Consider the following 57671-nt stretch of genomic DNA (forward strand, 5'->3'; position numbering starts at 1 on the left):
ATGCCTATCGGAACCCGGTGACAACACCCCCCGGATCATCAATGACTGGGGGCATAAGTCATGCCGGGCCCGACGGGCCAGCAGTCCTGATCCTGTCACGAACCAGGGCTACTAAAAAGGTAACGGGGCAGCGCGGACGTCTGGATCGATGGGACAAGCCGACAAGACCAGTGGTGCTGCAATTAATTCAAGTGAGGCTCTTGTCTTGCTCAGCCGGCTGTCATAGTATGAACTCAATCACATAAAGTGAAGGAGGTCACATGCGGAAACTGAGTGGTGATGAAGTGCCACTATCGTCCGTGTCAGAGGTCTCTGCTGAGCTTGCAGAAGCGGTAAAGAACCTACGCAAGGCGTCGGGCTTCACCCAAGCCGAGCTCGCGAAACAGGCGGGTGTCAGCACATCGTTTATATCGCAGCTCGAACGTTCCAGCAGCGATGTCACGTTCAGCACGCTCAATCGTATTTGCCAGGCGTTGGGAACGACTGTCGGCCACCTGTTTGCGCCGCCCGCTCCTGCCGGACGGCTACTGCGCAAGGACAACTACCGCTATCTCGATTACAACGGTGTGGACAAATGGGTGCTCACCCGTGAGGAAATGATCGATGTTGATATCTGTTTGTTCGACTTCCCCATCGGTTCAAGCACAGGTCTGAGACAACCTCCGGTGAGCGAGCGGACCGAGCTTTGGTATTGCCAAGGCGGGTATTTGGGTGTCGAACGTCAGGGCACAGTCCATGTTCTACGCCCGGGCGACAGTATCGACTTTCCATCATCACGGCCGAACACAATCTACAACGCAGGACCCGAGCGGTGTAGTGCGTTGCTCGTAATCAAGAACCACGAACCCAAGAGAGGGACTGACTCATGAAAATCAAGGCAATCGCAGCACTGTGCCTGGCCGCACCCTTGGCGTTGACCGGCTGTATGTCGGGAGGTGGAGACTCGTCTTCGTTGAATGAAGACGACTTCAAGAACCCGACCGTGGGCGAGGTCAAAGCGGGCTCCTTGTCCGGAACAACGATGACTTTCGTGTCCTGGGGCGGCGAATATCAGAAGGGGCAGGACAAGGCCTTCTCCGATCCCTTCGCAGAGGCCAGCGGTGCCAAGGTGCTCTCAGACGGTCCGACAGACGTAGCCAAGGTTAAGGCACAGGTCGAGGCCGGCAATGTTTCGTGGGACGTCGTCAACGCCAGCCCGACCATTAACGGAGCCAACTGCGGAACTCTGTTCGAGAAGCTGGACCTCAGTCTGATCGACACGAGCAAGTTGCCCGAAAGTGCGGTGAAGGGCGACTGCTACCTGCCCTCGCAGGCGTATGTATATGGCTTGTTCTACGATGCTGACAAGTATGGAGATACGCCGCCAAAGGGCTGGGCCGACTTCTTCGATACCAAGAAATTCCCCGGTAAGCGAGGTCTGGACGGCCGCCCGTCGCCCACGGCTGGAACGTACGAGGCCGCGTTGCTGGCCGAAGGTGTGAAGAAGGACGATCTGTTCCCCCTTGACACGGACAAGGCTCTGAATACCTACGACAAGATCAAGAGTGACGCGGTCTTCTGGCAGACGGGGGCTGAACAGACCCAGCAGGTGCAGTCTGGCGAAGTAGACATGATTTTCGGTTGGAGTGGCCGGATCTTCGAGGCAAACAAGAACGGTGCGAACTTCAAGCCGGTGTGGACCGACGGCTTCCTTGCCAGTGACACGTTCTCTATTCCGACTGATGCTCCCAACCGCATGGCGGCCTATGCCTACATTAACTATGCGCTTGGCGCGGAACAGCAGAAGGAAATGGCCGAGCTGACGAGCTACTCGCCGGTGAATGTCGACGCCAAGCCTGAATTCGATGAAGACGCGAAGAAGTTCGATGTTTCGCAGCCTGAGATCCTCAAGCAGACAATTCCCCAGAACGGTGACTACTGGGGCCAGAACCTGGACGAACTGAACTCGACTTGGGCCGACTGGCTGAATGGTTGAGATCGTGCCGTGTCCACTGAATATTCCGCCTTGTAAAGGAGGAAACGAATGAAGACCGCCGAATCAAAGACCCAGGTCTTGGCGTGGCCGGCCATTCTTCTGGTCGCTGCGGCATTCTTTCTCCCCGTTATCATCATCATCGCAAGGAGTTTCACCGATGCGAACACGACATTTGAGAACTACGAATGGTTGATTGGTAGTTCGTCTGCACGCTCTGTGCTGATCCGCACCATCTATACAGCGGTGATCGCAACCGTTATCACAGCGGTTCTGGCATATCCTTACGCTTACTTGATGGCTACTACATCCGGTGGTCTCAGGGGTCTCCTACTCATCGTGGTGTTGCTACCCTTCTGGACCTCGATGATGGTGCGGGCATTCGCCTGGGTCATTATTCTCCAGCGGAACGGTCTGCTTAATACGATTCTGGAGGGAGTGGGTCTGCCTGCGGTCAGTATTTTAGGAACCAATACTGCAGTGCTCATCGGCATGTGTCAGGTACTGATGCCCTTTATGGTGCTCCCGTTGTTTTCCACCATGGTCGGTATCGACATGAAACTTCCGCTGGCGGCACAGGTCTTGGGTGCACCCAAGTGGAAGGCGTTTCTGCAGGTTTACTTTCCTTTGTCCCTGCCAGGCGTATTTGCGGGTTCTCTGATAGTTTTCATTCTGTCGCTGGGGTTCTACGTGACTCCCGCGATCTTGGGCTCTCCACGTGAACAATTGTTGCCCAACGCGATGTTCTCTCAGGTGATGGAACTTCTGCAATGGGGTCGCGGTGGTGCCCTCGCCGTGGCGTTGCTGGTTCTGGTCGGCGCGGTGTTTCTCTTGTTGTACCTCATTGCCAGGGCCTTCGGCGTTAAGATCGGGAAGATCGGGGGAACGGGGGTATGACGAACAACGTGTCTGATAAGCAATCACTACCCATGAAGCGTCGTAAGAAGGTAGACAAGTCCCGCATCGCTCTGTGGATCGTGTGTGGAATTGTGGGGGTTTGGCTCGTTGCGCCAACTTTGATCGTCATTCCACTGAGTTTCAACGAACAACGTTCGCTGGCCTTTCCTCCTCAGGGATTCTCACTTCAGTGGTATGCGAATTTTTTCAGTGACAGTGCATGGTACGGTGGCCTCCTCAATTCAGTCCAGATCGCAGTCCTGGTGGCAATCATCGCGACGGTGTTGGGAACGCCGGCCGCGTACGGCCTGTCCCGGGTGCCCGGTATCCGGGAGAAGCTGGGAACCAACCTTCTCGTCACCCCACTAGTGATCCCCTCGGTTATCTTCGGTGTGGGTCTATACGGACTCTTCCTGAAGATGGGGTTGGTCGGCACCCTTACGGGTTTCCTCATTGCTCACACAGTGTTGGCGTTACCCTACGTCGTGGTGAACGTGGGGTCCTCCTTGTCCAGTTTCGACAAGCAGTTGGAACAGGCGGCTTGGATTTGCGGGGCCAGCAAGTTTCGCGCGTTTATGACGGTGACGATTCCAGCCCTTCTTCCAGGAATCCTTTCGGGCGCGTTCTTCGCGTTCATCACCTCATTCGATGAGGTCATCGTATCGATGTTCATCTCGAACCCGTACCTGCAGACGCTACCTGTACGGATGTATGCGAGCATGCAACGTGAAGTGGATCCGACGATTGCGGCCGCGGCTACCCTCATCATGCTCGTTACGACCGCTGCAGCAGCAGGCGGGATACTCTCCCAGCAGCTTAGGAAGAAACAGAAATGACCCAGAAGATAAAAGGCGCATCGCTGACCCTGGAATCGATTTTCAAGAACTACGGGTCGGTTGCGGCCGCTCAGGACATCTCGATCGACGTCAACCCGGGTGAGTTCATCTCCCTGCTGGGCCCAAGTGGCTCCGGAAAGACAACGACGTTGAACATGATTGCAGGGTTTGAAGAACCTACTGCGGGCACGATCAGTATTGACGGAACGGATGTCACGTCTATCCCGATCCATAAGCGGAACATCGGAATGGTGTTCCAGGGTTACGCCCTGTTCCCGCATATGTCGGTGGAGAAGAACGTCGAGTACCCACTCAAGCAACATGGTTTCAGCAGGGCGGACCGCGGCGCCGCTGTTGCGAACGCCTTGAAGAAGGTGTCATTGGAAGGCTTCCGGGAACGTATGCCGGCACAGCTTTCGGGTGGTCAGCGACAGCGCGTGGCCCTGGCCCGGGCGATTGCCTATGATCCACCTCTGCTGTTGATGGATGAGCCGTTGAGCGCCCTGGACCGAGCCCTGCGGGAGAGCCTTCAAGGTGAGATTCGTCGGATTCATCGGGAGTTGGGAACGACAGTTATATATGTGACCCATGACCAAGATGAGGCCTTGGCGTTGTCCGACAGGATCGTCGTGTTCAACGAGGGTCGAGTTCAGCAGATCGGGACTCCTTCTGAACTCTATCTGAACCCGGCAAACGACTTCGTGTCTCGTTTTCTGGGGGAGTCGATCCATGTATCAGGAACCGTTCGGAGTAGTGCTGGTGGGAGTATCTTCGACGCCGGCGGTACTCAGTGGCAGATCGAGCAGTACGCCGAAGGCCCTGCTGAGGCGATGATTCGTCCGGAAAGTGTGGCTCTGTCTTTGACGGGGTCGGATGCAGGCGCCGGTCCAGGAGTCGATGCCGTTGTCCGGGACATCGTCTATATGGGTCATTCGGTGAAGTACAGCGTTGAGTTCGCCGGTACGGGGGAGCAGGAGGGCAATGGTGTAGTTCGGATGAGTTCGCAGATTGCCCCAGACGTTTCTGTTGGTGATTCCGTGCATCTCAGTTGGGAAGCTGAGAGTGCAAAGATCCTGTCACCAAGTTCTATAAGTTCTAAAGACGCCTAATGGAAATCGATGAGTGCAGGGAGATGTGGACGTGAAAAACGGCAACGGTTCGTTTTGGCTGGATTCGACTCGTGAGATGTCCCAGACACGTGAACGGCTCGAGGGTGATGTGTACGCCGATGTTGTCATAGTCGGTGGTGGATATACGGGTCTGTGGACCGCATACTGGCTTAAAACCTACGACCCCGGGCTGAAGATTGTAATCCTGGAGCAGGAATACGTCGGTTTCGGGGCCTCTGGACGTAATGGCGGCTGGATCAGTGGTAAGACGGTCGGGATGCGGAAGAACCTGGAGCGGCCAGGGGCGTCACATGATGATCTCCTGGCCATGGAACGTGAGTGCTTCAACGCGGCGTTCGAGGTCGAGGAACTGATGCGGGCTCACGGGAAGGACATAGATGCTCACCGGGGCGGGTGGATGCAGATTGCAAGGACCCAAGCGGAATTAGCAAGGCTCCGACATCATCTGGCTGAAGATCGTGAATGGGGGCTTACCGAAGACGAAGTCCGTCTTCTTTCAGCTAGTGAGACAAGCACGAGAATTAACTCCCCTGGGGTCACGGGTGCCCTCTACAGCCCATATGCGGTCAAGTGCAATCCCGCTAAGCTGGTCTATGCAGTTGCGGAACTCTGCGAGGACCTCGGTGTCATTATTTATGAGAACACCCGTGTGGATTCGATTGATCAGGGAGACTGCCGGACGAGTCGAGGTCATGCCCACGGCAAGTCCGTAGTGATGGCAGTCGAAGGGTATACCGCCGCGATGCCGGGGCTGAAACGTTCTCTTCTGCCGATGATCTCATCGATGATTGTGACGGAGCCGTTGGGCCAAGAGCAGTGGGATGAAATCGGCTGGAGCGGCTACGAATGCATTTCTGGTGCGCAGCATGTGTATTTCTATGCGCAGCGTACGGCAGACGACCGGATTGCTCTGGGCGGTCGGGGACGTCCATACTTTTGGAATTCGCAGACCGACAAGAACGGTGAGATGGATAGCGGGACTATAGACCTTCTCGAAGAGATTACCCGTGATCTATTTCCATCGGTCCCCATGCAATTTGCCCATGCCTGGAGAGGCATCTTGGGTGTACCACGTGACTGGTCGCCATTTATCGATGTGGACGCCAACAATCACCTTGTTCGGGCTGGCGGCTATGCAGGCCAGGGGGTTACCGCTTCATATGTGGCAGGTCGTGCGGTTGCCCAGATACTCAGTGATTATGATGAACAGCCGAACCCCACCTGGGTGCGTAGAGCCCCGCGGAGTTGGGAGCCGGAGCCCCTCCGCTGGGTGGGTACGCGGGTGGTCCAGGCGTTGTACAGCGGCGCCGACAAAGTTGAACACAAGCGTGGTGGGACACAAACATCAATCTTGGGTCTAGCCGCTAATGTAGTTTCAGGACGGTGAGGCACATGCCTGCCAAGCCCATCCGCGCCTGCGTCATCGATCGCGAGGACGGAGCCGGAGCCCAGTACCTGGAGCGGGCGGCGGGGGACCTGGGACTGCAGGTCCTGACGCTTCCCCAGCTGGCCGATATCCACCCCGACACCGAGGCCGTCTATGTCCGTGCCTCCTACTGGACCGATATCGACGAACTCCTGCGGCTGGCTCCCGAACTGAAATGGGTGCAGTTGAGCATGGTCGGCTATGACCGGCTGCTCACCCCTGCGTTCAGGGAATCCGGGGTGACCCTGACGAATGCGCGCGGAGTCCTCGACGATGCCATCGCGGAATTCGTGGTGGGCGGGACCCTGCTGTGGTCCAAGGGACTGCTGACCTCGACCCTGGATTCGCGGGCGCACAGCTCGCACTACCGCGAGCTGCTGGGCAATGACGAGCTGCGCGCGCTGGTGCTGGGCGCGGGCTCGATTGGGTCTGCGGTCGCCCGGCATCTGCGGGGGATCGGAGTGCCGCGAGTCGACGGGGTGCGTCGCACGGTTCCCCCGACCGCCGAGGTTGCGGCCGGTCCCTTCGACCGGGTCTTCACCTTCGCGCAGCTGGGTTCGGGCGTGGACATCGCCGACTACTCCGTGGTCGTCGCCGTCCTCCCGTCGAGTCCCACGACCCGGGGCATCATCGACTCCGCACTGCTGGACGGCTTATCCGAGCGCGTGGTCTTCATCAATGTGGGCCGCGGCGACACCGTGGACAATATCGCCCTGGCTGGGGCGATGGAGCAGCGGCCGGGATCCGCGGCGGTGCTCGACGTGACCGCGCCGGAGCCCCTGCCCGCCGACCATCCGCTGTTCGCGCAGCCCAATGTCGTCATCAGCCCACATATGTCGGGGGATACGCGGGACCGGCACCGGGGCTTCGCCGAACTCTTTTTCGACAACCTGGCCAGGTTCGCCGCAGGTGAGCCGCTGCGCAATGTCGTCGAGACCTCGGCGCCGTGAGCCATGCGGGAGTGAGCCCGGAGGAACGGGCAGGGTCTCAGAGGGCGCCCGCGCCCCATCCGAAATGCACCGCACCATCCCCTGAAAGGAAGCAGTGAGGACAATGAGCACGAACCGCTTTGCAGTCATCGGGACCGGTACCATGGGCGCGCAGGCTGCGTGGCAGTTGGCCCGCGCGGGGCACAATGTGACGGCCTTCGAACAGTACGCGCCGGGCCATCCGCGCGGGGCGGCCGGCGGTGGGAATCGGCTGTTCCGCAATATCGAACTCGAGGACGCACACTATGCACCCATCGTGGCGCGCGCGGGCGAACTGTGGGCGAACCTGGAGACGGAGTCTGGCTGGCGGCTGCGGGAACTCGGCGGCGCGCTGGTCGCCGGCCCCGCCGACGCCGAGGAGACCCGCAATGCACTGGCCGCGGCGCAGGACGAACCAGAGGCGGAAATCCTCGATGTCCACGAGGCCAGGCTGCGGTTCCCCTCGCACGCCTTCGACGCCGAGGACGCGATCGTCTTCGACCGGCTCGGCGGGGTGATCCGGCCCGAGCTGACGGTCAAGGCCGCGGCGGGGCTGGCGGTGCGCGCCGGCTGCGAGCTGCGGACGAACACCGAGGTGGTGGAGGTCGAGGATCTGGGCGATAGGGTGCGGGTCGTCTCGCGGGTGCGGGGGACCGGTCGTGCCGCAGAAGGCGCCGCGGGCACAGCGGGGGCCGCGGCAGCGGAGACGCGCACCGAGTACTTCGACCGGGTGATTGTGGCCGGCGGGCCGTGGACCCAGCACCTGGTGCCGCAGCTGGCCGATACCCTGCACAGCCACCAGCTGATGTCCGCGTGGTTCACCGGGCGCACCCCGCAGGTGATGGCGGGGATCCACCCGATCATCCGCAGCAATCCGACGTATCTGTACGCTCTGCCGACCTTCGACCATATGGGGATGAAACTGGGGCTGGGGTTCGAACACCATCCCCAGGTGGAACGGCCCGAGGCCGGTCCCCGGCAGGTGATCCCCGAGGTGATGGAGGCGTTCCAGGCGAAGATCCGGCGCTACTTCCCCGGCTTGGATCCGGAGCCCTACCGGGTGGACTTCTACTACGAGTCCTATACGCCCAGCCGACACGAATGGCTGGGCGCGGCTCCGGGGGCGCAGAACGTGATCGTGGCGGCGGGGTTCTCCGGCCACGGGTTCAAGATGAGTCCCGCGATCGGCGAGATCGCGGCCGCCCTGGCAGTGGGAGAACAGCCTGCGGTGGACATCTCGTTCCTGGCCCGGGCGCAGGAGGCGGGGGCTTAGCGGGCCGGACCAACCGGCCCGGTGTGGATGGCCCTGTGCTACACCCGCCCCACCAGGAACAGCAGCCAGACGATCAGGGGCACGATCGCGGTCATGGACATGCCCCAGGTCATCAGGCCCTTGAACGTCTTGTCGCGCTTGTCCTCCTCCGTATTGGCCACGACCAGGGCGCCGCCGGTGGAGAACGGCGAGGAATCCACCGCCGAGGCCGCGATCGACAGTGCTAGGACGAAGCCCACCAGGGGCAACTGGCCGCCCAACAGCAGGGGTGCGGCGATGGGCACCAGCACACCGAACATGGCATTGGTCGATGCGAAGGCGGACACGATGCCGGCGACGTACATGATGAGCAGCGAGGCCACCAGCACGGAGCCGATCCCCGTGATCCCATTGGCCAGGGTGTCGACGACGCCGGCCTCCTGCAGCACTCCCACATAGGTCACGATGCCGCCGATCAGCAGCACCACGCCCCAGCCGATCGCATCCATGCCGTCCTTGACGTGACGGGGCGCGATCAGGCCCAGGAGCACAGCGGATCCCAGCGCCAGATACCCCACATCCAGCTTCGCGAACAGGCCCAGACCCAGGATCGCCAGGAACAGCACCAGGGTCAGATAGTTCAGCCAGGTCCAGGACTCCTTCGCCGGGGCCTCGGCTGCGGTCGTGGTGCCGGTGCCCGCGGGCGCGGTGGTGATGGCACGTGCGCTGCCGGCCGGGACCTCGGCCCCGGTGGTTTGCGCACCGCCACCGCCGCGCCGCGCGAGCAGGCCGCGGCCGCCCAGCAGGAAGAAGGCGACCAGGTTCAGTACCAGGTTGAACACGAAGGTGCCGATGAAGATCGCCGTGGGATCGACGGTGATCCCCGATTTCACCAACACGCCGTTGACGATCGAGAAGTACACGGCGATGGGGGAGAAGCCGCCGGCGTTGGTGCCGTTGAGGATCGACAGGCCCATCAGCAGCGGGCTGATCCGGTAGCGCGAGGCGAAGGCCAGGCCGACCGGAACCAGGATCGCGTTGGTCGCGGCCGAAAGCGCGCCGGAGCCGGTGATGATCGCGGCCAGGATGAAGAAGACCCAGGGCAGGGCCCACGCCTTTCCGCGCGTCAGGCCGACAGCCGCGTCGACGACTCTGGCGACGGTGCCATTGGCCCGCGCCAGTCCGAAGAAGAAGGTGACGCCCACCAGGGTGACCAGGAGGTTCGTGGGGAATTGGGCCGAAACGTCGTCGGTCTTCATCCCGAAGTAGAAGGTGCCGAGCGCGAAGGCGGCGAACAGGGCGATCGCACCCATGCTCACGCCGCGCCACATCGACAGGGCGAAGATAACGACGAGCCCCACAACGCCGATGATCGTTGCTGTCATAGATATATCGTAGGACCCATGGCTGACACGCTGTTCGATCCACCTACCGCTGCCCCCGGCGACTACCACGCCCACGTCTTCCAAGCCGGCGTCGCCGCCACGGAGCACCCACGCTACGTGCCGGACTACGCTGCGTCTACCGAGGCCTACCTGGCGCAGTTGAACGCCCACGGCCTGGCCTGGGGCACGCTGATCCAGCCCAGCTTCCTGGGCACCGACAACAGCTACCTGCTGGCTGCTCTGCAGCAGTACCCCCAGCGGCTGCGCGGGGTGATCGTGGTCGACGATGTCAATCCCTCGGCGACGTTCAATGCGCTGGGTGGGTTCGTCAAGGACGGCTTCGTCGCTTTGCACGAGGCCGGGGTCCGGGGCGTGCGCCTGAACCTGATCGGACGCCAGATGCCGGATCTGGCCGGACTGGCCTGGGCACCGATCCTGCGGTTCATGGAGCGCCTGGACTGGCACTTGGAGTTCCAGGCCAAGGCCGAGCAGCAGATCGAGATCGCGGACCTGTTGCCCAAGCTGCCGGAGGATCTGAAGATCGTCATCGACCATTACGGCCTGCCCCAGACGTCATTGGAGGTGGAGCTGGGCGAGCATCCCCTGTTCGACCTGGTGGAGGAAGCGGGTGAGCGGCTGTGGGTGAAGGCATCGGGTCCGTACCGTTGCGGTCCGGGTGCCGCGCGGGCGATGCACGATGAGCTGGTATTCCGAGGTTTCACCCGCTTCGTCCCGGGCTCGGACTGGCCGCACACCCGGTTCGAGGAGAAATGCGACGGAGCCTGGGACGGGTTCGGGCGCTGACGGTGCTCAGGCCCGCGCTCCTCAATCATTGGACCGTTCATTTCAGATTGGGCTGTTCATCCGGTCCAATCTGAAATGAATGGTCCAGCGATTTTCGGTCCGGGCCTCACACCCCCGCCGCATAGCCATCGCGCTGGGGGTCGGCGCCGCCCGCCAAACGACCATCGATGCGGGTGATCGCATGGACCCCGGCGAATGCAAAGCTCAGTGCTGACCTGCGGACCTCGTAATCCTCACCCTGTAGCGCGAGTTCTACAGACCGGGGGATCCTGTTCGAGATGTCGATCGCGTTGGATGTTGCGACGATTCGCGGCGCTGCCACAGCGCGGTCCACGGGCATCCCGAAGTCGATGATATTGGAGATCCCCTGCACGATCGCCGGGGTGATCCAGGATGCGCCAGGGGCTCCGATGGCGATGATCGGCCCGGTTTCATCGTGGACCACCGTGGGCGCCATCGTGGTGCGTCGCCTGGCTCCCGGCGCCACTGAATTCGAGGTGCCCGGGCGTGGATCGAACGTGCTCATCCCACCGTTCATCATGAAGCCGGTACCGCTGGGGATGAAGCCCGAAGGATTTCCCAGCGTGTGGGTCAACGAGACCGTTAGGCCATCGGCGTCCATGGCGGAGATATGCGTGGTGTGGCGCGATTCGTTGTCCGGACCAGCGTTCGCATCGGTGTCCGCATAGCGCGGGCCGTCCACATCCACACGAAGCCCGGCCCGGACCTCGGTTGCTGCACGGTCCAGGGCCTCGGCAGTCAACAATGCTGCATAGTCCGCGTTGGTGGCCGTGGGACGGCGCCACAGGTCCTCTTTATCGCGCAGGGCGTGCTTCATCGCCTCGGCCAGGATTCGAATGTGCGCGGCGGAACCATGCGCGATGGTGCCCATATCGAACCGGTCGAGAATCCCCAGCGTCTGCATGGTCTGTACGCCACCGGCCGGATTCGGCGGCAGTGTCACCTTCAGCCCGCGGTACCGCCCGACGACCGGGTCCCGGTGCTGAAGCTCATATTCGGCCAGGTCATCGCGGGTCAGGAACCCGCCACCGTCCCGGATGGAATCGGCGATCACACCGGCGAGCTCACCGGTGTACAGGTCCGTAGCACCGGCCTTGGCCAGGTGGGTCAGGGTGTCGGCCAGTTCCGGGTTGATGATCATATCGCCCAGGCGCGGCAGCGTTCCATGCGGAAGATAGATGCGCCGACCATCGGCAGTATTGGCCAGTTTGTCGCCGAAGTCCATGCGGCCGTACTTCTGCTCATTCTGCGTGAGCACGGTGTGCACATGTGGGCGGATCGGCCAGCCCGAACGGGCCAGCCTGATCGCCTCGGCGAACAAGTCGGACCAGGCCAGGCGGCCGAACTGGGTGTGAATCGCCTCCAAGGTCTTCAGCGTCCCCGGGGTCATGATGGACTGAGCACCGGTTTCATTGACATGCCCCTCGACCCGGAAACCGAAGCCGTCGGTGGTGGGGCCCAACAGCCTGTCGGCCCACACATCCGGGGTGACCGCCTGGGGACTCGTCCCGAGCCCGTCGATGATGTGGACTTGGCCATCAGGGGTGACGATCTGGGCGATCGCCATTCCGCCGATGCCGGACATGAGTGGGTCGACCACGCCCTGGACCAAGGCAGTGGCGACCGCCGCGTCCACGGCATTGCCGCCAGCGGCCAGTGTCTGCGCGCCGGCATCTGTGGCCTCGGGCTGGGGTGCGACGATCATCGCGGAGAAATCCTCGGTCTGCGGAACTGGTGTGAACATGGTGACTGGCCTTCGGTTGGAATGCGGTTGCTGAGCTTCGCTCTTGTTCTTGCTTACCTGGGCTCGCCGCCCTTTGCCCCGCGACTCAGCCCCGCCAAGCGCTCCCCGGTGACCGGGGTGTGCTCTTGTTCCCGGGCGCGGGCTTGTACGAACCGGTCCGCGGCCTCGGCCAGGCGTGCGTCCTCACTGGTTTCACCGCCCGTTGAGGAGTTGTTCGCGGGACCGTCTGATGGCCTGGACGGCTTGGGGTTCTGCTGGTTCATCACGGCCTCCACTGCGCGGGTCCGGAATGGGTCTTTCAGCCCATCGCGGTTCGAGCCTAGCGCAGGTGGGACAGCCGCTGGTGCGCCCGGGGGACCGTGTGTCGGCACACCGTGCAAACCGTTCACGGAGCTTTGCCATATCCCGTTTCAGATTCCACTGATTGAACGGTGGAATCTGAAATAAACGGTCCAACGATCGGCACCCAGGCCGTAGAGTGACACGCATGAGACTGTCGATCGTCGACCTGGGCACCGTCGCCCCGGGGACCACCGAATCGGACGCACTGCACGATGCGATTGAAACCGCACAGCACGCCGAGGCGCACGGATTCCACCGCATCTGGTTCGCCGAACACCACCTGAGCCGCTCGGGCGCCTCGCACCATCCGGAACTGCTCATCGCCGCGGCCGCAGCGTCGACGCAGACCATCAGGGTCGGGTCAGGGGCGGTGCTGATGAACCATTACAGCCCGTTCAAAATCGCGGAGATGTACCAACAGCTCGAGGCCATGGCACCCGGGCGGGTCGACCTGGGCATGGGGCGGGCCACCGGCGGGCCGATCGTCGACCTGGCGATGCAGCTCAACCGGCAGAATCCCATCCAGGTCGACCACGGCCAGCAGGTGTTGGAGACCCTGGCCTGGCTCTACCAGGCCTTCCCGGAAGGACACCCCTTCGCCGGACATGCGCTCATGCCATCCGTACCGCAGGTCCCACAGACCTGGCTGCTGGGATCGAGCCCGAACAGCGCCCAGCTGGCCGCGCAGCTGGGGATCGGATACTGCTTCGCCTGCTTCATCAACCCCAGTGCCGCGGCACCCGCCCTGCGTGCATATCGCGAGGCATTCCGGCCGAGGGGCTTCGGACTGGACGAACCGCGGGCGATCCTGTCGGTCAATGCGACCGTTGGCGAGGACGCGGCGGACGGTCAGCGCCTGGCCGGCGGGCCCAAGGGCTACTACGCGCGACTGCAAACGGCGGGCCGGGCGGCCGGATCCGTCATGGTGCCGACTCCGGACGAGGCCAGGGCCGAGCTGAGCGCGGACCAGGCCGCCGAGCCCACCGGGATCGTCGACGGCCGGTGGCCGCGCTTCGTCGCCGGATCGCCGTCCCAGGTGGGCGCGACGCTGGAGAGGATGGTCGAGGAATCCGGTGCCGACGAGGTGATGGTCCAGGACCTCATCGCCGACCCCGCCACCCGCCGCCGCTCCCACGAACTGTTGGCGGGCGAGATGGGGCCGTCTGTTTCAGATTCCACTGTTTGAACAGTGGAATCTGAAACAGACAGCCCGATGATCGTCGGTCGTGATTCTGCCCTTTAAGGCTCAGATCCGTTATTTGAAGCCGGGAGCCGGGCCCAGTTCGGCGCACAACTGCGACAGTTTCGCATAGGCGCGCTCGCGGTAGGCCAGCAGCTCGGCCGTCTGCGATTCGTCCAGATCCAGCAGTCCATGACCGGTCTTGAGGCCCAGATCGCCCGATTCCATGGCCGCCCGTACCGGAGCCGGCATGGCGAAGCGCTCGCCGCATTCGGCCTCGAGGGTTTCATAGGAGCCGGCGTAGACGTCCAGACCGGCCATGTCCCCGATGGCGAAGGGGCCGAAGAACGGCAGTCGGAACCCGAAGCAGGAGCGCGCCACCGCGTCGATCTCCTGCGGTGTGGCGAGTTCCTCGTCCACCATGCGCGAGGCCTCGGCGTAGAGCGCGAACTGCAGCCGGTTGGACACGAACCCGGCTGCATCGGTCACCCGGGTCGCGGTCTTGCCCAGGGAGGTGATGAGTTCGCAAGCGCAGCGGACGACTTCGGCCGAGGTCTGGGGCCCGGGGATGATCTCGACCCCGGGTACGAACGGGGCCGGGTTCATCCAGTGCACGCCCAGGAACCGCTGCGGTCCGGTCACGAACTCGCTGAGCTCGCGGATCGGGATGCTGGAGGTATTGGACCCGATGACCGCGTCCGCCGGAGCATGCTGGGAGATCAGTTCGAGCGTGGCCCGTTTGATCTCCGGATCCTCCGGGACCGCCTCGGCGATGTAGGCGGCCTGCGCCACGGCCTCCTCGCGGGAGGCCGCAGCGATCAGGTTGGCCTGCAGCAGCTGCTCGGCCTCGGCGGGAAAGAGCCCCTCCGCCGCGTACTGGGCGCCCTGGGCGATCAGCCGTTCGCGGGCGGCTATCGTCCGGGCGGCATCGACGTCGGCCAACTGCACGGTGTGTCCGTGCAGTGCCAGGATCTGCGCTATCCCGCCGCCCATATAGCCGGTCCCGACCACCGCACACATCAGGGACGTGCCGGCGTGAAGAGCCTCATCGATCTTCGCAACGCTCATTTTCTTCCTTCCGAATGCGGGTCCTCACCGCATGCGAGGACCCGGAGAACCGAGTCCGACCGCCGGCTCAGCGGATCGTGTATCCGCCGTCGGCCACCAGAGTGGTGCCGGTGACCAGGGACGCGGCGTCGCTGAGCAGGTAGAGGGTCGGACCCGCCACCTCGCAGGCCTCACCGAAGCGGCCCAGCGGAATCCGGGACCGGAGCTCATCCGCCCAGGCCCCGCGCTCCAGCGTGCTGGCCGTCAACGCAGTCTTCACGAAGGTCGGAGCCACCGCATTCACGCGGATACCGTACTGGGCCCACTCCAGGGCCAACTGCTTGGTCAGGTGGATCAGCGCTGCCTTGGACGAGCCGTACGCGGCGCGCTCCTCGATCGCGACGATGCCCGCCTGCGATGCCATATTCACGATCGCACCGGGTGTCTTCGTGCCCACCCACCTGCGTGCGAAGGCCTGGCTGATCAGGAAGGTGCCCTTGACGTTGATGTCGAAGACCGTGTCCCAGTCGTCCTCGGTGATCTCCAGCGCGGGTTTGGGAACGTTGACGCCTGCGTTATTGACCAGCAGGTCGATTCCACCGGTCACCGCATCGACGGCATCCGTGAACGAGGCGACGTCCTGTGGCCGGGACAGGTCCAGGCCGGGGATCGGCTCGGTGCCGTAGCGGGCGCAGATCTGCGCGGTCGTCTCGGCACTGCGGCTGGTGCCCCAGACCTGGGCGCCGGCGGCGTGCAGGGCGTCGGCGACGGCCTTGCCCAGGCCGTCGGCCGCTCCCGTAATCAGGGCTTTCTTCCCATCGAAGCCGGTGAAGGGTGGAAGTGTCATGCGCCCAGCTCCTGATGGATCCAGTCGAATTCGGTTCCACGGTACTTCGCGACGCGCACATCGCCGGAACGGGCATGGCCTTCGAAGCGCTCGACACGACCGGCCCGGCCCAGGACCTCGCCGAAGAAGGCGCTGGATTCCTTGTTCGTGACCTCCTGGTAGGTCACGGTCTTGAGGAACTTGCCGACCCACAGGCCACCGGTGTAGCGGGAGGCTCCACGGGTGGGCAGGACGTGGTTGGTGCCGATGACTTTGTCGCCGTAGGACACGCAGGTCCCCTCGCCCAGGAAGATCGCACCGTAGTTGTGCATCTTCTCCAGGGCCTCACGCGGTTCCTGCGTGAGGATCTGCACGTGCTCGTAGGCGTAGGCGTCGGCCAGCGCATAGGCGTCGTCGAGGTTCTCGACGACCAGCACCGCGCCCCAGTCCTGCCAGGACTTGCCGGCGAAGTCCGCGGTGGGCAGCTCCGGCAGCAGTTCGTCGATGTGCTGCATGGTCTTGCGACCGACCTCTTCGCTGGTCGTGATGAGTACGGCGGGGGAATCGGGGCCGTGCTCGGCCTGGGACAGCAGGTCGACCGCGGTGATGTACGGATCGGCGTGTTCGTCGGCGACGATGAGGACCTCGGTGGGGCCGGCGAACAGGTCGATGCCGACCTCGCCGTAAAGCTGGCGCTTGGCCTCTGCGACGAAGGCGTTGCCGGGGCCTGCCAACATATTGACCGGGTCAATGGTCTCCGTACCCACGGCCATGGCGGCGATCGCCTGGATGCCGCCCAACAGGTAGATCTCGTCAGCGCCGGCCAGCCGCATGGCGGCAATCGTTGCGTCGGGGATCTCGCCCTTGATCAGCGGGGTGCAGGCCGCAACACGGGGGACACCCGCGACCTTGGCCGTCAGAATGGTCATGTGGGCGCTGGCCAGCAGCGGGTACTTGCCGCCGGGGATGTAGGCGCCGACGGCCTGGATCGGAATGTTCTTCTGGCCCAGGTGGACTCCGTCCATCGTCTCGATTTCGAAGTCCTGCAGGGATTCGAGCTGGCGCTGGGCCATGGTGCGGACCTGGTCCTGGACGAACACGATGTCGTCGATGACCTGCTGGGGCACCCGTGCCATGATCTCGTCGAGCTGTTCCTCGCCGAGGAGGAAAGTGCCGGGTGCGTACTTGTCGAACTTCTCCGAGTACTCGCGGACCGCCTGATCGCCGCGCGTGCGGATATCGGCGATGACGTCCTTGACCGTGTCCTGTACCTGCTGGGTGCTGCCGCGCTGCACGAAGCTCTGCGCAGGTTCCTTCAGCGCCTGGAACTTCACGGCGGTGGTGATGCCGAGGTTGGTGGTGGCCGTGGTGTCCGAGTCGTTTGTCATCGCTGATCCTTCGCATCGACGTTGATGATGTCTGGCCGCAACTGTATACGTATGCATTCATTAATTTCAAGCCCTTGACCGATTGATCTGGTTACGTATACATTTGCCGGAGCTTCAGTTCCCTGGTGAACCGAGCCACGATCGGGTATGACAAAGGAGTCCCTATGACGACAACTGCGCAGACTGCGGGCGCATCAACCGCGGGAATTACCCCACAGATGAGGCGCCGGGCTCTGGCCTCGTCAGTCCTGGGTACATGTATCGAGTGGTACGACTTCTACGTCTACGGCGTGGCCGCCGCCATTGTGATCAACCACCAGTTCTTCCCTCAGTTCTCCGAGTTCGCCGGCGTTCTGCTGGCCTTCAGCACCTATGCCGTCGGCTTCATGGCACGGCCCTTGGGCGGATTCATCTTCGCCCACTTCGGTGACCGACTGGGCCGGAAGAAGATGCTCATGATCACCCTGGGGCTGATGGGTGGTGGCACTTTCCTCATCGGCTGTCTGCCCAATTTCGATGCGATCGGCATCTGGGCGCCCATCCTCCTGCTCCTCTTGCGGGTGATTCAGGGCATGGGCATCGGCGGCGAGTGGGGCGGTGCGGCCCTGATGGCCACCGAATACGCGCCGGAGGCCAAGCGTGGCATGCTGGGTTCGATGCCGCAGATCGGTGTGCCGGCTGGCACACTGCTTGCCAACGGAGCGTTCTTTATCATGGCTCTGATCATCCCCGGGACCGAGGCCTTCCAGGCTTGGGGCTGGCGGATTCCGTTCCTGCTGTCGATCATCCTGGTGGCACTGTCGTTCTACATCCGGATGAAAGTCGACGAGTCCCCGGCGTTCAAGGAGGTCCAGGCCAGCGGGGACGTCGCCAAGATGCCGGTGGTCGACGTTATCAAGCGCAAGCCGCTGACGATCGTCAAAGTCATCATGATGCGTTTCGCGGAGAATGCGAACTACTACATCTACACGACCTTCCTGCTGGCATACGGCAAGCAGATCCTGATCGACCAGGACACGATCATGCTGGCCACGATGATCATGGCGGGCCTGGGCCTGTTTACCATTCCGTTCTGGGGCTGGGTGTCGGACCACTGGGGTCGGAAGTACACGGTCATGGCCGGTGCCATCACCATGATCATCACCGCGTTCCCCTTCTTCTGGGGTGTGCAGACCGGCGACTTCTTCATGATCCTGCTGTCCCTGGTGCTCACCTGCAATGTCGGTCGTGACCTGTGCTATTCGGTGGAGCCGGCCTATTACACGGAGCTCTTCGAACCGAAGCTGCGCTACTCCGGAGCATCCGTGGGCCCGCAGATCGCCTCGGTGTTCGCCGGCGGCTTCGCCCCGTTGATCGCCACCGCGCTGATCGGCGAGCACTTCGACCGGTACTGGCTGGTGGCCATCTACATCATCTTCGGTGGGGTGATTTCCCTCGTCGGAGCTCTGTGGACTCCGGAAACCGCACCTCTGGTACGCAAGCGGCGCGGGCAGACGGCCGAATACGACGCGACGGTGGGCAGATGACCGTCCTGTAAGTCGGCGCGGCGTTGGTAGTCTGACGCTGTACGACTGGGGCCGAAGGCGGAACCGCCTTCGGCCCCAGTGCATTTCGAGTGGATTTCGGCGCTCTGTTCCGCGTTCGACGAGGGCAGTCCTGCCCGGATGGTAACCATGAAGAGGAGAGACGGCACCGATGGTGACAAGTCGCGATGTAGCCCGGTTGGCTGGTGTGTCGCAGGCGACCGTGTCCCGAATGTTGACGAAGCCAGATCTGGTCGCCGCTACCACGCGAGCCAGGGTGTCCGCCGCGATGGAGGAACTTGGTTACGTCCCCCATGCCGGGGCACAGGCCATGCGAACCCAGCGGACGAACACGATCGGAGTCGTCGTCAGCGATTTGGCCAATCCGTTCTACAGCGAACTGCTCGACGAAATGACGGGCGCTCTGGTCAGCGCCGGTCAGCGCGTGCTGTTGTGGAACACCGATCACGGATACCACGACAATGCCATTCAGGCCCTGCGGGAACGCGCGGTCGACGGCGTCATCTTCACCTCGGTCACCAGCGGGTCAGTCGAATTCGCGGCGGCACATGCGGGCGGATTTCCCATCGTCCTGGTCAACCGGGTGATCGAGGACTATGACGGTGACCTGGTCATCAGCGACAACGAGCAGGGCGGGGCGTTGGTTGCGGACTATCTGGTGGAACACGGGCGGACTGATGTCGCAGTGATTACCGGGACTGATTCGGCTGCCACGGCCCGGGTCCGGGAGGCCAGCTTCAACGCGCGGATGGCGGAGCTGGGTTACCCGGTGCCCGAATACCGGCGCCTCAACGCCAAGTTCGACCATGACCTCGCACAGGTCAAGAGCGAGCGTCTGCTGGGGCAGGCGAACCGTCCCCAGGCGATCTTCTGCTGCAATGACCTGATGGGATTCGGGGCGCTGGACGCACTGCGCGGTCAGGGGTTGGATGCAGCGGACTGCTGGGTCATCGGATACGACGATGTGGAGATGTCGGCCTGGCCGTCGTTTGGTCTGACGACCGTGCGGCAGCCCTCGCGGAAGATGGCGCAGGAGGGCGTGGCGATGCTGCTGCGCAGGATCGCGACACCGGACATGGACGTGCAGCGCGAGGTCTATCGCAGCGAGTTACTGGTGCGCGGTTCCACGGAATTCACCCAGGCATATGATGTGAATCACGCATAAGGCGATGATGAGGACTGGGGAACCCGATGAGTGATTCGTTCGATGAACAGCCGGCCGGTCGCGAACCGTGGCAGTGGGATGAGCCGGTGTGGAGGGCCGAGGTCGACCGGGTCAGGGCCGGGCGTGCACTGGTCGATCCCGATCCTGCCCAGCGCTGGCCCGGCGGGGCGAAGTGCGCCGTGATGATCACCTACGATGCCGATCACGAGACGCCGTTCCTGCGGGACAGGCAGACCACCCCCGGTTCGTTGTCGGTGGGCGAATACGGCAGTCGGGTGGCGGTTCCCCGGGTCTTGCGGATGCTGGAGCGCAACGGTGTGAAGGCCACGTTCTACACCCCCGGCGTATCCGCCCTGCTTCATCCGCAGGACATCGATGCCTTCGTCGCCGGTGGCCACGAGGTCGGGGTGCACGGCTGGATCCACGAGCGCAATACAGAGCTGCCGTACGAAGCCGAACTCGATTTGATAGGCAGGGCGACGGACACGCTGGAGCGACTCAGTGGCACCAGGCCCGTGGGGATTCGGACACCGTCCTGGGACTTCTCGCATTCGACCCTGCAGGTCATCCGGGAGATGGGCTTCGTCTACGACGCATCGCTGATGGCCGATGAGGAACCCTACGAGATCCTGGCCGATGGGACTCCCACCGGGATCGTCGAGATCCCCTGTGAATGGATTCGCGATGACGCTCCGTACTTTTCCATGAACCGGTTCGGCGGGATCCGCCCGCACACGCCGCCGCGCGATGTCGAACAGATATGGAAGGACGAATTCGACATGGCCTATGCGGAGGGCGGAGTCTTCGAACTGACCCTGCACCCGCACATCAGCGGGCACCGGTCACGGATCTCAGCAGTGGAACGCGTTATCCAGCATGCCCTGGGCAAGGAAGACGTCTGGGTCGGCACCCATGCCGAGCTCGCCGACTTCCTGCGCGGGAAGTTCGAGATGGGGTAGCGCCGGCGCCGGTGGCTGGGGCGGACGACGAGCGCATCCAGACCCCGGTCAGGCCGAGGTCGGTACAGCTCGCGGAGCCGAGTTGAGGTACCACGGGTCGACTTCCGTGGTGCACACCGCATGTCCGGCAGCATCCAGCAAGCGGCCGTAGAGCTTGTACTGGCGCAGTACGATCTGCCGGTCGACGATGGAGACATGGGGGAACCGGCTGGTCAGCCGCTGGGCGAATGAATAGAGGTCTTTCGCCGAATGCAGCGCGACTGTCATCATGAAGTTGGTCCGTCCCGCGATGGCAGCGCAGGACCTGGTCTCTGGCAATCCGACCATTGTCCTCCCGACCTGTTCGACCCCAGTTTCTGGAACGTTCATCCACAGGATCGCGCCAGAGTGCCAACCGGCGCTTCCCCTCGCCAGATCACAGCGGAACTCCATATCGCCGGCGTTGACCAACTGATTGATTCGGCGTTGAGTGCTGCGCTGGCTGATTTCCAGGTTTGCACTGAGCGTCTTCGTCTCAGTCCGAGTGTCCCGTGCCAGTAGCGAGAACAGAGTTCTATCGGCCTTGTCGAAGTCATGGGTGACGCCACTGCGCTTGGGCTCGGGGCCGACGCGCTCTGACGTACGCCGGTCGAGGATCTTCAGCCGCCAGTACCGTGAGGAGTCGAAGATCCTCGTGGCGATGCTGGTTCGAACTCTTCGGATGCCACCGACGGTGGGGAGGACGGAGACAATCCAGTCGGACATGAGTTCTTCGCTGGGTGCGAAGACTGAACACCATAGTGTCAGTTCGCCACTGAGGTGTTGCACCGTGGCTATATGCGGCTGGGCGTAGAGCCATTCGAGCACTTCGCCCCACCGGTCGACTTCACAGTCGATCTCCAAATAGGTGAGAGTGAGGCGGTCCATCTGACGGGGCCCTGGCATGACAGTCGTCCAGGCGACGCCCGAACCAGCCAGCCGCCTCCACCTACGCGCGGCTGTTGTGGCATCGGTGCCAATGACTGAAGCCAGATCCGCCCAGCTGATCCGGGGGTTGATCTGCATAGCATCGATAAGGGCGAGGTCCTCTTCCGACAGCAGAGTGTGTGAGTCGACGGCGGTATCCTGCAAAATTAGCTCCTCTATGTCCGAATACTGCAAATATGGAATGTGATCTGCAACCACCTTAAATCATGTGACTATGGTCATATCAGATACATCACAGGGCAATCGGCGGGAAGCCTCAGGTTTGCGATTGGCTGCTACCGGTGACAGCTTTGTGACCCGCCGCATCAGCCCTCGGCATCTCGGACTCCGAACCATCGCAGAATCGCTGGCTGATTGCGAAGTCAGATTCACGAACTTCGAAATCACTGCACACGACGACCGGGGCTATCCAGCAGCAGTAAGCGGCGGCACCTGGGCTATCGCCGATCCCCGAGTGATAACCGACCTCACCGAACTGGGCTTCAACATGATGTCCACGGCCAACAACCATGCGATGGACTATTCGAGTGACGGTCTACTGGCTACTGCTGAGAACCTTGAACAGGCAGGCGTGACATTCGCCGGCACCGGTAAGGATCTGGCTGCAGCGTCGGCCCCTTCTTACTTGGAGACCGCCGAACACCGGGTAGCACTCATTGCCGTGACATCTACCTTCGACAAGTCCTGGGTCGCCGGTGACCAGCGCAGAGATATGCGGGGACGGCCTGGGGTCAACGCGCTCGGCCATCAGGCTCGATACTCAGTCAGTGCAGAACAGCTGGGGCAACTGCGTGACATTTCCAAGACGACCGGCATCAATGCTGAATGGGACCAGTCGGTCGCTGCGGGTTATAAGCAACCCTGGGATGAATCGCAGGGGTTGTATTTCGGCGGCCACGTCTTCACGTGCGATAAAGGTCCCACGACCACGGCGAACCATGCAGACCTGGTGCGGTTGATTCAGGCGATCCGGCGTGCAAGGAACGAAGCCGACTACGTCGTCGTGAGCCTGCACGCCCACGAGATGAATGGCATAGATATTGAACGGCCGGCAGAGTTCGTCGAAGAATTCTGTCGATCCGCAATCGATGCCGGGGCCGACGCGATCATCGGTCATGGTCCCCATCTGGTGCGTGGAATCGAGATCTACAAAGGCTGCCCGATCTTCTACAGCCTGGGGAACTTCATCTTCGAGAACGAGACGGTGAAGCAGCTCCCCGCGGACTTCTACGAGGCGTACGGGCTCGATGGTCAAGCTGATGTCAGCCAGGCACTTGCCACACGCAGTGGAGACTGGACACGTGGTTATGCGGTGGACCCGGCGATCTGGTCGGCGGTAGTGGCGCGGTGGGAAGTGACCGAGGACGGTCTTGATATCGTGCTGGATCCGATCGACCTGGGCTGGGGCGAACCCCATTACCGGCGGGGCCTGCCGCAGCCCGCAAACAACACCGAAGTGCTGGAACGGCTGCAACGATTGTCCGCTGTGTACGGCACGGAGATCTCGATTGAAAACGGGCTCGGACGTATACGTATTGAAAAACCATCCATGGAGGCCTCAGATGCCGCCTCCTGAGTATGCGATTGGACTCGCGATTCCCACCTCCAGGATGAAGGAAGGATGAAAATGAAACGTCGATCATTCGTCTCGGGTATCGTCGCCGTATTGCTTGTGATTGGTGTATCCGGATGTGCGACCAGCACGTCAAGTAGTTCACACAGTGACCGGCTGGACATTGCCATAAGCTCACAGCCAACAAACTTGGATGAGCAGACTCTGACTGGTTCTCCAACCAAGATAACCATGCGAAACGTCTATGAGACTCTTGTCACGACAGATAACGACAATCAAGTCCGGCCGGTTCTTGCGAAGAGTTGGACTGTCAGTAAAGACAGGAAGACGTACACGTTCAAGCTGCGCCAGGGTGTAAAATTTCATACTGGTCAGGAAATGACATCCGGAGATGTCGTGGCTTCGATGAATAGATGGATCGGCCTGTACAAGGTTGCTCAGGTGTCCATGGGCGAAGATGCGCACTTCGTTGCAGACGGAAAATACGGCGCCAAGCTGATCCTGTCAACACCATCGATTGGTGTGATGGGTCTGCTCGCTACGCACAAGCAGTTTCCCTCGATCATGCCGGAGGATATTGTCAAGGATGCAAAGCCAACCGGTGTCACCGAGTTCATCGGGACTGGCCCGTACAAATATGTTGAATGGAAAAAGGATCAATATATCCATTTAACTCGTTTCGATGATTATTCGAGTCCGGACGGCGAGCCGTCTGGACTCTCGGGGAAGCGCAATGCGGAGGTCAAGGACCTCTACTTCGATATAGTTACGGATGCGGCCACGCAGCTTGCCGGGCTCCAGACTGGCAAATTCGATATTGCACCGGAAGTTACTCCCGATGCCTATGAGTGGCTCAAAAATGCGCCGGAATTCAAGGTCTCAAGTTATACGATCGGTGACCTTGTATTCGCGTTCAACTTCAAGAGCCCTCTGATGGGGAATGAGAAAATTCGGAAGGCTGTGCAGATTGCTACAAGTTCTTCGGATATTATGGACGTAGCCTTTGGCAGTCCGGATCTGTATAAGCTAAAGCCTGGTTACATGGGGACTGAGCAGCCAGCTTGGAAGACTACTGCCGGTTCTGATACATATGATCAGGGAAACGCTGCCGAGGCGAAGAAATTACTGGCTGAGTCCGGATATAAAGGTCAGCCGGTTAGGCTCCTAACGACAAAGGAGAATCTCTATCAATATAAAGGTTCCGTGGTTCTGCAGGAGCAGTTGAAGCAGATTGGAATGAATGTAGACCTGCGGTCTGTGGAGTGGGCTACATATGGCGCTTTGTCTAAAGATGAGAAGTCCTTCGATATAGTGTCTGCTGGAATTACGAGCGTCTCGGATCCTACGCAGCTTTCATATCTTGGTACTGACTGGACTTTCGGCGAATCCCCTCGAGTTTTGGATAACTTGCAGAAGATAAAGGCTGCCGACAGTCAAGAGGAGGCCACGAAAATCTGGAGTGAGACTCAGGAGTATCTTCGCGAGGAGTACATTCCAGTGATCATGGCCGGCGAGTTCCGGCAAGTGGCGGCCACTCGCAGCAACGTCGAAGGGTATACCTCGCAGTATGGCCCTATTGTCTGGAATACCAAGGTTACGGGGTGAGGTACATGCAAACGAGTAGATTTCAACATGACCGTAACGTGAGGTGTGGGCTGAAATGATCTCATTTATCCTACGGCGCATCCTGTCGCTGATTCCGGTTCTGATTACGGTGTTCGTGGTGGTATTTCTCATCCTGCACCTTGCCCCAGGCTCGCCGGCTTCGGTTATCCTGGGTGAAGAGGCGACCGCGGAGGAGATTGCAAAACTCAATGCGGAAATGGGACTCGACCGGCCACTGCTGGTTCAGTTCCTGGCCTGGAGCGGCAACGCGCTGACCGGCGACCTGGGGGACTCGTTCTTTCTGGGAATGCCTGTGACCCAGGCGATTACCGAACACGTCGCCCCAACATTCAGCTTGGCCATCATCGCCGAGATCTTGGCGATCGTCATCGCCATTCCGCTGGGCGTGCTTTCGGCCCGGCGTAAGGGGTCGCACACGGACCGTGCGATTCTGACGGGGTCGCTTTTCGGAATATCGATCCCCAGCTTCCTGTTGGCGCTTTTCCTCCTGTTGATCTTCGGCGTCTGGCTTCGCTGGTTCCCAGTGGGTGGCTATGAGCCGATGTCTGCGGGGTTCGGCACCTGGCTGTCGTATCTGATCCTGCCGGCAGTAGCCCTTGCGGCGATGCAAGCGGCGTTGATTACCCGAATGAGTCGTTCATCGATGATCGACGTGCTGCAAATGGAGTACATCGCCCTGGCCCGAGCAAAGGGTCTCAGGGAAGGGACCGTGCTGTTCAAGCACGCTTTGCGCAATGGATTCCTTCCGGTTCTGACGATCTTGGGTCAGGGACTCGGCAGCCTGATCACCGGTGCGGTCGTATCGGAGACTATCTTCACGATTCCGGGTATCGGAACCCTGGTGGTGAACTCTGTGATGCATCGAGATTTCTCCGTGGTACAGGGCGTTGTCCTGTTCACGACGGTGGTGTTCGTACTGGTCAATTTGGTCGTCGACATTTTGTATGGCGTCTTCGACCCTCGTGTCGGCGTCACGGCGAAGAAATAAGGAGGGACGACAATGATGAATACTCCAATCCAAGCTGACCAAGTCGAACGTCGTGGACGTGAACTGGTCAAACAACGGCACCAGCGGACTTGGTGCCGCCTCAAGGAAAACCAGATGTTGATGATCGGTGCAGTGGTCATGGTGATCCTCATCGTCGTGGCCACTGTCGGGCCCTGGTTTTCGCCGTATAACCAGTTCCAAATGGTCATTGACGACAAGCTGACCGGTCCCAGTGTGCATCACTGGTTGGGCACGGACGACTTCGGCCGTGATCTGGCGACGCGCCTACTGTTCGGCCTGCGGACTTCGCTGGGCATCGGTATCGCTGTCACTGTACTGACCGCCGTACTCGGCGGTGCGATCGGCCTGATATCTGCTTACTTCAAGAGTGTCGACGGTGTGCTCATGCGCATCATGGACGGCTTCATGGCCTTCCCCAGCATCCTGCTGGCGATCTGCCTGATGGCCGCCTTCGGCGCCAAGATTAGTAATGTGATCATCGCACTGACCGTGGTTTTCACACCGCAGATGGCCCGAGTCGTGCGTTCCAGTGCTGTGAGCGTCAAAGAAGAGATGTTCATCGATGCGATGCAGTCACAGGGAGCCTCAGCTCTCCGGATCATCCTCAAACACATGCTTCCCAACATCGTGTCACCGATCGTGGTACAGGCGACCTTCATCTTCGCTGATGCGATCATCACCGAGGCTTCACTGAGCTTCTTGGGCGCAGGTGTCCCGCCACCAGGCGCCTCGCTGGGCAGCATCCTGCAGGATGGCAAGGCCCTGATCTTCTCATCGTGGTGGATCGTCGTCTTCGCCGGCATCCTGACCATCCTGTGCGTGTTCGGATTGAACTTCCTCGGGGACGGGCTGCGTGACCACTTCGATCCACGAAGCGGTAAGCGGCGGAAAGTCAGCGGCGTAGCCAAAGGACAGATTCTGCGTCTGGTAGGTGGTCGCTCCGCCGCGGGGATGGCCGTTTCGACTCGCGTTACCGAGGAGCCGCACCCTGGCCCTGACGCGGTCGCAACAGCAGCTTCGGATCCTGCCGTGCAAGCGCCTGTGCAGAAAGGTACGAACCGTGACGTCTAATGTGTTGGAAGTAGAAGGATTGTCGACGTGGTTTGCTACGGAGAACGGCGATAAGTGCGTGGTCGAGGACGTCACCTTCAGCATTGGCGAGGGTGAGGTATTCGGACTGGTGGGCGAATCCGGCTCCGGTAAATCCGTGACCTCTCGATCGATCATTCGACTGCTAGCGGAGGATGGTTCCACTGCCTACTCTGGTTCAATCAGGTTTGCAGGACGAGACTTGCTGCGTTTGTCGGATCGGCAGATGCGCTCTGTGCGCGGCAACGACATAGCTATGGTCTTCCAAGACCCGATGAGCGCGCTGAACCCCGTCTATCCGATCGGGGAACAGGTAATGGAAGCAGTGCGCTCCCACCAGCGCGTGACCAAGGCGGAAGCGAAGTGGAGAGCCATCGATGCCCTGCAGGCTGTAGGTTATCCGGAGCCGGAGGACGGATTCAGCAACTACCCGCACCAGTTGTCCGGCGGTATGCGTCAGCGCGTGGTCATCGCGATTGCGGTGGCGTGTGGGCCCAAGCTGCTCATTGCCGATGAGCCGACAACTGCGCTGGATGTGACGACGCAGAAACAAATCATCGACCTACTTCTGGGGCTGTCCCGGGACCGTGGCATGGCGGTGTTGTTCATCTCCCACGATCTGAACTTGGTCGCGGATATCAGTGACCGCGTGGCGGTCATGTACCACGGCCGGATTGTAGAACAGGGGACGGTGGCCGAGATATTCGATCATCCCGAGCGGGCTTACACACAGGGTCTCATCGCCTGTATTCCACCGTTGCACGGTGCTTTGCCGCAGAAACTGGAGACGATTCCGGCGAACCTCGACGAATACGGTGATCGAGTCACTATGAAGGACGATCCGAAGGAGGTTTCCGATGGCGCGCTCTGAAAAGGTTAAGGACATGACTGGTGAAATGGTTGGAGGGGGCGCGACCGACCCCAGACCATTGTTGCAAGTTTCCAACTTGAAGAAGGACTTCAAAGTGACTCGGCGGGCAGGGGCACTGGCCCGGCGGGAGACCGTTCACGCAGTGGGCGGAGTATCTGTCGAAGTCTTCCGCGGCCGTTCCCTGGGCATCGTCGGCGAATCAGGAAGCGGCAAGTCGACCTTGGCCCGCTGCATCCTGCGCCTTGAAGAGCCGACCTCTGGCACTGTGCATTTCGACGGGGAGGAAGTCTCCGCAATGAACAATGTAGATCTCAAAGCATTCCGTCGACGGGTGCAGATGGTGTATCAGGATCCATATTCTTCGTTGAACCCCCGGCAGACCATCGGGGATGCGGTGTCCGAACCATTGTCGGTGCATAACATTGGTGATCCGTCCGGCCGCCAGGACCTGATGCTGGCGATGCTGGAACGGATGGGTTTGCCCGCTGAGTTCGCATTCCGCTATCCGCATGAGCTCTCAGGCGGTCAGCGACAGCGTGTGGGCATAGCGCGGGCGCTTATCAGCGATCCGGAAATGTTGGTCTGCGATGAGGCCGTGTCCGCACTCGATGTGTCGGTACAGGCACAGATTCTCAATCTCCTCAAGGATCTGCAGGTTGCTGAGGACTTGACCTATTTATTCATCACCCATGACATTGGCGTGGTCCGATTCATTGCTGATGACGTCATCGTGATGCACAAGGGCCAGGTCGTTGAACAGGGCGCAGTGGGCGATGTGATCGACAATCCACAACACGAGTACACGAAGAAGCTGATCTCTGCCATCCCTACTGGCAGCGAGCGGAGGAGGAGTGCAGCATGATGGAGGAGCAGACTTCCGTGGGTTCCGGGGACGATGCCCTGCGAGTCCTCCTTGACGCCTGGTGCGCCGAGGCCGAGCTACCCGGCATCACGGTGGGTGTCCGCCGTCCCGACGGCAGCGTGTTCTCGTATCAGCAGGGCAAACGCGGCGACGAGCCCGTGCTGCCCGTCACGGACAACACGCTGTTCGGGGTTGCCTCGGTGACCAAGTCGTTCACTACCCTTGCCACGGTGCTCTTGGACCAGGCCGGTCGACTGTCCCTTGACGACCCTGTGTCTCGCTGGATTCCGGCCCTGCGGCTGCCCGGCGGAGCCGAGTCCGAGGTGCGGATCCGGCACCTGGCCAGCCACACCTCTGGCCTGCCGGGGCTGCCGTATATCCACGGTGCGCGAACGCCGGGAATTCTGGCCGATCCGGACCATGACAGGCTGCGCGACCGCGCGCCCATCGCCAGTGACTGGGCTTGGATCCGTACCACCAATGATCTGGTTGCCGCGCTGAGCCGCTGCGAATACGAGCTGCTCGGCGCGCCCGGCGCAGTCTTCAACTACTCGAATGAGGGCTTCGGACTGCTGCAGGCCGTGATCGAGGCCGCCGTGGGGATGCCGTACATCGACTATCTGAGCGGTGCGATCTTCGCACCCCTGGGCATTGAGCGCTTCGGCTTCACAGCGGCGGACTTGGTGGCCAAGGGCGATATCGCGCAGTTGTTCGCGCCCATGCGCGAAGCGGTGGAGGCCTATTCGCCGTCACCGGCGTGGTGGGACGTGGGCGATATCTACTCGAATGGATCGCTCAAGATCTCCAGCGCCGCGCTCCTGCGGGTGCTGGAGGCGCTGTGCGGGTTCGACGAGTCTGCTGACAGCGGCACCGGCATGGAGCCTGGCTCGGCGGAGACTGGGCGGATCGGCTCGCCCTTTGACACCCGGATCCGGGAACTGCTGACCGAGGTTCAGGCCGTCCTGCCAGACGGTGGATTCTATGCCCTGGGCACTGAAGTAGGGGAGGCGTCCGGACAGAAATGGTTCGGTCATGGCGGTTCGATCAAAGGAGTGTCAACGAATTATCGCTGTTACCCGGAGACCGGATGGGTCTTGGTGTGTCTGATCAACGCATCGGGTGCGCCCGCAGCGGGGCTGACCGATCGCCTGGCCAACTACTTGCTGGGCAAAGAAGAAGCCGGCTCTCGTGATTTCGCCTCTTCGGATACGGGCGGACACACTGTGGATCTGGACCTGCTTCAAGGCCACTACGAATCGGGCGAGCTCAACGAGTTCGATGTCGGCGTCGATGAAGGCGTACTCGTTGTGAGGGCCAACGGTTCACCAACGCCTCTTGAACTGACGCCAGTCGAATCGTCGCACGTTCGTAACGCGGCATTCGTCTCGCCGGCCGGTGCTTCGTTCGTCTTCGAATGCGATGCGACCGACCAAGCGGTCTCGCTGTTCACCTCGAAGCGAGTCCATCCGCGCACGGACTGAGGAGTCGGAGAACGAGGAAGGGCCCTGCCCGTGACATGTAGTCACGGGCAGGGCCCTTCTTTTGCTTGCGGACTTACTCTGCCGATCTCATTCGGGCGAACAGTTCGGGACCCATGGTCACGGTACCTGTCTCCAACTCGCCGATGATAGTGAGCATTTCGCACAGCAGCGGCACCCCGATGCCGAACTTCTTTGCTGTCTCAAGCACTGGTACATAGTGTGCAGGTACCTCGGTAGGGCGTTTACGCACATTGATGTCGCGCCAGATCCCGGACCGTGTTTTCGTCTGACCAGCCAGCCAACTTACTAGGTCGGAGAAGGCCTTATTCACCGCGTCCTCGCTAGCAGTTGCCCTGAAATCATCGGGCGCGAAGGCATCGAATCCTTCGAGCTCAATGTTCAGGGAATCAGACACGGCGAAGGATTCCCTGGCCAGTTCGAGCATGACATCGCGATTGTCGTCGATAACTTGAGCCATATCGTCATCGATGAACGCGGATGCGGTCAGCATCGCGCCGAACGCGATCTTTGACCAGAGGAAGCCGTCGACGTTCTCACTGAGGATCGGTGTGCCCCAGTGGTGTAGATCAGTGGCAAGGCGTTCCAGCCGACTGCTGAGGCCACCCGCATATTCGCCTAGCGCTATCGTGCCGAAGCCACCGTCTTTGACCACACCGGGGGCGATGACATCGGCAAAGAGATCGACGAAGGCCTTGACCGTGCGCTGTGGCCCCACGAAGTCCGCGATCAGGTCCTCGTTCAAGCCATTCTGCAGGGAGGCCACATAGCCGTCGGAGCGCAGCCGCGGCGCGATCCACTTCATCGCCGGGCGGGTCGCCTGGGACTTCACCGCCAGGATCACCGGGCCCAGGTCACCTGGTGCGTCGTCGAGGGTGAATGCCGGGATGTCGATAACCAGGCGTTCGTCGGGGCTCTCGATGATGATGCCTTTGGCCCGGATCGCCTCGACGTGTTGTGCATCGGCATCGACGATCTGTACAGTCGCACCTCCAATACTCAGGTGCGCGGCCAGTGTTCCGCCTATAGCTCCGGCGCCAACAACTGTATAGGTGGCATCGGTGCTCATTCTGCTTTTCCTTCCTGTTGTTTGGCAGCCGCTCCATCGTGGGCATCGGAGACCTCGGTGCGGGGCTTGGCCCAGTGCACGGGCAGGTTCATCGCTCCGGTACTGGATCCACCGTCGACCCGCAGCACCTCACCGGTGACCCACTCAGCAGCTGGCGACGCCATCCATAGCACAGCTCGGGCGATATCGTCAGGCCGGCCCTTGCGTCCCAACGGAGTTTCCGAGACCTTGGAGATGTAGTCCGCACTCGACAGGTTGAGAGTGCTGTCGACCACGACAAAGCCCGGCGCCACCGCATTGACACGTATCCCTTGGGGCCCTAGTTCAAGCGCCGATGCTCGTGTCACCATTTCCAGTGCAGCCTTCGAGGTCGTATAGTGCGCAGCCCCGGGGCGCGCGCGCAGAGCTGCTCCCGAAGAGATGTTGACTACACAGGGGTAGCCTGCGGGGGCTTCGATGCCGGCTGCCAGCACTTGGCGGGCGAAGGCCACGGTCAGCAGCAGTGGTGCACGCACATTGATCGCCTGCACTGCATCCCAAAGGTCGGCAGTCAGCTCCAACAGCGGAGCCGCCGGGTAGACTCCGGCCGCATTGACCAGCACGTGTGCAGCCCCCCTGGCGAAGACCCGTTCCATCATCTGCGGAATCGCAGAGGCGTCGCGCAGGTCCGCGTCAATCGTCTCGACAGTGCCCGGGGCGTCGGCTGCTGTGTTCGGTAGGCCGGCTGCTGCCTCAGCAAGGCGATCCGCATCGAAGTCGATCAGAACGAGGTCTGCCCCCTGTTCTGCGAACTCGCGGGCGATTTCCTTGCCGATTCCGCTGGCAGCCCCGGTCACGATGACCTTGGGACGGAAGCCGGCGGCGGCCGACATTGCCGGGTTCATGTCCGTCATTGCAGTTTCTTTCCCTTCGTCTCCGGCATCGTCAGGTAAACGACCAGGCCAATGGCAGCTGCAATGGAGCAGTAAAGCCAGACGAGAGATCCGTGTCCTGCGCCGTTCATCCACGTGATGATGTAGGGAGCTGTACCACCGAAGATCGCAACCGCCAGGGCATAGGGGAATCCGATACCGGTGGCGCGGACTTCGGGTGGGAACTGTTCGGCCATGATTGCTGCACAGTTGGCCGAATAGCCCAGAAGGAGAGTGAGTCCGATGAGCTCGATGACTAAGAATCCTGCGAAACTGTTTCCCAGGAAATGAAGCATCGGGAATGAAAGTACAAGGAAACCGCCGGCGAAGATTGACATTGTAGGCTTGCGCCCGATTACGTCCGACAAGATCCCCGCAAACGGGAGCATGCAGATGAAATAGGCCAGGCCGATGAAGTTAACCGTCAAAGCCTGTCCGAGTGGCATCCCTGTAGAAACGTGAACATATGTGGGTAGGTAGGAAACCCAGAGGTAGTAGAGTAAAGTGCCTGCGATGGTGATGCCGAATACGCGGGCTACAGCACCGGGATGCTGTGTGAAGATCGCCAAGTAGGAAATCTTATGTGTCGTCTGAGCACCTTGTTGAGCCTGCTCTTTTGCCGATTCGAAGGAGTCGGTCTCCTCTACGCTGGTCCGCAGCCAGAGACCGACAAGGCCCAGGAGGCCGCCGACGGCGAAGGCGATTCGCCACCCCCAGGAGTTTAGCGATTCTGAATCCAAGGTAGATGTAATGAGTGCACCCATGCCTGCTGCAATAAGGCTACCGGCACCAACGGATACCTGTTGCCAAGAGCCGGCGAACGCACGGCGCCTCGGAGCTGCGGATTCGACCATGAACGCTGACGATGCTCCGAACTCGCCACCGGCTGAGAACCCCTGCACCATCCGAGCAATGACCAGGATGATGGGGGCGAAGATGCCGATGACTGAGAAGTCTGGCGTAATCGCGATCAGGAATGCTGCGCCCGCCATCAAGCTGATGGTCAGGGTCAGGCCTTTCTTCCGTCCATGCTTATCGGCGAAGTGGCCAAGTACGGCAGCGCCGATGGGCCGCATGATGAAGCCGACGGCGAAGACGGCTAGGGTGGATAGCAAGGCGGCTGCGGGATTATCCGATGGGAAGAAGTGCACCGCGAAGACCGAGGAGAAAGTCGTGTAGACGGCCCAGTCGACCCATTCGACGGTATTGCCGATAGCACCCGCGATCAGCGCTTTCCTACCCTTTTTGCTGAGCTTCGTGCCGTGTGGCTCGGTGGTGGCCGGAGTATCAGTCATCATCGTTTCCTTGTGTGTTCTGTAATGAAGTGATGCGGATGTCAGCTAGCGGTGCTTCCTAGGGTGAACTTGGTGTGCAGGAATTCGGCGAATTCCGCATGGGTGCCGACCCAGATGTCAGGGTGTCCCTGTGCGTACTGGATGACCCGTTCGACCATGGAGATGCGTGAGCGGTGGCCGCTGATGTGCGGGTGCAGGGTCAGTTCGAAGACCCCGCCCTCTGCATAAGCCATGTCGAATTCGTCTCTCCAGATCTGTTCGACATCGCGCGGGGCGGTGTGCGGGCGCAGGCCGCCGAACCGGTCCATCATGAAGTACGGTGCATCATCGCGGATCCATTCACACGGGATCTCGACGATGCCAGTGGGCGTGCCTGCTGCCAGAATCTCGTAGGGTTCCTCATCGGCCATGAGTGAGGCATCGTAGATGAAGCCCATCTCCCGGATAACCTGCAGGGTCGAATGCGAGAAGTCCCAGGACGGTGTCCGAATCCCCACGGGCCTGGTGCCGCTGAGTTGCTCCAGGGTGTCCGTGGCCCGTCCGATCAGGTCCAGTTCGGCTTCATAGGGCAGAAGTGTATTCCGTTCGTGGATCCAGCCATGGACGGCAACTTCGTGGTCTCCAGCTGCGAAGGCCTCGATGTCCTGTGGGTGCAGCAGCGCGGAAACGCCCGGCACGTAGAAGGTAGCCTTCACATGATTGCGTTCCAGCATTTTCAGCACTCGAGGTACTGCTACTCGGGACCCATACTCGCCCATTGCCAGGGAGCCTGGGGAAGTCTGGTTATCACGCAGATAGGGGGTTTCGTGGTCTGCATCATATGTGATCATGACGGCACACTTCGCTCCACCAGGCCAGCGCTGGGCCGGGTCCGGATCGACCAGGGCCTTGCCTGCGCGGACGCGTTCAACCTCGGACCGCCAGGTGGGTTCATCCCACTGCCAGGGTTCGAGGTCCTTGATCGGATCGGTGTTCATGATTGCTCCTTTGATAGTCGTTCCACTGGTATGTGCTCCTGTTATTCCCCACCCGGTGCCAGATATTCCAGTAGATCCAATGGCCGGCCTGAGGACTCGAACCGCCCATTGCTGATCGAGGTCCATACCCGTTTGCGGGTATCGACTTGCAGGGCCAGCTCGAAGCTCCTGATCCCCGGGACGGCGCCCAGGGTTCTGGTCGAGTAGTTGTAGACATCTGTGTAGTCGGTCAATGCCACCTGGCCCAGCAGATTGTGCTCACCGGTAGTAGTCGCCAGATATTTGGTTTCGTCTTGCGCGGCCAATGTCACGGCGGCCTGGTGCAGGGATGAGGGTTCGACCTGGGCAAAGAGCATGAGTTCGGCGTTGTAACCTAGGTTGGCCGGCTCCACCAGGATGCGGTATTCGAGAACCCCAGCCCGGGACAGAGAATCGATAATGCGCGAGGCTGTGGACTCGGACTTTCCGATCGCCTCGGCCAGCCGGGACAGTGGTGTCCGGCCGTCATGCATGAGCAGGCCGAGCACCTTGGCCTCGGACTGGGACAAAGATACTGGCGGGGTCTTCGAGTCATCGGGCAGGTCAAGGCAGCGGGGACTGTCTACAGAGCTCTGCGGTTTCCAGAAGTGTCCTGAGGTGAAGGCGTGGGTGATGAACGCTGTATTGGTCTGCGCTCCTGTGCCATCTAGAACCTCCTCAATGAAAGGCCCGAAATGTGTGCCCTTGGGGAGCACCATCTCGACGGCCAGATCGGAGGACCCGACAATCGTAGTGATAAAACGGACCTCGCGCCGTTCCTGTAGTCGTAGGATCAATGGCTCCAACATGCCCTGTGCATGGGAGATGCGCATGAAGAACGGATGTCCTAGGCCTAACCTGGTCACTTCGGTGGCGGCCACCACGCGGATCAAGCCTGCTGAATGAAGTGCATTGTAACGGCGCTGAACTGTGGGTGCGGAAACATCGAGTCCGGCGGCTATCCTCGCCCAGGATGCGCGGCCGTCTTTGTGTAGGGCGTCGATGATGCCTCGGTCGAGTCCGTCCAGGGAAGATGGGGTGGGACTGGAAGTCGATACCGTGCTTGTAATCACATAATGATCATATGCTTCAGATGGGTGCGGATCAATGATGGATGTGCGCAAATTTGAAATTTTCAGTGTTCGGAATCTGCGGCATGCCGTTTGGTAACGTCACAACGTAATCCAGGCCTGCGCAGTTTTAAGGCTGGGTAACCGGCCAACAGTCGACTTAGGAGCGAGGTCCCAGCATGTGCCCTATTACCTGATGCATTGGCCGACCGGGTCGCCTCGGTGATTGGGGTGCATCACAGCCCTGGGCTCATCACCTGAGCGCCAGGGACCCAGGCCACGGGGACCAAGGTGTTCTGACGACTGCGGATGCCACTCGGAAGGCCGGAGGTACCGCCGCCGACTTCGGTGCCCTGGGCAAGGAGGACGTCTGGGTCGGCACCCATGCCGAGTTCGCCGACTTCCTGCGCGGAAAGTTCGAGATGGGGTAGCGCCGGTGGTGCACCGGCTCCCGACCGTATAGAAGATTGGGCTGTCTATTTCAGATTCCACTGTTCAAACAGTGGAATCTGAAACAGACAGTCCAAAGAAGTAGGGCGCTTCAGCCCCTCAGTGCCGCGCCGCCAGGAACTTGCCGGCCCGCCGCCCGGTCCAGGCGCCTCGGTCCACGACGTGCTCACCTGCGACGAATACGTCGAACAGTCCGGCAGGGGCGTCCGTCGGGTGGGCGAAGGTCGCATTGTCGGTCAGGGTGTCCGGGTCGAACAGCACCAGATCGGCGAAGGCGCCCTCGGCCACCACTCCGCGGCCCTCCAGGCCGAAGGTCTGTGCCGGTAGGGATGTCATCCTGCGGATGGCGTCGACCAGGTCGACGGCCTTGGTCCGGCGGACGTAGTGGTCGAGCATCCGGGCGAAGGAACCGTAGCCGCGCGGGTGAGGTTTGCCGCCGGTGCCCACCGGCAGCCCGTCCGTGCCGATCATCGTGAAGGGGTGCTGCAGGCCCAGGGTCACATCCTCCTCGCGCATGGCCCAGAGGATGACGGTGATGTGCAGCTGTTCGTCGATGAGCATGCGCGCGACGGCCTCGATCGGTTCGACACCCATCGTCGCCGCTATCTGCGCGACGGATTCGCCTTCATAACGATGCGAGCCCGTGCTTGCGACGATCACCCCGTCCCAGCCCGCAGTACGCGCATAGTTCTCGAAGGTGGCCTCGGAACTGGCGATCTGATCGCCGGCGCGCCGGACCAATTCGCGGGACTTCAAACGCCCCAACAGCTTCTGGGCCCCGCCGTCGTGCATCCACGGTGGCAACAGCGCGGTCATCATCGTGCTGGCGGCGGAATACGGGTACATGTCCTGGGTGACAGGCAGCCCGGCCGTGCGCTGTGCGTCCAGGTATTCCAGCGCGGTCGCCATCTGGGACGAGGACTGCCGATCGGCGAACTTCAGATGCGAGATATGGCAGCGGATGCCGGCGTTCTGTGCCACGTGCACTGTCTCCCGCAGACTGTCCATCAGGTGATGGCTCTCCGAACGCATGTGGCTGGCGTAGATCGCGGTGGGCGGCAGATTCGACGCCAGGGTCACGAGTTCGGATGGTTCGGAGAACACTCCGGGCGGGTAGATCAGGCCGGAGGACAGCCCGCCGGCGCCGTTTTCGATCGCATCGTCGACCAGGTGCTGCATGGTGCGCATCTCGGTCTTGTCCGGGGCACGCATCTCATCGCCCATTGCGGCCACCCTGACGGTATTGTGCCCGATCAGGGTGGCGAAGTTCGTGACGTATTCGTGTTGGTTCATCGCCGCCTTGTATTCGGCGAAGGACCGCCAGCCGTACTTGGCGGCGGGGAAGATCCGAGTGACGAGTGTGTAGAAGCCGTCTTCGTGCAAAGGGTCGATCGGCGCCAGGGAGAATCCGCAGTTGCCGTTGACCTCGGTCGTGCACCCCTGCATGATCTTCGAGGTGTCGTCCTCGGCCAGCAGTGGGCTGTTGTCGGCATGGGCATGGGTGTCGATGAAGCCGGGTGAGAGCACCAGTCCGTCGGCGGATACCGTTTTGACGTCGGCCAGGCCGGCGAAGGTGCCGGGTTCGCGGATGGCCTCGATCTTCTGGCCGTCGATCAGCACGTCGGCTACGAAGGGTGCGCGTCCAGTGCCGTCGATGACGCGGGCCGCGGTGATGAGGGTTTTCACGTGATGCTCTCCTTTACGCAGTGGGATTTCCGTCCGCGGCCGAGGTCCCGGCCAGTCGGGCGCGGGACCTCGGCCGGGCGGCTACATCGGCTTCTTCATGACCTTGGGCAGGATGATGATGGCCACTGCGGAGATCACCAGCAGGACCACCATCGTCATCAGGCCGCCCTGGGCCGAGCCCGTGGCATCCTGGACGAATCCCATGATGGTGGGGGCGACGAAGCCGCCCAGGATGCCGAAGGTGTTGATGAAGGCGATGCCGCCGGCTGCCGCGGTTCCGCCCAGCGTGGTCGTCGGGACTGCCCAGAAGATCGTGTACGCGGCCCAGACGCCGCAGACCGCAATGCACAGCGCGATATAGGACAGGGCGAAGATCGAGGACGCGTAGGCCGCGACGACCAGGGCCAGCGCCCCTACGACCGTGGGAATGAGGGAGCGCCAGAAGCGGTCGCCCGTGCGGTCGGAGCCCTTGGTGAGGAACCACAGGACCGGAAGGACGAGGAGGTAGGGCAGTGCCGTGGCGAAGCCCAGGGTGATGTTGTTGGTCAGTCCGCCGTTGTGCAGGATGGTCGGCAGCCAGAAGCTCACGGCGTAGATGCCGCACATGATGCCGAAGTAGGCCAGCGCCATGACGTAGACGGCCGGGTTCTTCAGTGCGTCGGTGAACTTGGAATCGTGGTGGCGCTCCTTCGTCTCCTCGAGCTTGGTGGTGATGAGTTTCTTCTCATCGGCGTTCAGCCACTTCGCCTGCAGTGGGTTGTCCGGGATGAGGAACCAGAACAGGGCGCCCAGCAGTACGGCGGGCAGGCCCTGGATGAGGAACATCCACTGCCAGCCGGACAGGCCCCAGGCGTTGTGGGTCAGTTCGATGATGAGGCCGGAGGTCGACGATCCCAGGATCGAGCCCAGGGGACCCGCCATGGCGAACAGTCCCACGACTCGCCCCATCCGCTTGGCGGGGAACCAATAGGTGAAGAAGAGGATGATGCCGGGGGCGAACCCGGCCTCGAAGATGCCCAACAGTGCCCGGATGATGTAGAACGTGACCTCATTGCTCACGAACAGCATTGCGGCGGACACCAGGCCCCACAGCAGCATGATGCGGGTGATCGTCTTCCTGGCGCCGATCCGGTGCATGAGCATATTGCTGGGGATCTCCAGGCATGCATAGGCCAGGAAGAAGATGCCTGCACCCAGGCCGAACACGGCTTCCGTTAGGAACGGCATCTCCTGTTGCATCTGCAGCTTGGCGAACCCGATGTTGGTCCGGTCCAGGTATGCGAACAGATAACAGATCATCAGGAACGGCAGCAGGCGCAGTGTCACCTTGCGGTAGACGGCCTTCTCCGCCGGCGTCTCGACGATCTGCTGCTTCGCCACAGGCGTGCTCATAGGGCCTCCAGGATTGAAGTTGGGCGGGGAACCGGACTAACTCTAACCGCGGAAGTGATGCAGCGCATAATGTGCAAGAAGGTCGATAGTATGCCCGAATGCTGCATGAAAAACACACCAGAATACGAGATAATGCAGGAATGATCCACGAAAGCCAGGACGATGAGTCAGGGGCGACGGACCCGGTCGACCTCGACATCGTCGATGCGATCCAGCTCCACCCGCGAGCTCCCTGGTCGGTCATCGCCGAACGCGTCGGTGTTTCCGAGGCGACGGTCTCGCGGCGCTGGCACCGGTTGCGGACCTCGGGCCTGGCGTGGTCGGGTGTGGCGCTGCACCCTGCGGTGTCGATGGGCGCCTTCTTGGAGATCCGCTGTTGGTCGGACGACCACGCCACCCTGATAGGGGCGTTGGTGGAACACCCCGATGTCATCACGATCGGACTGACCACGGGGGACTTCAACATCTTCGTGATCATCCTGGGCATCGATCTGCCCGCAGTCCTGCGCCGCGTCTACCAGAACCTGCCGGAACTCGATCTGGCCGACCGCGTACGGGTCAGCCTGTTCCACCGAATATCGGGTGGCGTCAGCTGGCGGCAGGGCCTGCTCAAGGTGCCCACGGCCGAGGCCCCGGTCGCGGGGACCCCACCCGGTGACCGGGAACCGCGGAAGGTCGCGGTCCCCACTGTCGACCTACGTCCCCTCTTCTTGGAGCTGGCCGGGGATGCCCGCGTTCCCGTGCGCGAACTGGCCCGCCGCCTGGATACGACGCCCGGCATCGTGAGCCGGCAGTTGGCCGGGCTGACCGAGCACGACAGCGTCATCTTCCGCTGCGATGTGGCCCGCCCCGACTTCGACTACCAGGTGGGCATCCTGGTGTTGTTGCAGGTGCCGGTGCTGCAGTCGGCCGCCGTCGCCGAGGTTGTGGGTGGCTGGATCGAGACGCGATTCTGTACCGCTACCACCTCGGCGGCGAACATCATCGTGGTCGCCGGGCTGCGCGATCTGCCGGATAGCGACCGGTTCCTCAACAAACTGGCCCGGGTGGATGCCGCGGCCCGAGTCGTGGACGCCCGGATCGTCACCGGGAACACGAAGGTCTACGGCTGGCATCTCGACGGGTTGGGCCGTGCCGCCCGCTGTACCCCCGTCGATCCCTGGGCAATGGCCTAGCCGGCACCCGGGCCCGGCGCGGCGGGATCAGCTGAGCAAGACGGCGTTGCGCTTGTCCGTGTGGATCGCGATGAAGGTATCGCCATCGGTGATCCGGCCGGCCCAGGGTGCTGCTGCTAAGAACTCATCGAGGCTGTTGCGGTGCGCCAGGTCGACCTTGATGAGGAACTGCCAGGGCCCGGCGATTCGTACGGCGTACTTGATCGAGTCATCGGCTCGCAGTTCTGCGCTCAGCGCCGCGACCTGACTGGGGTGGGTCCTGCACACCAATATGTATTCGGCGTCCTTGCCGATCAGGCCGGGGTCGAAGACCGCACGCAATTGCAGGATGCCAGAGGCCCGCAGGGCCTCGACGCGCCGCCGGGCGGTGACGTCGGAGATCCCGATGATGCGCCCCAGTTCCTCGAAAGTGCGCCTGCCGTCCTCGCGGAGTGCTGCGAGCAGTGCCAGATCGCGCTGGTCCAGATCAACGCCTGGGCCCACGTGCAGGTCCACCGGTGCGGGCACCCCCACCAGCATCCGGGAGCGTTCAGCAGTGCTGAGGATCCCCGGGCGCCAGTTGCGGGCAGTGCGCAGGTATTCGAGCACTGGCAGGGTCTGGGCCTGGGCCAGGCCGGCCAGCGCCGGGATCTCATCGAGGTAGAAGTCGACTTCCTGTTCCGGTGAGATCGCGACGTCCGCGATCAGATCGTAGGTGCCCGTGGTGATGTGTGCCCACATCGTCTCCGGTCGGGCACACAGGGCCTTGCTGGCCATTCGGGCCTGTCCCAGTCCGCAGTTGCCCAGCACGATGGCCCCGCGGGCGGGAATGGTGATGGCGCGGATGCGCAGTGCGCCGGAGGCCAACAGGGCCTGGGCGCGGCGCGCGACGGAGCGTTCGTGCAGGCCCAGGGCGGTTGCGATCTTCTGCCAGGAAGCGCGGGCATCGATATGCAAGGATTCTATGATCTTTTGATCGGTGCGTGAGCCGGATTCCGCCACTGGCACCCTCCCCTGATCTCGATTCCAGCGCCTGTCGCTGTCGCTAATCTACATCTCCTGTCAAAAGTTGGCAGAATCCATGCAGGTTTCCCTAGGGTTGTGATCTATTCGACAGATTGCGTGCGGTGGGGCGACTCCGTGGTTCGACCACGGGGCGAACGCCGCTCACACAACGCCCGTGTGTGGACGGTGCGGACACCCGTGGCAGACGGAGGACCAATGGCACGATTCCTGATACGGCGATTGCTGGCGCTGATACCTGTTTTATTGGTCGTCGCCATCGTCACCTTCACGCTCATCCACATGATGCCCGGCGATGCCGCCGCGGTCATGCTCGGCCCCAATGCAACCGAGGAACAGGTTGCGCAGCTGCGCACCAGCCTCGGCCTGGACCAGCCGTTGGTGGTGCAGTTCTTCGCCTGGTTGGGCAATATCCTGACCGGCGACCTGGGCGAGTCCGTCTTCATCCACCGCCCAGTGGCCGAAATCCTCGCCACCGCGCTGGCCCCGACGGTCAATCTGGCCCTGCTGGCGGAGATCATCGCGATCATCGTCGGCGTGCCGGCCGGCATCATGGCGGCCCGCCATGCCGGTTCGGCCCGCGACAAGTCCTTCATGACCGGGGCGATGATCGGCATCTCCATGCCCAGCTTCCTCACCGGTCTGCTACTCATGCTGATCTTCTCCGTGCTCCTGGGGTGGTTCCCGGTGGCCGGCTACCGAGCACTGGAGGACGGGCCCATGGACACCCTGCGGTACCTGGTGCTGCCGGCCGTGGCACTGGGACTCATGCAGGCCGCGCTCATCGCCCGGATGACCCGCACATCCATGCTGGAGACCCTGTCGAAGAACTATATGAAGACCGCGAAGGCCAAAGGCCTGGCCGGCAACAAGATCGTGTACAAACACGCGTTGAAGAACGCCTCGCTGCCGATTATCACAACCATCGGACAGACCCTGGGCACCCTGCTCGCCGGAGCCGCCGTGGTTGAAACGGTGTTCAGCATCCCCGGAATCGGGCAGCTCATCGTCAATTCGATCGAACGCCGCGACATCGTGGTCATCCAGGGAGTCGTGCTGCTGATCGCGGTCGTCTACGTGGTCATCAACTTCATCGTCGACGTCCTGTACAGCATATTGGACCCCCGGGTCCGGATGGCGTGAGGTGACTCAGTGACTACCGAAATGACCACCGGTTCCGCACACCGGCTCAATCGCTCCCGCAGCAGGCGCTCCCTGCTGGTGAAGAAGTTCGGCAAGAACAAGATGGCCCTGGCCGGCGCCGCGATCTTCGTCTTCATGGTGCTGCTGGCGCTGTTCGGCCCCCTGTTCGCCAAGGATCCCATGGCGATCGATCCGATCAATCGTCTTGCCGCGCCCAGCTTCGAGAACTGGTTCGGCACCGACAACTACGGCCGCGATGTCCTCTCCCGTGTCATCGCCGGAGCCCGGGTATCCCTGCTGGTCGGCATCATCACCGCCCTGATCACCGGTGTCATCGGTGGGCTGCTGGGCCTGATCGCCGCCTACAACAGGGTTGCCGACGCCATCATCATGCGCATCTGCGACGGGCTCATGGCCTTCCCCGCGATCCTGCTGGCGATCGCCATCATGGCGGCCCTGGGAGCGAAGACGTCCAACGTGGTCATCGCATTGAGCATCGTCTTCACACCCTATGTGGCGCGCATCGTGCGTTCGACTGCGCTGGTGGTGAAGGAGCAGACCTTCGTCGAGGCGTTGAAGGCCCAAGGCGCATCGTTGTTCCGCATCATCTGCATCAACATCGCCCCGAACGTCCTGTCCCCGCTGGTCGTCCAGATGACCTTCATCTTCGCCGATGCCCTCATCACCGAGGCCGCACTGAGCTTCCTGGGCGCCGGAGTGCCGCCGCCCGCAGCGTCCTGGGGCAACATGCTGCTGGACGGGAAGACCCTGATCTTCAACTCCTGGTGGATGACCGTGTTCCCCGGAGCCTTCATCATGATCACCATTCTGGCCGTCAACCTGCTGGGTGACAGCCTGCGAGATCTGCTGGATCCGACACACAACAAGACGAGGAAGTGACCGATGGCATTCGTACTCGAAGTAGACGACCTGCGTACCCGGTTCACGACCGAGACCGGACAGGTCACTGCTGTCGACGGGGTCTCGTTCAAAGTCCGCGCGGGGGAGATCGTCGGGCTGGTCGGAGAATCCGGGTGCGGCAAGTCGGTGACCGCGGAATCGTTGATGCGGCTGCAGGACCCCGATACCACCGAATACTCGGGAAGTGTGAGCTTCAAGGGGCAGAACCTGCTGGAGGTCTCCGAGGCCCAGATGCGCAAGTACCGTGGTGGCCGGATCTCCATGGTGTTCCAGGATCCGATGAGCTCGCTCAATCCGGTGTTCACCATCGGCAATCAGCTGGCGGAGACCATCCTGGCGCATGAGGACGTCACGAAGAAGCAGGCCATGGCCCGTGCTTTGGAACTGCTGGAGCGGACCGGCATTCCGGAACCGGCCGAACGGCTGGGACAGTATCCGCACCAGTTGTCCGGCGGCCAGCGGCAGCGCGTCGTCATCGCCATGGCTCTGGCCTGCAATCCGGAGCTGCTCATCGCCGATGAGCCGACCACGGCCCTGGACGTCACCACGCAGGAACAGATCCTGGACCTGATTCTGAAGTTGCGCGAGGACTACGCGGCGGGCACCGTCTTCATCACCCACGACCTCGGCGTCGTCGCAGAGGTGTGCGACCGGGTCATCGTCATGTACCTGGGCCAGGTCATCGAGGACACCGATGTGATGACCCTGTTCGACAAACCGGCCCATCCCTACACGCAGGGACTGATGCGTTCGACCCCTGCACTGGACACGGACCCCGAGGTAGACCTTCCGGTCATCCCCGGTACGGTGCCCACCCTGAACAATGTGCCGGCCGGGTGCCGGTTCGCGCAGCGCTGCCCCTTTGCGACCGATGCCTGCCGGTCCGCCGTTCCCGAGTTGCGGGAGATCGCACCGGACCATCGGGTGCGCTGCATCCGGGCAGAGGAGATAGCCGCGATGGACGGCCAGGACGCAGGGAAGGAAACGGCGCAATGACAGAATCCACCGTGAGTCCGGCGACTGTGACCGCCCCGCTGCTGCAGGTGAAGAACCTGGACAAGGTCTATTCCTCGCACAATCCGTTCTCTTCGAAACGCCGGGAGAACCACGCGGTCAAGGGGATCAGCTTCGACATCCCAGCCGGGACGACCTACGCGTTGGTCGGCGAGTCCGGTTCGGGAAAATCGACGACCGGCAGGATGATCCAGGGTCTGGAGGAACGCACCGCGGGCACGGTCGTCTACGACGGGCGGGAGATCGACCTGGGCAAATCCCGGTCGATCACCGAACGCCGGCAGATCCAGACGGTGTTCCAGGACCCCTACTCCTCGCTCAATCCGCGCCGGAGGATCGGGACGATTCTGGCCGAAGCGCTCAAGATCGTGGGCGAACGCTCGCCCGAGGTGATCCGTAAACGGGTCTTGGAGAGCCTGGAGCAGGTGGGCTTCGGGGCAGAACACGCCGGAAGGTTCCCGCACGAATTCTCCGGCGGACAGCGGCAGCGCATCGGCATCGCCCGCGCTCTCATGGTGGATCCTCGCCTGCTGATCCTGGACGAACCGGTGTCGGCGCTGGACGTGTCGATCCAGGCCCAGGTCCTCAACCTGCTGCGTCGGCTGCAGCGGGACACCGGCCTGACCTACTTCTTCATCTCGCACGATATGAGCGTGGTCCGCTATATGGCCCACCGAATCGGCGTCATGTACAAGGGCGAGCTGGTCGAAGAGGGCACCCCGGAGCAGATCTTCGGCGATCCGCAACACGAATACACCAAGAAACTGCTGAAATCCGTTCCCATCACCCACCCCAGTATGAGGCGGGCGCGGACTGGGAAGCAGGAAGGATGACGATGGAGCAGCAGGAGCACGGGTCCATCATCGGCGCCAGGGCACGAGACCTGGCGGCGTCCGTCCGCACCGGTGAGCACAGCGCCCGGGAAGTGGTCGCCGCCCACCTCGACCGGATAGCCGAGGTGAACTCGGCAGTCAACGCCCTCCTGGACGTTCAGCCGGAGACGGCCCTGGCGCAGGCAGCGGCGATCGATGCGATGCCGCCCGAGGTCCGCAGCAGGCTGCCGTTGGCCGGTCTGCCCGTCGCGGTGAAGGACCTGATCCCTGCCCGGGGCTTCCGCTATACCCAGGGTTCGCCGATCTTCGCCGAGAGGGTGGCGACGACCGACCATGTGGTGGTCGAGCGCATGCGCGCAGCCGGTGCCGTCATCGTGGGCAAGAGCAATACCCCGGAGTTCGGCCTGGGCTCCCACACCTTCAACCCGGTCACCGGGGTGACCCGCAATCCCTATGATCTGGACAAAACGGCCGGCGGCTCCTCCGGCGGCGCGGCAGCCGCCCTGGCCTCGGGCATGCTGCCGATCGCCGACGGCAGCGATACGGGCGGTTCCCTGCGCAATCCGGCATCGTTTTGCAATGTGGTGGGCATGCGGCCCTCCCTGGGCGCGGTTCCCAACCACCCCGGTGGTTACGGATTCGGAACCCTGTCGGTCAAAGGGCCAATGGCACGCTGCGTGGCCGATGTGCGTCTACTCTTTGACGTGATAGCGGGCCGGCACCCCCTCGATCCACTGTCCGCCGACACCCTGCCAGGGCCCAAGGGCGCGGGACCCGCCGCGGCATGGTCACCGGACGGCGGCATGGGCATTAGAGCGGCGTGGACTCCCGACTTCGGGGGAGAGATCAGCGTCTCCGCCGAGGTCCTATCCGTCTTGTCCCCTGCGATCGACCGGCTGGCCGCTGCCGGCTTCCGGATGGAATCGGGCCATCCCGACCTGGGCGGGGCCCGCGAAGCCTTCCGCACCCTGCGCGGCCTGCAGATGTTCAACAACCTGGCGCCCCTGGCCCGCGACCATGCCGATCAGATGAAAGAGGACGCTCTGTGGAACGCCCGCGTCGGGCGGGACGTCACGGGCGCCCAGGCCTCCGGGGCACTGGCCACTCAGTCACGGGTGTTCCAGAAGATGGCCGGGTTCCTCGAAGACGTGGACATTCTGCTCACTCCCACCTGTCAGGTGGCACCGTTCGACGTGCACGAGCGGTATCCGCGCAGCATCGACGGTCGGGTCCTCGATGACTACCTCGAGTGGATGACCCTGCCCAGCATCATCACCCTGACCGGCCACCCGGCGATCTCCATCCCGGCGGGGTTCACAGCCTCCGGGCTGCCCGTGGGCCTGCAGGTCGTGGGCCGCTACCGGGATGACCGGACCCTGCTGGCTATGGCACAGGTGGTAGAGGCGGTGGTCGGATCCGGACACATCGCACCGCAGGCCGACCTGTCCACAGCCCGCGACCGCTTTCCGACGATTCACTGAGATTCACTGAGGAACGAACGACATGAAACGATTGATCGCCGCGGTCTGCGTGAGCGCCTCACTGCTGTTGACCGGCTGCATGGGTGGCGGCCTGGGGGATTCCAAGGGCTCCGGCCCGAACGACTTCACCTTCGCTTTCAATGCCCAGCCCACCACCCTGGACCCGATGATGGCCACCGCCACTGCCACCCGCGACATCTCCAGGAATTTCCTGGAACCCCTGATCGCGGCGACCGATGACGGACAGGTCAAGCCGGTCCTGGCCTCGAAATTCTCCATGTCGAAGGACAACCGCGCTATGAACTTCACCCTGCGACACGGGGTGAAGTTCCACAACGGCGACACCATGGACGTCGACGACGCGGTCGCCTCGGTCCAGGCCTGGTTGAACAAGACCGGCTCGGGTAAACAGTTCTTCGCCAAGGCGACCGTGGAGAAGACGGGCGACGACACGCTGCGGTTGAACCTGCCCGAACCCCTGGCCGTCGCGCCCACCCTGTTCGCCGATATGCTGCAGGGTCCCGTGATCCAGCCCAAAGAGGTCATGGAAGCCGCCGGGGACAGTGCGGTCACCGACTACACCGGCACCGGTCCGTACAAGTTCGAGGAATGGCAGACCGACCAGTTCGTGCGCCTGTCGAAGTTCGACGACTACGTATCCCCAGCAGGGGAGGCGAAAGATGCCACGGGGCACAAGGAAGCCCACTTCGACAACATCTTCTACTACTTCGTAACCGACCAGTCGACTCGCATGTCGGGGTTGCAGACCGGTGAATACGATGCGGCCAATGTCCTGCCCCCGGATAATTTCGGAATGTTGGACGGCAATAAGGACCTGACCGTCGAGGTGACCGAACTGGGGTTCAACGCTGCGGTGTTCAACAAGAAGACCGGACCGATGGCGAATCCGAAGATGCGTCAGGCCGTGCTGGCCGCGGCGAATACCGAGGACATCCAGAAGGCCGCATTCTCCGACCGCAAGTTCTACGACACCGATGGTGCGTTGGCCCCGCCCTATTCGCCGTGGAATTCCAAGAAATACCTGGAACGTTATAACGAGAAGAACCCCGGGGACGTCAAGAGGCTTCTGGACGAAGCCGGGTACAAGGGCGAACCGATTCGGATCCTGACCTCGCGCGAATACGAGGACCACTACAACAATGCGGTGGTGCTCAACCAGCAGCTGATCAATGCCGGGATCAAATCTCAGCTGGTCGTCACCGACTGGGCGACGGTCCTGCAGAACCGCACGGATCCGAAGGCCTTCGAAATCTTCATCACGGGTTCGAACGCGCCGACGAATCCGCTGACCGCCGTGTATTTCAATAAGACCTGGCCAGGCTGGACGGACAGCAAGGCCCTGGATACCGTGTCGGACAAGATCCTGACGGCATCCAGCGAAAAGGATGCTCTGACCCACAAGGACGAGTTGCAGAAGGCCTTCTACGACTATCTGCCGATCGTCAAATTCGGTAAGAAGAGCGGCATCATCGCCTTCAACAAAGAGTTCACCGGCTACCGGTTCTCGGCCGTCTCCGGCGATCTGATCTACAACATGCAGAGGAAGTAGGCGCCGTCCCAGCAGACGTCCGATGACCATGTGATAGGTTCAACCCCGTTTGATCTGGAACACAAACCAAGGAAACAGGGAGAGACGTACTCATGGCGAACACGCCGCCCACCGGGTCCGGGGCCTCGGGCCCGGACGACCCGCAGCACCCAACCCATCACCGCAGTGCCAGGGGCCGGGAGGCCCAGGCCGCGGCTGACCAGGGTGATCTGACGACTGCGACGGCCACGCGGAAGGCCGGTGGCACCGCCGCCGACATCAGCGGGCAGGCGCAGGACGCCGAATCCCACAACACCTACGAGGTGACCCTGTCCAAGGGGCGGCGGATCACGGTCTGGACGCTCAGCGCCCTGGGCGTCATCGCCTCGGTCGTGGCGGCGTTCTTCACCAACGGTCCCACCCTGTGGGGCCTGCTGCCGATCGTGCTGTACGCGGTCCTGGCGATCCTGGGCATGGACATCGTGGTGGCCACCGTCATCGCGATCGTCTCCGGCTTCATCATCGGCAAGATCGACCTGATCGACGTCGGCAAGATCATGGGCGATTCCCTGTCCGACCAGATCACCATGATCGGCCTGATCATCATGCTGGGTTCCGGCGTGGGCGAGATCCTCAAGATCACCGGCGTCGCGCAGCGAATCGTCACCGGGGTCATGCGGGTGTTCGGCAAATGGGGACGCCAGGCCGTGGTGATGGGCGTGATGATCTCCTGCCTCATCCTGGTCGCGGCCCTTGGCACCCTCGCCGGGGCAATCGCGATCGCCGCCCCCATCCTGCTGCCGATCACCGCCCGCCTGAAGTACACGAAGTCCGCCACAGCGGCGATGCTGTTCATCGGCGGCTGTGCTGGCCTGGCACTGGCGCCGTTCGCCGGCTCCAATGTCGCGATCATGGAGGCCGCCGGGGTCAACTACGGCCAGTATCTGCTCTACGGCGCCGGCCCCCTGGCGATCCTGTCGCTGGCCCTGGGCCTGCCCGTGGTCGCCTGGATGCAGAAGCGCACCGGCGGCGACGTCGAGGACTACTACACCGCGGACGAGGTCGGTGCCGAGGACACCGCGCACGTGCCCGGATCGGGCCGCGCCACCGCCGTCTTCCTGGTCATCCTGCTCGCCTCGGTCGTCTTCGCCACCATGACCTCGGCCGGTACGCAGTTCCCGCTCATCGCCCTGCCCGTCCTGGGCGTGGCCACGGGGCTCGCGGCCCGGATGAGCATCTCCGCGATCGTCACGGCCGTCTACCGCGGTTGCGCTGCCGTGGTCAGCATCTTCATCCTGTTCTGGCTGCTGGCGGCCCTGTTCAAGGTGATCGACGAACTGGCCCCGTTCCAGGTCATCCTGGACATCTTCGGCCCGCAGCTGCAGTCGGCCTCGCCCTTCGTCTTCTCCATCATCATCGCCCTGCTGGGCTGGGTGGGCGTGCCCGGTGCGACCGCTGCGCAGGTGGTCCTGCTGGACAAGGTCTTCGGCGACGTCGGCACGGCCCTGGGCGTCACCGCAAGCAGCTGGACCATCGTGCTGCTGTTCGCTTCGAAGGCCGACACCTACGGTCCGTTCCCCAACGGCAATATGGTGGGTGTGATGGGTCTGGCCCGCTCCACCAACCTGAAGAACATGATGCTCACCGGCTGGATGCTGCTGGTCCCGGCCTGCATCATGTACGGCATCATCCTCTTCTTCGAAACCAGGTGACACACATGCTCGACATCCTCATCGTCAACGCACAGATCGTCGACGGCACCGGGTCCGGGCGCTACCCGGGCGAGCTCGGCGTCAAGGACGGCCGGATCGCGCACCTGCGGGCCACCGGGCCGGCCGGCGCCACGGGGCCCGCTGCGGGCACGGCCGAGGCCTCGACCGCCGGCGGGGCCACCGCCGGCGCGGGTGCCCCGGCAGGCTCCCCACAGGCAGTCCGCGTCATCGATGCGGCCGGCCACGTGGTCAGCCCCGGGTTCATCGACCTGCACTCGCACGCGGACTTCTCCATCCAGGCCTCGCCGGCCGCCGAGACCCAGCTGGTTCAGGGAGTGACGACCGCTCTGACGGGCAACTGCGGATCCTCGACCTTCCCGGCGCGCTCGCTGGAGGACATCCGGCGCGACAACGCCCACCTGGACGCGGGCTTCACCGGCGAGTGGACGGACGCCGCCGGGTTCTTCGCAGCTTTGGACGAGACTCAGCCGGGGATGAACATCGCGGTGCAGGTGGGCCTGTCGTCCATTCGCTCCTACATCCTGGGCCCCGGCGACGTGGCGCCCGACGACGCCCAGTTGGCCGCGATGCGCCGCGAGGTCGCCAAGGCGGCCGAGGCCGGAGTCCACGGCTTCTCCTCGGGTTTGATCTATGCGCCGGGGTCGTACTCGACCCCGCCGGAGGTTGCAGCCCTGGTCGCCGAGGCGGCATCGCACGACCTGCTGTACTCGACCCATATGCGCAATGAGTCGCACTCTCTACTCGACTCGGTGCGCGAGGCGATCGCCGCAGCCGAGGCCGGTGGCGCCCGGCTGGAGATCTCGCACCTGAAGGCGATGGGACCGGAGAATTACGGCAAGCCGGCCGCCGCACTCGAGCTGATCGAAGCGGCCCTGGCACGCGGTGTGGACGTGACGGCCGATGTGTACCCGTACACGGCCTCGTCGACGCGCCTGACTTCCCGGCTGCCGGGCTTCGCGATGGACGGTGGGAAGGACGCGCTGCTCGAACGCCTGGCCGAATCCGAGGTCAGGGCCCGGATCGCAGCCGGCATGGCCGAGCGCTTCGGACGCGACATCGACCCGGCCGGCGTCGTCATCGCCTCGGTGGGCCCGCAGTCGGGCGTCGGATCCTATGAGTGGACGGTCGGTCTGTCGCTCGAACAGATCGGGCAGCGCGACGGCTGCTCGCCGCAGGAAGCGGCCATGCGCGTGCTGCAGGCCCACGATGCCGCCGTCGGGATCGTCAACCACGCGATGGACCCGGCAGATGTCGCCCGCGTGCTGGCCCACCCCCTGGTGTCGGTGGCCAGTGATGGCTGGACGATGAACACCGAGCGGGTGGGCAAGCCCCACCCGCGTTCCTTCGGTACCTTCGTGACTGTGCTGGGCCACTATGTGCGTGAAACAGGACTGCTGACCCTTGAAGAGGCCGTGCGCAAGATGACCAGTGCGCCGGCGGCGCGGATGGGGCTTGTCGACCGTGGCGTGTTGGAGGTGGGCCGGGTCGCCGATGTGGCGGTGTTCGATCCGGATACGGTACGGCAGAACGCCACCTACGATGAGCCGTGGCAGTTGGCGACCGGTGTGTCCACCGTGCTGGTGGGTGGCAACGTGGCGGTCGACGCGGGCAGGGTCGTGCCCGAGCGCTTCGGTCAGGCCCTGCGCAAGAACGGGTGAACGGCGGCGAGGCCCCGGCCGCTGGTGAGCGGACCGCGGGCTGCGGTAGCAGCGAAATATAGAATGCCCTCGGCGGCCGTCTTCAGGCGGCCGCCGAGTCATTCCCTACGTCGAACGGATACCCATGGCCGATACCCAGTCCACGAAGTCCCACCCACAGTCCCAAGCGGTGGAGCCCGCACAACCGCGATTCCTGCGGGTGGAGACGAACCTCCACCTGGTGCTCATGCTGAGCCTGACGTTCACCACCGGGATGGTCGATGCGATCGGCTACCTGGGCCTGGACAAGGTCTTCACCGCGAATATGACGGGCAACGTCGTCATCCTGGGCATGGGCCTGGTGGGCGGGCGCGAGGTCTCCGACGGCTCCGGCCTGCCCGTCCTGGGCCCGACGATCGCCCTGTTCGCCTTCATGATCGGGGCCGTCATGGCCGGGCGCATCAACCGCAGTTCGGCCAAGGGCTGGAGCAGTACGACCACCGCCATGTTCCTGACCACTGGGATCGGCGTAACCCTGCTGGGGGCTGCGGCCATTCCATTCGCCCCGGTCGCCTACACGGTCTGGGGCTTCATCGTCACCGGTCTGCTGGCCCTGTTCATGGGGGTGCAGGCGGCGACCGCCCGCCGGCTGGGCGTCGCGGATGTCACTACCGTCGTGGTGACCTCGACGATCACCGGGCTGGCAGCGGATTCGCGCCTGGCCGGCGGAGACGGGAACAAATGGCCCCGCCGCCTGCTGGCAGTCGTCGCGATCCTGGTGGGCGCAGCTCTGGGAGCTCTGCTGGTCAAAGCCGGTGTGGGCCTGGCCCTGTTGGTGGCGGGCCTGGTCATCCTGGTGCTGATCTGCACGGGCCATGCGCTGGTGAAGCGGGCCGCGGCATAGTTTAAGAGCAGAGGACTTTGAGACGCAGTCTCATATGGTGGAAGTGTATACAAACAGGAAACAAACCTCTGATTGTATATGTTCCTAGGAGGAAACTGTGATAAAACGACTCATCACTGCAGGTGTGGCAGTGGGAACGGTGATGGTCATGCTCACCGGCTGTGTTCCCGTCCAGCCCATGCAGGACCCGCCGGACCGTCCAGACGTCACCTCGGTGACCCTCGACGGCAAGAAGATCAAAGAGGGCGGCGACCTGAAGATGGCGTTGTCCAGCGAGCCGGACAAGCTCGACCCGACGACCTCGTCATCGCTCTACACCCGCTATGTCATGCAGACGATGTGTCAGAAGCTCTACGATATCGACGCCCGCGGTGAGCTCGTTCCACAGCTGGCCACGGCTCTGCCGAAGTCCGAGGACGGCGGTAAACGAGTGACCATTCCGGTGCGCACCGACGCGAAGTTCGCAGACGGTACCGCGTTCAACGGGCAGGCGGTCAAGACCACCCTGGAACGTGGTATCAATCTGAAGAGCTCGAAGCGGAAGTCGGAGCTCGGGCCCATTTCCAAGATCACCGCTTCCCCTGACGCGGTCGTGATCGATTTCGAAAAGCCCTATGCGCCATTCGCCGCCGCTCTGGCGGATCGCGCCGGCATGATCATGTCGCCCAAAGCGCTGGCCGATCAGGGGGAGGACTTCAGCAACAACCCCGTGTGCGTCGGCCCCTTCAAATTCGCCGAGCGGATTCCGCAGACTTCCATCAAGGTCGTGCGCGATCCGTTGTATTACGATGCGCGGCACGTTCACCTGGATTCGGTGACCTACCAGATCATGACCGATGCGAACATTCGAGCAGCCAATATCCGTTCGAAAGACGTGCAGGTGGCGGATACGATCTCCCCGCAGGACATCGACGCTCTGCAGAAGGAGGGTATCGGCACTCTGCAGGTCGGTTCTCTGGGGTACCAGGGTGTGACCGTGAATATCGGTAACCAGGACGGAGTCGGCCAACCCGCGAAGCAAATCGACTCGCCGATGGCCAAGGACGTGCGCGTCAGACAGGCGTTCGCCAAAGCCATTGATCGTCCCGCGTTGACCAACGCGGTGTTCAACGGCTGGTATGAGCCGGCTTGTTCGTTCATGCCCGCGAACTCGCCCTTCAGCTCCCCGGAGGCACAGCAGTGTGTCGGGCACGATCCCGAGGGCGCGAAGAAGCTGTTGAAGGAAGCGGGTGTCTCCCTGCCGATGAAGATCGAGATCAAGGTCTCGAACGCGCAGGACACCCTCCGATATGCGCAGGCGCTGCAAGCCCAGGTCAAGGATGCCGGATTCGACCTCAAGGTGACTCCAATGGAGTACACCGCGCTCTTGGACGCCCAGGACAAAGGCGATTTCGACCTCATCTACTTGGGCTGGTCGGGCCGGATCGACCCGAACGACAACAGTGCCAAGTTCTTCCAGACCGGGGGCGGAAACAACTACGCCGGGGTGTCCGATGGGAAACTCGATGAACTTTTCGATCGGGCGGCCTCGCAGGGGGAAGACAAGCAGCGTTCGGCCACCTACGGGCAGATCGTAGAGCGTCTCAACAGAGTTCTCCCGACGGTCTACCTGTACCGCCAGCGCAACCTCACCGCTTATACGAATGATGTCGCGGGCATCGACGTGTACTCCGACGGCGTCGTCCATCTGTCGAATGCGGCCTTTGTGGAGGATGAAGCATGATCCGATTCATCGCCACCAAGGTTCTTCAATCACTCATAACCTTCATCATCTCCGCGGTCCTCATCTTCGCCGGGGTCAGGGCTCTACCCGGCGATCCCGCATTGGTGATGGCAGGAGAAGACGCCACCCCGGATCAGCTTGCCCAGATTCGGGCCGATCTGGGCCTGGACCAGCCAATGGTGATTCAGTTCTTCCACTTCATGGGCAATATCTTCACCGGAGACCTGGGGACCTCGACCAGGACCGGGCAGACCGTCGTGCATATGATCTCCACGACCCTGCCGGTGACTCTGTGGTTGGCGGCCTATGCGGTGATCGTCGCAGTCGTCGTCGGCATCGCCCTGGGCATGATCGCGGAGCGGTTCCGCGGCCGCTGGCCTGAGGGAGTCGCCAACGTGGCAGCCCTTTTGGGCCTGTCGATCCCGAATTTCTGGTTGGGCCTCCTGGCCATTCTCCTCCTGGCCGTCACTTTGAACTGGTTCCCCGCATCCGGGTATGTCGCGATGACGGAGAATCCGCTTAAGTGCATCTACTACCTGACTTTGCCGGCGGTCATCCTGGGCGTCACCCTGGCCGCAGTCGTCACCCGTCAGACTCGGGCGTCGATGATCGAGACGATGTCCACGGACTATGTGCGCACGGCCCGGGCCAAGGGGCTGCACCCGGCACGGATCCTCTTCCGTTATGGGCTGCGGAACTCCTTGACCGTGTTGGTGACGATCATCGGACTGCAATTGGGTGGGCTGATTTCCGGAGCCGTGGTGACCGAACGGATATTCGCACTGCCGGGAATCGGCAAGCTCACCCTTGACGCGGTATTCAGCCGTGACTATCCGGTGATTCAGGCAGTCGTCCTGGTCATCACGATCTTCTACATCGTGATTAACCTGGCAGTCGACCTGCTGTACTCCGTTATCAATCCGCAGATCCGCGTGGGAGGCGGTCGTTGATGAGCACTACGAAGACCAAGAGGAGCTTCCTGCGCAAGCTGTTGGGCAATCCGCTGGGCTCGATCGGCGCGGTGATGGTCCTCATCGTCGTGATCGTGGCAGTGCTCGCGCCTCTGCTGGCGCCACATGGTTTCGCGCAGACGAACTTCAGCGTACCCTTCCAGATTCCGTTCACCCAGGGGTATCCCCTGGGCACGGACGACCTGGGTCGCGACATCGCCTCGCGCCTGTTCTACGGGGTGCGAGCTTCCTTGGAAGTCGGCATCCTGGCTGTGGCAATGGCCGTGGTCATCGGCACTCCATTGGGCCTGTTGTCGGGATACTGGCCCAAGGCGGATGCGGTCATCGCCCGATTCACCGATGTGGCGCTGGCCTTCCCCTTCCTGATCATCGCGGTCGCCTTCGCCGCCATTGCCGGCGCCAGCCTGCAGAATGCGGCTATGGCCCTGGGGATTGCGCAGATTCCGACTATCGTCCGCGTGGTCCGTGGTGAAACCCTGCGGATCAAGCAGATGAACTTCGTTTCCGCGGCGGTCGCCACCGATGCCTCGCCGCTGAAGATCATGTTCACCCACATCCTGCCCAACTGCGCCAGCGCGATCATCGTCCAGGCGACCGTCATCCTGCCCACGGCGGTAATCGGCGAGGCGATGCTGTCGTTCCTGGGGTTGGGGATCCAGCCGCCCGACCCCAGCCTGGGCATCATGCTCTCCGATGCCCAGCAGTACATCTACCGAGCGCCGTTTGCAGCGGTGTTCCCTGGCCTGGCAATCGTCTTCATCTGCCTGGCCTTCAACCTCTTCGGCGATGCTCTGCGCGATGCGCTGGATCCGAATGCGCGAAAGGAAGCCAAATGACCTACACAATGCCCGATGAGTTCACCACCCGCCCCACTCTCAAGGGCAGTTTCGGCATGTCCGCGTCGACGCACTGGCTGGCTACGGCCAGCAGCCAGGCGGTGTTGGAGCGCGGGGGCAACGCCTTCGACGCCGCGGTCGCAGCCGCCTTCGTCCTCCACGTGGTAGAACCACATCTCAATGGTCCGGGTGGGGATATGACCGGCGTCTTCGTTACCGCCGAGGCGCCGTCCGAGCCAGTGGTCATGAACGGGCAGGGGCCAGCACCGGCCGCTGCGAGCATCGAATCCTACACCGCTATGGGTGTGACCCTGGTGCCGGGAGCCGGCGCTCTGGCGGCCGCAGTGCCCGCAGCGGTGGACGCATGGCTGAAGTTGCTGGAAGAGCACGGTACCTGGGAACTGTCCGATGTGCTGTCGTACGCCATCCACTACGCTGAGGCCGGCCATCCGATCGTCTCCCGGGTGTCCAGCACGATCGCCTCGGTCAAGGAACTGTTCGCCGAACACTGGCCGAGTTCTGCCGCGCACTGGCTACCCGCCGGCGAAGTGCCCGAGCCGGGCACCGTGATGCGCAATCAGGAGTATGCGGATGTGTTGCGCGGCCTGGTGGGGGCGGGGTCGGCCGCAGCGACCAGGGAGGAGCGGATAGCCGCGGCACGTGCCGAATGGCGGAGCGGACGCGTCGCTCACGCGATCGCCGAATTCGTCACGGTTCCGCACCGGCACGCAGATGGCAAGGACCACCCCGGTGTCATCACCTACCAGGATCTGGTGGACGGCCACGCGGAGTTCGAACCCGCTGCCACTGCGACCTTCCGCGGTTACACCATTGCCAAGACCGGTCCGTGGGGCCAGGGCCCCATGCTGCTGCAAGCATTGAAGATCCTCGAGGGATTCGACGATGAGAGGTTGGATCCGTCGACCGAACTCGGTGCCCACACCATTCTCGAAGCCCTCAAGCTCGCCTTGGCGGACCGCGATGTCTACTATGGCGAGGCGGCCGCACGTGATCCGCAGCTTCTGGCAGATCTGCTGTCCGATGAGTACGCGGCCGAGCGTCGCAACCTCATCACCGACACCGCCAGTGCCGAATTCCGTCCGGGTAACCCCGGTGGCCGCACTCCTGTGTTCATGCCGCCATTGGTGACTGCGGAGGAATGGGCGGCCTCGGACGCCGGCCGTGCGGCAACCGCGGGAGTCGGCGAGCCAACGGTCGAACGTGCCACGACCTCGGCCGGCGGAGCCGCTGAGGGCGTGACGGATCCGAACGGAGAACATCGCGGCGACACCTGCCATCTGGACGTCGTCGATCGTTGGGGCAATATGATCTCTGCGACCCCGTCCGGTGGATGGCTGCAGTCCTCGCCGGAGATTCCCGGGCTGGGCTTCTGCCTGGGAACCCGGCTGCAGATGACCTGGCTGGATCCCGAATCGCCCTCGGCGCTGGTTCCGGGGGACCGTCCCCGGACTACGCTGACCCCCACTCTGATCCTCAAGG

General features: G+C 62.4%; 49 protein-coding genes and 1 pseudogene (1 of these 50 running past the window's edge). 34 read left to right on the forward strand and 16 right to left on the reverse strand.

Annotated features, from left to right (window positions below; all coding sequences use genetic code 11):
- Nucleotides 1-260 precede the first annotated feature (260 nt).
- The 8 genes from NQ036_RS11315 to NQ036_RS11350 all read left to right on the forward strand — a co-directional run bounded on the left by NQ036_RS11315 (nucleotide 261) and on the right by NQ036_RS11350 (nucleotide 8502).
- Nucleotides 261-869: a helix-turn-helix domain-containing protein gene (locus tag NQ036_RS11315; protein WP_257059066.1), complete on the forward strand. Its 609-nt coding sequence runs from the start codon at nucleotides 261-263 to the stop codon at nucleotides 867-869.
- Complete coding sequence (locus tag NQ036_RS11320; protein WP_257059068.1) at nucleotides 866-1975, forward strand: ABC transporter substrate-binding protein; 1110 nt, start codon at nucleotides 866-868, stop codon at nucleotides 1973-1975. Before NQ036_RS11315 ends, NQ036_RS11320 begins: the two co-directional genes overlap by 4 nt.
- A gap of 48 nt (nucleotides 1976-2023) precedes the next feature.
- Nucleotides 2024-2869, forward strand: coding sequence for an ABC transporter permease (locus NQ036_RS11325; protein WP_257059070.1), 846 nt, complete (start codon nucleotides 2024-2026; stop codon nucleotides 2867-2869).
- Nucleotides 2866-3705, forward strand: coding sequence for an ABC transporter permease (locus tag NQ036_RS11330; protein WP_257059072.1), 840 nt, complete (start codon nucleotides 2866-2868; stop codon nucleotides 3703-3705). Before NQ036_RS11325 ends, NQ036_RS11330 begins: the two co-directional genes overlap by 4 nt.
- A complete protein-coding gene (locus tag NQ036_RS11335) occupies nucleotides 3702-4814 on the forward strand; it encodes an ABC transporter ATP-binding protein (protein ID WP_257059074.1) in 1113 nt (370 codons plus the stop codon). Before NQ036_RS11330 ends, NQ036_RS11335 begins: the two co-directional genes overlap by 4 nt.
- 31 nt (nucleotides 4815-4845) lie before the next feature.
- Complete coding sequence (locus NQ036_RS11340) at nucleotides 4846-6222, forward strand: FAD-dependent oxidoreductase (RefSeq protein WP_257059076.1); 1377 nt, start codon at nucleotides 4846-4848, stop codon at nucleotides 6220-6222.
- 5 nt (nucleotides 6223-6227) lie between these two features.
- A complete protein-coding gene (locus NQ036_RS11345; protein ID WP_257059079.1) occupies nucleotides 6228-7211 on the forward strand; it encodes a D-2-hydroxyacid dehydrogenase in 984 nt (327 codons plus the stop codon).
- Nucleotides 7212-7314: 103 nt separating this feature from the next.
- Nucleotides 7315-8502 carry an FAD-dependent oxidoreductase gene (locus NQ036_RS11350; RefSeq protein ID WP_257059083.1) on the forward strand — a complete coding sequence of 396 codons (1188 nt, stop codon included), beginning with the start codon at nucleotides 7315-7317 and terminating at the stop codon, nucleotides 8500-8502.
- A 38-nt stretch (nucleotides 8503-8540) separates the two neighbouring features.
- Here NQ036_RS11350 and NQ036_RS11355 read toward each other — a convergent pair whose 3' ends face one another.
- Entirely contained in the window at nucleotides 8541-9866 is a 1326-nt protein-coding gene (locus tag NQ036_RS11355; protein ID WP_257059084.1) for an SLC13 family permease, read from the reverse strand.
- Between the two features lie 18 nt (nucleotides 9867-9884).
- Here NQ036_RS11355 and NQ036_RS11360 point away from each other — a divergent pair, with 18 nt between their 5' ends.
- Nucleotides 9885-10670 (forward strand): amidohydrolase, encoded by a 786-nt coding sequence (locus tag NQ036_RS11360; RefSeq protein ID WP_257059087.1) that lies wholly within the window; start codon nucleotides 9885-9887, stop codon nucleotides 10668-10670.
- 106 nt (nucleotides 10671-10776) lie between these two features.
- Here the strand turns inward: NQ036_RS11360 and NQ036_RS11365 are convergent, their stop codons facing one another.
- Nucleotides 10777-12435: a gamma-glutamyltransferase family protein gene (locus NQ036_RS11365; protein WP_257049512.1), complete on the reverse strand. Its 1659-nt coding sequence runs from the start codon at nucleotides 12433-12435 to the stop codon at nucleotides 10777-10779.
- Between the two features lie 53 nt (nucleotides 12436-12488).
- Nucleotides 12489-12698, reverse strand: coding sequence for a hypothetical protein (locus tag NQ036_RS11370; protein WP_257049511.1), 210 nt, complete (start codon nucleotides 12696-12698; stop codon nucleotides 12489-12491).
- Between the two features lie 224 nt (nucleotides 12699-12922).
- Here NQ036_RS11370 and NQ036_RS11375 point away from each other — a divergent pair, with 224 nt between their 5' ends.
- Nucleotides 12923-13963 carry an MsnO8 family LLM class oxidoreductase gene (locus NQ036_RS11375; protein WP_257049509.1) on the forward strand — a complete coding sequence of 347 codons (1041 nt, stop codon included), beginning with the start codon at nucleotides 12923-12925 and terminating at the stop codon, nucleotides 13961-13963.
- Between the two features lie 69 nt (nucleotides 13964-14032).
- Here NQ036_RS11375 and NQ036_RS11380 read toward each other — a convergent pair whose 3' ends face one another.
- From NQ036_RS11380 to hisD, 3 genes are all read right to left on the reverse strand, one after another.
- Nucleotides 14033-15025, reverse strand: a complete 993-nt coding sequence (locus NQ036_RS11380) for a 3-hydroxyacyl-CoA dehydrogenase family protein (RefSeq protein ID WP_257049508.1) — start codon at nucleotides 15023-15025, stop codon at nucleotides 14033-14035.
- Between the two features lie 67 nt (nucleotides 15026-15092).
- Nucleotides 15093-15851 carry an SDR family NAD(P)-dependent oxidoreductase gene (locus NQ036_RS11385; RefSeq protein WP_257049507.1) on the reverse strand — a complete coding sequence of 253 codons (759 nt, stop codon included), beginning with the start codon at nucleotides 15849-15851 and terminating at the stop codon, nucleotides 15093-15095.
- Complete coding sequence (gene hisD / locus NQ036_RS11390; protein ID WP_257049506.1) at nucleotides 15848-17218, reverse strand: histidinol dehydrogenase; 1371 nt, start codon at nucleotides 17216-17218, stop codon at nucleotides 15848-15850. The genes NQ036_RS11385 and hisD overlap by 4 nt, the downstream gene beginning before the upstream one ends.
- Nucleotides 17219-17382: 164 nt before the next feature.
- Between hisD and NQ036_RS11395 the strand changes: the two genes are divergently transcribed.
- From NQ036_RS11395 to NQ036_RS11405, 3 genes are all read left to right on the forward strand, one after another.
- Nucleotides 17383-18744: an MFS transporter gene (locus tag NQ036_RS11395; RefSeq protein WP_257049504.1), complete on the forward strand. Its 1362-nt coding sequence runs from the start codon at nucleotides 17383-17385 to the stop codon at nucleotides 18742-18744.
- A 169-nt stretch (nucleotides 18745-18913) separates the two neighbouring features.
- Nucleotides 18914-19927 carry a LacI family DNA-binding transcriptional regulator gene (locus tag NQ036_RS11400; protein ID WP_257049503.1) on the forward strand — a complete coding sequence of 338 codons (1014 nt, stop codon included), beginning with the start codon at nucleotides 18914-18916 and terminating at the stop codon, nucleotides 19925-19927.
- 26 nt (nucleotides 19928-19953) lie between these two features.
- A complete protein-coding gene (locus tag NQ036_RS11405; protein ID WP_257049502.1) occupies nucleotides 19954-20886 on the forward strand; it encodes a polysaccharide deacetylase in 933 nt (310 codons plus the stop codon).
- Between the two features lie 48 nt (nucleotides 20887-20934).
- On the opposite strand, the gene NQ036_RS11410 is transcribed toward NQ036_RS11405, so the two are convergent.
- Complete coding sequence (locus NQ036_RS11410; protein WP_257049501.1) at nucleotides 20935-21996, reverse strand: Lrp/AsnC family transcriptional regulator; 1062 nt, start codon at nucleotides 21994-21996, stop codon at nucleotides 20935-20937.
- 70 nt (nucleotides 21997-22066) lie between these two features.
- Between NQ036_RS11410 and NQ036_RS11415 the strand changes: the two genes are divergently transcribed.
- The 7 genes from NQ036_RS11415 (at nucleotide 22067) to NQ036_RS11445 (ending at nucleotide 30363) form a co-directional block, all read left to right on the forward strand.
- Entirely contained in the window at nucleotides 22067-23428 is a 1362-nt protein-coding gene (locus NQ036_RS11415; RefSeq protein ID WP_257049500.1) for a CapA family protein, read from the forward strand.
- A 186-nt stretch (nucleotides 23429-23614) separates the two neighbouring features.
- A complete protein-coding gene (locus NQ036_RS11420; protein WP_257059090.1) occupies nucleotides 23615-25030 on the forward strand; it encodes an ABC transporter substrate-binding protein in 1416 nt (471 codons plus the stop codon).
- A 55-nt stretch (nucleotides 25031-25085) separates the two neighbouring features.
- On the forward strand, nucleotides 25086-26039 hold the full coding sequence (locus NQ036_RS11425) for an ABC transporter permease (RefSeq protein WP_257050013.1): 954 nt from the start codon (nucleotides 25086-25088) through the stop codon (nucleotides 26037-26039).
- A gap of 12 nt (nucleotides 26040-26051) precedes the next feature.
- Nucleotides 26052-27131 carry an ABC transporter permease gene (locus NQ036_RS11430; protein ID WP_257050012.1) on the forward strand — a complete coding sequence of 360 codons (1080 nt, stop codon included), beginning with the start codon at nucleotides 26052-26054 and terminating at the stop codon, nucleotides 27129-27131.
- The gene (locus tag NQ036_RS11435) at nucleotides 27121-28020 is read left to right on the forward strand and encodes an ABC transporter ATP-binding protein (protein WP_257059092.1); all 900 of its coding nucleotides are present in this window, start codon (nucleotides 27121-27123) and stop codon (nucleotides 28018-28020) included. Before NQ036_RS11430 ends, NQ036_RS11435 begins: the two co-directional genes overlap by 11 nt.
- A complete protein-coding gene (locus NQ036_RS11440) occupies nucleotides 28007-28882 on the forward strand; it encodes an ATP-binding cassette domain-containing protein (RefSeq protein ID WP_257049584.1) in 876 nt (291 codons plus the stop codon). Before NQ036_RS11435 ends, NQ036_RS11440 begins: the two co-directional genes overlap by 14 nt.
- Nucleotides 28879-30363 carry a serine hydrolase gene (locus tag NQ036_RS11445; RefSeq protein ID WP_257049583.1) on the forward strand — a complete coding sequence of 495 codons (1485 nt, stop codon included), beginning with the start codon at nucleotides 28879-28881 and terminating at the stop codon, nucleotides 30361-30363. Before NQ036_RS11440 ends, NQ036_RS11445 begins: the two co-directional genes overlap by 4 nt.
- Nucleotides 30364-30436: 73 nt before the next feature.
- On the opposite strand, the gene NQ036_RS11450 is transcribed toward NQ036_RS11445, so the two are convergent.
- The 8 genes and pseudogenes from NQ036_RS11450 to NQ036_RS11480 all read right to left on the reverse strand — a co-directional run bounded on the left by NQ036_RS11450 (nucleotide 30437) and on the right by NQ036_RS11480 (nucleotide 39249).
- Nucleotides 30437-31450, reverse strand: a complete 1014-nt coding sequence (locus NQ036_RS11450; protein ID WP_257049581.1) for a ketopantoate reductase family protein — start codon at nucleotides 31448-31450, stop codon at nucleotides 30437-30439.
- Complete coding sequence (locus tag NQ036_RS11455) at nucleotides 31447-32343, reverse strand: SDR family NAD(P)-dependent oxidoreductase (protein WP_257049580.1); 897 nt, start codon at nucleotides 32341-32343, stop codon at nucleotides 31447-31449. Before NQ036_RS11455 ends, NQ036_RS11450 begins: the two co-directional genes overlap by 4 nt.
- The gene (locus tag NQ036_RS11460) at nucleotides 32340-33656 is read right to left on the reverse strand and encodes an MFS transporter (protein WP_257049579.1); all 1317 of its coding nucleotides are present in this window, start codon (nucleotides 33654-33656) and stop codon (nucleotides 32340-32342) included. The genes NQ036_RS11455 and NQ036_RS11460 overlap by 4 nt, the downstream gene beginning before the upstream one ends.
- Before the next feature lie 41 nt (nucleotides 33657-33697).
- Nucleotides 33698-34633, reverse strand: a complete 936-nt coding sequence (locus tag NQ036_RS11465; RefSeq protein ID WP_257049578.1) for a polysaccharide deacetylase — start codon at nucleotides 34631-34633, stop codon at nucleotides 33698-33700.
- A 41-nt stretch (nucleotides 34634-34674) separates the two neighbouring features.
- The gene (locus NQ036_RS11470; protein WP_257049577.1) at nucleotides 34675-35484 is read right to left on the reverse strand and encodes an Lrp/AsnC family transcriptional regulator; all 810 of its coding nucleotides are present in this window, start codon (nucleotides 35482-35484) and stop codon (nucleotides 34675-34677) included.
- A gap of 63 nt (nucleotides 35485-35547) precedes the next feature.
- Nucleotides 35548-35724 (reverse strand): annotated as a pseudogene (locus NQ036_RS15840) (AsnC family transcriptional regulator); the annotation flags it as partial.
- Nucleotides 35725-36270: 546 nt separating this feature from the next.
- Nucleotides 36271-37857 carry an amidohydrolase family protein gene (locus tag NQ036_RS11475; protein ID WP_257059095.1) on the reverse strand — a complete coding sequence of 529 codons (1587 nt, stop codon included), beginning with the start codon at nucleotides 37855-37857 and terminating at the stop codon, nucleotides 36271-36273.
- 81 nt (nucleotides 37858-37938) lie between these two features.
- Nucleotides 37939-39249, reverse strand: coding sequence for an MFS transporter (locus tag NQ036_RS11480; protein ID WP_257059098.1), 1311 nt, complete (start codon nucleotides 39247-39249; stop codon nucleotides 37939-37941).
- Between the two features lie 140 nt (nucleotides 39250-39389).
- Between NQ036_RS11480 and NQ036_RS11485 the strand changes: the two genes are divergently transcribed.
- The gene (locus NQ036_RS11485) at nucleotides 39390-40424 is read left to right on the forward strand and encodes an Lrp/AsnC family transcriptional regulator (protein ID WP_257059101.1); all 1035 of its coding nucleotides are present in this window, start codon (nucleotides 39390-39392) and stop codon (nucleotides 40422-40424) included.
- A 27-nt stretch (nucleotides 40425-40451) separates the two neighbouring features.
- On the opposite strand, the gene NQ036_RS11490 is transcribed toward NQ036_RS11485, so the two are convergent.
- Nucleotides 40452-41411 carry an Lrp/AsnC family transcriptional regulator gene (locus NQ036_RS11490; RefSeq protein WP_373566592.1) on the reverse strand — a complete coding sequence of 320 codons (960 nt, stop codon included), beginning with the start codon at nucleotides 41409-41411 and terminating at the stop codon, nucleotides 40452-40454.
- A gap of 213 nt (nucleotides 41412-41624) precedes the next feature.
- Between NQ036_RS11490 and NQ036_RS11495 the strand changes: the two genes are divergently transcribed.
- The 13 genes from NQ036_RS11495 to NQ036_RS11555 form a co-directional block, all read left to right on the forward strand.
- On the forward strand, nucleotides 41625-42569 hold the full coding sequence (locus NQ036_RS11495; protein ID WP_257049569.1) for an ABC transporter permease: 945 nt from the start codon (nucleotides 41625-41627) through the stop codon (nucleotides 42567-42569).
- Between the two features lie 9 nt (nucleotides 42570-42578).
- The gene (locus tag NQ036_RS11500; protein WP_257049566.1) at nucleotides 42579-43469 is read left to right on the forward strand and encodes an ABC transporter permease; all 891 of its coding nucleotides are present in this window, start codon (nucleotides 42579-42581) and stop codon (nucleotides 43467-43469) included.
- A gap of 3 nt (nucleotides 43470-43472) precedes the next feature.
- Nucleotides 43473-44486, forward strand: coding sequence for an ABC transporter ATP-binding protein (locus tag NQ036_RS11505; RefSeq protein WP_257059103.1), 1014 nt, complete (start codon nucleotides 43473-43475; stop codon nucleotides 44484-44486).
- Nucleotides 44483-45337, forward strand: coding sequence for an ATP-binding cassette domain-containing protein (locus NQ036_RS11510; protein ID WP_257059105.1), 855 nt, complete (start codon nucleotides 44483-44485; stop codon nucleotides 45335-45337). The genes NQ036_RS11505 and NQ036_RS11510 overlap by 4 nt, the downstream gene beginning before the upstream one ends.
- A 2-nt stretch (nucleotides 45338-45339) precedes the next feature.
- The gene (locus NQ036_RS11515) at nucleotides 45340-46818 is read left to right on the forward strand and encodes an amidase (protein WP_257059106.1); all 1479 of its coding nucleotides are present in this window, start codon (nucleotides 45340-45342) and stop codon (nucleotides 46816-46818) included.
- A 22-nt stretch (nucleotides 46819-46840) separates the two neighbouring features.
- Nucleotides 46841-48388, forward strand: coding sequence for an ABC transporter substrate-binding protein (locus tag NQ036_RS11520; protein ID WP_257059108.1), 1548 nt, complete (start codon nucleotides 46841-46843; stop codon nucleotides 48386-48388).
- Nucleotides 48389-48480: 92 nt separating this feature from the next.
- Entirely contained in the window at nucleotides 48481-50079 is a 1599-nt protein-coding gene (locus NQ036_RS11525; protein ID WP_257059110.1) for a Na+/H+ antiporter NhaC family protein, read from the forward strand.
- A 5-nt stretch (nucleotides 50080-50084) separates the two neighbouring features.
- A complete protein-coding gene (locus NQ036_RS11530) occupies nucleotides 50085-51758 on the forward strand; it encodes an amidohydrolase family protein (protein ID WP_257059112.1) in 1674 nt (557 codons plus the stop codon).
- Between the two features lie 124 nt (nucleotides 51759-51882).
- Nucleotides 51883-52641 carry a YoaK family protein gene (locus NQ036_RS11535; protein ID WP_257049559.1) on the forward strand — a complete coding sequence of 253 codons (759 nt, stop codon included), beginning with the start codon at nucleotides 51883-51885 and terminating at the stop codon, nucleotides 52639-52641.
- A gap of 97 nt (nucleotides 52642-52738) precedes the next feature.
- A complete protein-coding gene (locus tag NQ036_RS11540) occupies nucleotides 52739-54364 on the forward strand; it encodes an ABC transporter substrate-binding protein (RefSeq protein ID WP_257049558.1) in 1626 nt (541 codons plus the stop codon).
- The gene (locus tag NQ036_RS11545) at nucleotides 54361-55314 is read left to right on the forward strand and encodes an ABC transporter permease (protein WP_257049557.1); all 954 of its coding nucleotides are present in this window, start codon (nucleotides 54361-54363) and stop codon (nucleotides 55312-55314) included. Before NQ036_RS11540 ends, NQ036_RS11545 begins: the two co-directional genes overlap by 4 nt.
- Nucleotides 55314-56171 carry an ABC transporter permease gene (locus NQ036_RS11550; protein ID WP_257049556.1) on the forward strand — a complete coding sequence of 286 codons (858 nt, stop codon included), beginning with the start codon at nucleotides 55314-55316 and terminating at the stop codon, nucleotides 56169-56171. Before NQ036_RS11545 ends, NQ036_RS11550 begins: the two co-directional genes overlap by 1 nt.
- Nucleotides 56168-57671: the 5' portion of a gamma-glutamyltransferase family protein gene (locus NQ036_RS11555; protein WP_257049555.1), read on the forward strand. 368 nt of this gene lie beyond the right edge of the window; the window shows 1504 of its 1872 coding nt (coding positions 1-1504); the start codon lies at nucleotides 56168-56170; its stop codon lies beyond the right edge, outside the window. The genes NQ036_RS11550 and NQ036_RS11555 overlap by 4 nt, the downstream gene beginning before the upstream one ends.

This window comes from Brevibacterium sp. 91QC2O2, assembly GCF_024580695.1.
Taxonomy (GTDB): domain Bacteria; phylum Actinomycetota; class Actinomycetes; order Actinomycetales; family Brevibacteriaceae; genus Brevibacterium; species Brevibacterium moorei.

Coding starts and splice junctions, on each gene's coding strand:
- NQ036_RS11470 (WP_257049577.1), bottom strand. CDS start 35,484: ATGCGCATCTCCCATGCACAGGGCATGTTGGAGCCATTGATCCTACGA.
- NQ036_RS11325 (WP_257059070.1), top strand. CDS start 2,024: ATGAAGACCGCCGAATCAAAGACCCAGGTCTTGGCGTGGCCGGCCATT.
- NQ036_RS11355 (WP_257059084.1), bottom strand. CDS start 9,866: ATGACAGCAACGATCATCGGCGTTGTGGGGCTCGTCGTTATCTTCGCC.
- NQ036_RS11535 (WP_257049559.1), top strand. CDS start 51,883: ATGGCCGATACCCAGTCCACGAAGTCCCACCCACAGTCCCAAGCGGTG.
- NQ036_RS11440 (WP_257049584.1), top strand. CDS start 28,007: ATGGCGCGCTCTGAAAAGGTTAAGGACATGACTGGTGAAATGGTTGGA.
- NQ036_RS11350 (WP_257059083.1), top strand. CDS start 7,315: ATGAGCACGAACCGCTTTGCAGTCATCGGGACCGGTACCATGGGCGCG.
- hisD (WP_257049506.1), bottom strand. CDS start 17,218: ATGACAAACGACTCGGACACCACGGCCACCACCAACCTCGGCATCACC.
- NQ036_RS11495 (WP_257049569.1), top strand. CDS start 41,625: ATGGCACGATTCCTGATACGGCGATTGCTGGCGCTGATACCTGTTTTA.
- NQ036_RS11430 (WP_257050012.1), top strand. CDS start 26,052: ATGATGAATACTCCAATCCAAGCTGACCAAGTCGAACGTCGTGGACGT.
- NQ036_RS11405 (WP_257049502.1), top strand. CDS start 19,954: ATGAGTGATTCGTTCGATGAACAGCCGGCCGGTCGCGAACCGTGGCAG.
- NQ036_RS11335 (WP_257059074.1), top strand. CDS start 3,702: ATGACCCAGAAGATAAAAGGCGCATCGCTGACCCTGGAATCGATTTTC.
- NQ036_RS11385 (WP_257049507.1), bottom strand. CDS start 15,851: ATGACACTTCCACCCTTCACCGGCTTCGATGGGAAGAAAGCCCTGATT.
- NQ036_RS11370 (WP_257049511.1), bottom strand. CDS start 12,698: ATGAACCAGCAGAACCCCAAGCCGTCCAGGCCATCAGACGGTCCCGCG.
- NQ036_RS11395 (WP_257049504.1), top strand. CDS start 17,383: ATGACGACAACTGCGCAGACTGCGGGCGCATCAACCGCGGGAATTACC.
- NQ036_RS11510 (WP_257059105.1), top strand. CDS start 44,483: ATGACAGAATCCACCGTGAGTCCGGCGACTGTGACCGCCCCGCTGCTG.
- NQ036_RS11345 (WP_257059079.1), top strand. CDS start 6,228: ATGCCTGCCAAGCCCATCCGCGCCTGCGTCATCGATCGCGAGGACGGA.
- NQ036_RS11465 (WP_257049578.1), bottom strand. CDS start 34,633: ATGAACACCGATCCGATCAAGGACCTCGAACCCTGGCAGTGGGATGAA.
- NQ036_RS11330 (WP_257059072.1), top strand. CDS start 2,866: ATGACGAACAACGTGTCTGATAAGCAATCACTACCCATGAAGCGTCGT.
- NQ036_RS11415 (WP_257049500.1), top strand. CDS start 22,067: ATGGTCATATCAGATACATCACAGGGCAATCGGCGGGAAGCCTCAGGT.
- NQ036_RS11375 (WP_257049509.1), top strand. CDS start 12,923: ATGAGACTGTCGATCGTCGACCTGGGCACCGTCGCCCCGGGGACCACC.
- NQ036_RS11445 (WP_257049583.1), top strand. CDS start 28,879: ATGATGGAGGAGCAGACTTCCGTGGGTTCCGGGGACGATGCCCTGCGA.
- NQ036_RS11360 (WP_257059087.1), top strand. CDS start 9,885: ATGGCTGACACGCTGTTCGATCCACCTACCGCTGCCCCCGGCGACTAC.
- NQ036_RS11455 (WP_257049580.1), bottom strand. CDS start 32,343: ATGACGGACATGAACCCGGCAATGTCGGCCGCCGCCGGCTTCCGTCCC.
- NQ036_RS11315 (WP_257059066.1), top strand. CDS start 261: ATGCGGAAACTGAGTGGTGATGAAGTGCCACTATCGTCCGTGTCAGAG.
- NQ036_RS11550 (WP_257049556.1), top strand. CDS start 55,314: ATGAGCACTACGAAGACCAAGAGGAGCTTCCTGCGCAAGCTGTTGGGC.
- NQ036_RS11520 (WP_257059108.1), top strand. CDS start 46,841: ATGAAACGATTGATCGCCGCGGTCTGCGTGAGCGCCTCACTGCTGTTG.
- NQ036_RS11425 (WP_257050013.1), top strand. CDS start 25,086: ATGATCTCATTTATCCTACGGCGCATCCTGTCGCTGATTCCGGTTCTG.
- NQ036_RS11380 (WP_257049508.1), bottom strand. CDS start 15,025: ATGAGCGTTGCGAAGATCGATGAGGCTCTTCACGCCGGCACGTCCCTG.
- NQ036_RS11320 (WP_257059068.1), top strand. CDS start 866: ATGAAAATCAAGGCAATCGCAGCACTGTGCCTGGCCGCACCCTTGGCG.
- NQ036_RS11400 (WP_257049503.1), top strand. CDS start 18,914: ATGGTGACAAGTCGCGATGTAGCCCGGTTGGCTGGTGTGTCGCAGGCG.
- NQ036_RS11450 (WP_257049581.1), bottom strand. CDS start 31,450: ATGAGCACCGATGCCACCTATACAGTTGTTGGCGCCGGAGCTATAGGC.
- NQ036_RS11365 (WP_257049512.1), bottom strand. CDS start 12,435: ATGTTCACACCAGTTCCGCAGACCGAGGATTTCTCCGCGATGATCGTC.
- NQ036_RS11480 (WP_257059098.1), bottom strand. CDS start 39,249: ATGAGCACGCCTGTGGCGAAGCAGCAGATCGTCGAGACGCCGGCGGAG.
- NQ036_RS11525 (WP_257059110.1), top strand. CDS start 48,481: ATGGCGAACACGCCGCCCACCGGGTCCGGGGCCTCGGGCCCGGACGAC.
- NQ036_RS11505 (WP_257059103.1), top strand. CDS start 43,473: ATGGCATTCGTACTCGAAGTAGACGACCTGCGTACCCGGTTCACGACC.
- NQ036_RS11515 (WP_257059106.1), top strand. CDS start 45,340: ATGGAGCAGCAGGAGCACGGGTCCATCATCGGCGCCAGGGCACGAGAC.
- NQ036_RS11460 (WP_257049579.1), bottom strand. CDS start 33,656: ATGACTGATACTCCGGCCACCACCGAGCCACACGGCACGAAGCTCAGC.
- NQ036_RS11485 (WP_257059101.1), top strand. CDS start 39,390: ATGATCCACGAAAGCCAGGACGATGAGTCAGGGGCGACGGACCCGGTC.
- NQ036_RS11545 (WP_257049557.1), top strand. CDS start 54,361: ATGATCCGATTCATCGCCACCAAGGTTCTTCAATCACTCATAACCTTC.
- NQ036_RS11530 (WP_257059112.1), top strand. CDS start 50,085: ATGCTCGACATCCTCATCGTCAACGCACAGATCGTCGACGGCACCGGG.